This window comes from Streptomyces sp. NPDC045026, assembly GCF_056432625.1.
This window is the reverse complement of sequence record NZ_JBWKIS010000015.1, coordinates 1-56548: the sequence shown is the minus strand read 5'-3', so window position 1 is coordinate 56548 and position 56548 is coordinate 1. Positions and strand designations below refer to the sequence as shown.

Below are 56548 nucleotides of genomic sequence, written 5' to 3'. Positions count from 1 at the left end.
AGGACGGCCATCATCAAAAGCAGCGCCTTCGGTGACACCCGGTCGGCGGCGAGACCGACGACGACCGCGGCCACCGAGAAGAGCAGGAAGAACGCGCTGTTGGCGAGCCCGAACTGGGTGGCGCTCAGGTGCAGATCGGCACGGATCTCGTCGGCGGCGAGGCCGAGGACGGACTTGTCCGCGAAGTTGACCATCATGAAGACCACGAGCAGCGCGGTCACTGTCCAGGCGCGGACACTGCTGCTGCCGGTGGCCACAGTGGACCCAGCGGGATGCTGAGACACGGTCGGTGCCGCGGTCATGGATGCTCCGTAGGTGGTAGGTGGCTCGGGAGGGTCACAGGAGGCTCGGGAAGAGCGGCCCGCACCGCGGACGACGGACGGTGCGGACCGAGCCGGCCCCGGTTCAGGACAGCGGAGCTCCGGTGATGGCGATGCGCTCCATGACGCGGCGCTGCGGGAAGTAGTCGTTGACGGCGTAGTGCTGGACGGCGATGTTGTCCCAGATGGCGATCGAGTCGGGCTCCCAGTGGAAGCGGATCTGGAACTCGGGGATGCGCGCCTGCAGTACGAGGATGTCGAGCAGCTCGCGGCTCTCCACGTCGGACAGGCCCTTGATGTAGCGGGTGAAGGGCTCGTTGACGTAGAGGGTCTTGCGGCCGCTGCGGGGGTGGCGGACGACGACCGGGTGCTCGACCTGCGGCCAGCTCTTGCGGAAGGCGGCCTTCTGCTCGTCGTTCATCAGCGCGCCCCAGCTGGCCTCCCAGTCGTGAACCGCGGTGAGGTTCTCGATGCGCTCCTTGAGGTCGTCGGGCAGGTTGTCGTATGCGGCGGCCATGTCGGCCCACATGGTGTCGCCGCCCGAGGCGGGCACTTCGACGGCGCGCAGCACCGCGCCGAGCGACGGGTTGGCCATGAACGAATGGTCGCTGTGCCAGATGTTCTTGTTGCCGGCGGCCTTGGCGTCCTTGGCGAGCCTCGAGATGCCGACGGTGTCGGTCTTGGCGAAGAACGGGTTGGGCTCCGGCGGCCCCCAGATGCCGGACAGCGCGAGCTGGTGCTCCGCGGTGAAGCCGGTCTGCCCGCGGAAGAAGATCACCTTCCACTCGAGCAGCGCCTGCCGCAGCTCCTCGGCGAGTTCGTCGCTCAACGGCCGGGTCAGGTCGACCCCGCCGAGTACGGCGCCGAGATGCGGGGTGAGCGGCTCGATGTCGAGCAGCTTGTACGTGGACTGTTCGGCACCCGGCGCGAGCCGGTCCAGTGTGCGGCGCCCGTAGTGCATGAGGGGCTTGTCCAGTACCGGCTTGGGGTTCTCGACGGGGGCCGTCGCGACGTCCTGCATGGGTGTCCTCCCGAGGGTCAACACTTATTACGTAACCGCGAGTATCGATATTCAGATGCGGCGGTGCAAGGGGTCTGAGCAGATTGTTTTCACGGGTGGCATACGGAGCACCGGCACGGGCTCAGGGCATGCCGAAGGGCGCGTCAGGACCCTGATTCACCTGACGCGCCGGGAATGTGGCGCTGGATCAGCCGCGCTTCACGGCCTCGCGGCGACGGCCCGGCTGATCATGTCGGCCACGGACTCGACGAGCCTTTCGTCCGGCATCCGCTGCTCGGCGATCAGCCGGAAGACCAGTGACGACGCCACGAGCGTGGCGGCGGCGGACAGATCCGCGTCCGGCCGTACGTCGCCGCGTGCGACCCCGCGATCCAGCACGTGCCGCGTCTCGCTCATCACCCGTGCCGAGTACGCACGGAACGCCTCGCGCACCGCGCCCTCCTCCGCCGTCGCGCCGATCACCCCGGCCAGCAGCCGGTCGACGCCGGGCTGCCGGTACGCCTCCATGCGCGCCACGAGGACCGCACGCAGCTCGGCCCGGAAGTCGCCCAGGTCCGGCACGGTCAGTGGCCCGATCCGCGACTCGGCGGCGGCGATGACCAGGTCTTGTTTGGTGGACCAGCGCCGGTACATGGCCGGCTTGCTCACCCCGGCACGGGCCGCGACAGCATCCATGGTCAGCGCGCCCATCCCGCGCTCCACCACCAGGTCGACGACGGCGTCCAGCACAGCCCGGGTGACACGCTCCTCGCGCGGCCGCCCCGGACCCCTCCGCTCATGCTGCACCTGCGCATCGGCCATGCACAGAGCCTACGTCGGCCCCGGCCGACCTCGCCCGCAGGGTGGAGCGCTCCTCGAGTCAGCCGGCCACCACGCCGTCCGGCCCGGAGAGTTCGGTCCGCAGCACATGCTTGGTGATCTTCCCTGACGGGGTACGCGGCAGCTCCGGGCGCAGGAAGAGTTCGCGGGGAATCTTGTACCGGGCCATCCGCGTCCCCAGCCACTCCCGCATCCCGGCCAGGCCCAGCTCCGCGCCCTTGCGCAGCACCACTATGGCCACCACGGTCTCGCCCCACTGCGGGTGCGGGCGGCCGACGACGGCGACATCGAGGACATCCGGGTGGCCGCGCAGCGCACCTTCGACCTCCTGCGAGGCGACGTTCTCGCCGCCGGTGATGATCACGTCCTTCATCCGGTCCACGATGGTGACGAAGCCGTCCTCGTCGACGCGCCCGAGGTCGCCGCTGCGGTACCACTCCCCCGCAAACACCTCGGCGGTGGCGGCCTCGTCGTCGAGGTAGCCGAGCATGCGAGTGTCCGAGCGCAGCCAGATCTCGCCGGTCTGCCCGGCCTCGGCGTCGGCACCGTCCGCCCGTACGACCCTCAGGTCCACGCCGGGCATGCCACCGCGCCCGATGGACCCGGCCTTCTCGACCTGCTCGGCCGGGGAGAGCGACGCCCCCACGGGGCCGGTCTCGCTCATCCCGTACACCTGGTGGAAGGCCTCCGAGCCGTACGCCTTCATCAGGCGGTGGGCGGTCTCCGCGTCCAGGGGTCCGGCACCGTAGATCCAGGCGCGTACGGACGTCAGGTCGAACGCGGCGAAGTCCTCGACGGTCTGCACCGGGGCGATGAGCGCGATCGGCGCCGCGAACAGGGCGGTCACGCGCTCCCGTTGGATGGTCTCCAGCATGCCGCGGGGCTCGTACTCGCGCTGGAGCACGATCGTGGCGCCCAGCAGAAGGGTGCTCATGGCCCAGTTGTTGAGCGGGGAAGCGTGCCAGATCGGCATGCAGATCAGGAAGCGCTCGTCGCGGTGAAGGGGAATGGTGACCGCCGTGTACGTGGCGGCCAGCGCGATGCCCCGATGGGTGTGCACGCACCCCTTTGGGCTCCCGGACGTCCCTGATGTGTACAGGATCTGCGCGATGTCGCTGTCCGGGCCCGCCTCCGCCGTCCAGGGCTCGGCGCGCGCCACCAGTGCCTCGAAGGAGTCGGCCGGCAGCGCCTCCTCGGCGGTGTCGGGATGGCTGGTCAGCCAGCGCACGTCCGCGTCCGCGGCGGTCGCGCGCTCGCCGATCTCCGCGTCGACGACCGCCAGCCGAGCGCCGCAGTGCAGCAGCTGGCGCTCCACCTCGGCCGTCTGCAGTTTGTGGTTGACCGGCACCAGTACGGCACCCGCGTACCAGGCACCGAACGCGGCGAACAGGAAGGCGGGGGTGTTGTACGTCATGACCGCCAGACGGTCGCCGGGTCGCAGTCCGGCCTCCCGCAGCACGGTGGCGGCACGGCGGGCCGCGTCGGCGAACTCGCCGTAGGTCCAACGCTGTTCGCGGTAGACGACGGCTTCTTTCGTTCCTGCCGAGCGGACGGCGCTGTCCAACAGGGCACTGAGGTGCATCACGTTCTCCTGACGAGCCGTGCCGGTGGCGACCGACGATGGCGGGAAACTCTGAATGATGGTTCACTCTTTGAGTGCCCTACCGCAAGACCTCAGCCGAAATCCGCCGGCACGAAGCCACCGCAGGCCAACTGGCAAGACCTCGGTTGAGGGCGGCGATCCGGAACGCGCCCGACAGGACCTGCCGCATCCCCAGCCAACTCGCCGGGATGGACCACCCGGGCCAAGAGGGAGAAATGCCTTGTCGTGCCGTCGCGGCGGTCGGCATGCTCCAAGGTGTGACCAACGAAGACGACTTCACAGACGCCACCGTCATCTCGCCTGTCAGCGTCCGCGATCTGCTGCCGCGGGATCTGCCGACGTGCACCTGGTCCGGCTCGAGCACCCACCTGCGCAGTGTCGAGAGAGAGCTGGCGCGCGCTGCGGTGGGCGAGGTGGACTACCTGGCTGTGTGCACACCCGTGGATCTGCCGGTGGCGATCGGCGGCATCGACTTCCAGGTCTCCGAGGGAGCCGGAACCCTGTGGCAACTCGCCGTGCACCCGGCGCTGCAGTCCCGCGGCCTGGGAACGCTGCTCGTCCGCACTGCCGAACAGCGGATCCGGGACCGCGGGCTGCACAGGGCCGAACTCTCTGTGGAGGAGAACAACCCCAGGGCCCGAGCCCTGTACGAGCGCCTGGGATATGTCGCCTACGGCCGCGCTACGGACGCCTGGGACGAGCAAGCGCCCGACGGGTCGATCCATCGCCACGAAACGATGTGCGTTCTCATGCGAAAGGACCTTTGAGCCCCGGTCCCGCGGACAGGTCAGCGCTCAGCAGGGCGGTGAGATCACCGGCCGCCTCTTTCAGGCGGCGAACGCGTCCACGCCGGTCAGTTCGGCGGACAGTGCCCACAGGCGGGCCGCCTGCTCCGGGTCCGTGGCCCACTCCTTCACGCCGACCCGGGAGCCGTCCGCCGGGGCGGGCTCCGCGATGTCGCAGTCTTCCAGGTAGACGCCGCCCATGCCGTTCAGCTGGGGGGAGGTCGCCGCCCACACCTGCGTGGCCGCTCCCTGCTGTGGTGTCTTGAACGCCTCCGGGTGGAGCAGGTTGCCGTCCGCGTCGATCCAGCCCCGCTCGACCATCTCCTGCTTCGGCAGATGCCGCTGAAGGGGAGTGAGGATGCCACCGGGGTGCAGCGAGAAGGCCCGCACGCCCCGCTCCTGGCCGAGGCGGTCGAGTTGCAGGGCGAACAACGCGTTCGCCGTCTTGGCCTGGCCGTACGCCTCCCACTTGTCGTAGCCGTGGCGCCAGTGGATGTCGTCCCAATGGACGGGAGAGGCATGGTGGCCGGTGGAGGAGACCGAGACGACGCGGGCGCCGCCCGGCTCGATCGCCGACCACAGGCGGTTGACAAGGGCGAAGTGGCCGAGGTGGTTGGTGGCGAACTGGGCCTCCCAGCCCGGCCCGACCCGGGTCTCGGGGCAGGCCATGATCCCCGCGCTGTCGATGACGATGTCCAGGGGCCGCCCCGAGGCGAGAAAACGCTCGGCGAAGACCCGAACGCTGTCCAGGTCGCCGAGGTCCAGTTCGTCCACCTCGACACCGTCGATCCCGGCCAGGTTCTCCTTTGCCGCGCCGGCTCGGCGGGCCGGGACCACAACCCGGGCGCCGGCCTTCGTCAATGCGCGTGTGGTCTCGAGCCCGATACCCGAGTAGCCGCCCGTCACGAGGGCGAGCCGACCGGTGAGGTCGATGTCGGCGAGGACATCATCGGCGGTGCTCCGGGCACCGAAACCCGAACCGATCTTGTGCTGCGGTGTGCTGCTGTCGCTCATGACCGCACGCTACGAATTCGAGTGCGCTCGAAGTCAAGCCCGCCCCGCGGCCACGGCCCGGACAGGCCCGAACGAGAAACCAGCCCCGACCGGACGGCCGAACCATGCCCACGTCTACGCTTCCGCGCCGGCCAATGGACCCATGGGCCCGACTGGATCGCCTTGCACGGAGCGGGAAAATCCTTGGCCGCCTATGCTGCCGCCCCCGATGCCAGCTTTCTTTCGCTTTCCGGACGGGCCAGGATCTCCTCACACCATCGCAGCCTCATGAAATTCTCCAGCTGGTTCTGCAGCAGGAAGACGTACACGTAATAGAGGAGAAGGGGCCGTGGAGCCGCGACTCTTAGAATTCACAGCGCGCGCCCCGAAATAGCCAGTCGAAAGGGTCAGTCGATTACTTCCTGTGGCCACCGACGAGGACAGGAGTCCCAGGGCGATGAGTCTCGCCGTGGTTGCCGGTCTGTACAAGCAACACGCGATCAGCCGCACTCGAGGAGAGCATCATGACCGCCACCTATACATTCGACGTCTTTTCCAGCCTGGACGGCTTCGGCGCCGCCGGCGGCAACTGGACCGGCTACTGGGGCAAGCAAGGCCCCGAACTCCTCGACCACCGCCTCTCCCTGTACCGGGAGGAGCAGCGGATGGTCTTCGGGGCCAACACGTATCGGGCTTTCGCGCGGATGCTGGCCTCGAGCACCGAGGAGTCCGATGTGCGTGACCCTTGGGTCACACGGATGAGGAGCCTGCCGGCAACGGTGGTGTCCACCACACTGGAAGGCCCCCTCGACTGGCCGGTGGCGAACGTAGTGAGCGGCGACGCCGTCGACGTCGTCGCTCGCCTCAAAGAGGAGTCCGACGTACCGTTGCGTTCGCACGGCAGCCTGTCGATGAACCGGGCCTTGATGGCCGCCGGTCTGGTCGACCGGGTCCAGGTGACGATCTTCCCTGTGATCACCGGTCAGACCGGGCTGGAACCGATCTTCCAGGGTGCGGCCGACTTCGACCTCGAGCTGGTCGAGCACCGGACGCTCGACGACCACATCCAAGAACTCATCTACCGACCCACCTTGCACGTCTGAGTCACTTCCGTGCACCCCACTGCAGTGGTGAATTCATCGGGTGCACATCGGATCGGGACAGTTTCGGTGCAAGAAACGCGGTGTGCGGTCCCGGCTCCGACCGGGCCGCACACCGTGCTCTCAACCACTCGGAGCGTCAACGTCCCCCGCCGCCGCCGCCACCGTGGCCGCCACCGCCGCCGCCACCGCCGTGGCCACCGCCACCGCCGCCGCCACCGTAGCCGCCGCCACCGCCGTGGCCGCCGCCACCGTAGCCGCCGCCACCATGGTCGCCGCCACCGTAGCCGCCGCCACCGCGACCATAGTCGCCGCGGTCATGGTTGTTGTACCGGTTGTTGTCGTACCGGTTGTTGTACCGGTTGTTGTCGTACCGGTTGTTGTACCGGTTGTTGTGGTGACGGTTGTAGTTGCAGTCGTCGTTGTTCCACCAGCTGTGACCGCGATTGTTGTTGTAGCAATCGCTGTAGCCGGAGTCGTGGTGACCGGAGTTGGCCGAGGCCGTCCCCGCTGCACCGATCGCGGCGCCACCGGCCAGCAGAACTCCAGTGGCAGTCACCGCGAAGAGGCGCTTCACGCGAAGTGCTCGCATGAGATTTTTCTCCCTTCCATCGTCTCGCGTACCCGAACGCGAGATGGATGGCCGCACGCACAAGTTGGACAGAGCGCGCAGTCAATCTGTCACCGCTTTGGAAATGAGAAACACGCCGTGGCCATCCACCGACCGTATCGGCCGCGTACGGTTCCACGCGTGAACCCCGCAGCAGCAGTCACGCTGCCCGCCACGAGAAGACACGCCTATGTGGGCGCTTCTCCGGGTTACGGCTCTCAGTGACTAACGCTACTCCGTATCCGCCGCACGTCATCTTGAGAGGACAACATCTCGGCGTTGAATCCGGGCGAACCTGCTCGGCCAGCGCCTCACCGTCAGAAACCCGCTGGTGACATAGCCGTCTGCACATTTGCCAGATGTTCCGGCCGCCATGGCCGCACAGCCTTACGCCGGCGGCGCGGATGGAATGAACTCCCCGACAGGTCCATCCCCTTCCGCCCGCGCGGAGCCCGGCGCACCGCTTCCCCTGCAGCCCCTGCTGGCAGCGGTGACCAAGAGGTGCACGGGCTGCCGGTCAGTCACCGGACCTCGTCTCATGCGTCGTCGCCCGGACGTCACGATGCTGACTCCCGCCCGGCCTGCGATGGCGGTGAGGCGCTCGGCGAGAACTTCCGCACGCAGAACGCCTGCCGAGGCGGGAGGTCAGGGACGGGGGCCGCCTGGTTCGCAGTCGCCGCCGACGCCTTGGCTGCCGCTGTCCCGCTGGTGGCCGCGGCGGGCGTCACGGTCGAAGATGCCGAGGATCTCGCAGGGGCCGCCGTCGGCGCCGATGGCGTGCGGCAGCATGGTGGGGAATTCCGCGGCCTGGTTGGTCTCGACGCGGAAGCGGCGGTGGCCCAGCATGAGGATCGCGGTGCCCGACAGGACGACGAGCCATTCCCGGCCGGGGTGGGCTCGCATGCGTGAGGGGTTGTCCGGGGGCGGTTCGGTCATGCGCTGGCGCATGACGCTCATGCCCGGGTCGCCTTTCACGGCCCAGCGCATCAGGCCGTGGGCCGCGTCGATCACCGGGCTGGTGATGACGTCGTCGGAGGCGGTCTCCACCAGCTGGTCCAGAGATGTGTCGAGGACGCGGGCGAGGGTGACCAGCTGATCCAGTGCGAGGCGGCGCTGGCCGTTCTCGATGCGGGAGAGCGTGGACTGGCTGACCTTGGCGCGGGTGGCCAGCTCCTCGAGAGACCAGCCCTGTGCCACGCGCAGAGCGCGGATCCGTTTGCGTACGAGGCTGTCCAACTCGCCATCATTTTGCGTCATAGGCAACATCGTATGCCCCACATGCAAATGGGGGTTACGTTCGCCTACGAGGGCCCAGGAAGGGCCGGAGTCACGCCCGAGCGAAAGGGTGCAAGGACATGAAGGTGACGACGTCCGCGTACGCGACCGACACACTCCCCCACACGACGGTCGACGTCGTGGTGATCGGCGGCGGTGCCGCGGGGCTGAACGGAGCACTGATGCTCGCCCGTTCCCGGCGCTCGGTCGTCGTGATCGACAGCGGCATGCCCCGCAACGCGCCCGCCGAAGCCATGCACGGATTCATCGTGCTGGACGGCATCCCGCCCGCCGAGCTGCTCGCGCAGGGCCGGGAGCAGGTGCGCCACTACGGCGGGCGGGTTGTCCTCGGCGAGGTGGCCTCCGCCGAGCCTGTCTCCCCCAGTCGCGACGGTGACCTGCGTTTCGCGGTCACTCTGACCGACGGCCGCACCCTGACGGCGCGCCGCGTGCTGGTGGCCACCGGTTTGCGGGACGTCCTGCCCGATGTGCCCGGCCTCGCCGAGCACTGGGGGCACAGCGTGGTGCACTGCCCGTACTGCCACGGCTGGGAGGTGCGCGACGAGCCCATCGGCGTGCTCGCCACCGGCCCCGCCTCGGTCCACCACGCGCTGCTGTTCCGCCAACTGACCGAGGATCTGGTCTACTTCAGCCGCGGCACGGAGCTGGACGAGGACACCCGCGCGCGCTTCGCAGCCCGCAACATCCGCATCGTCGACACCCCGGTGCAGGACGTCGTGAAGAGCGAGAACGGCGGCATCGCCGGGGTGCGTCTGGCCGACGGCACGTTCACGGCCCGCCGCTTCCTCGCGGTCGCCACCCGGATGCAGGCCCGCGCCGAGGGCCTCGACGGCCTGCAGTTGCCGATGGAGGATCTGCCCGACAGCATGGGCCGCCGCTTCGCCTCCGGCCTGGCCGGCGCCACCGAGGTGCCGGGCGTGTGGGCGGCCGGCAACGCCACGGACCTGACGGCCCAGGTGGGCGCTTCCGCCGCGGCGGGTGCTCTGGCCGGCGCCCATATCAACGCCCACCTGGCCACCGCCGACACCGACGCGGCCCTCGCCGCAGCACAGGGCGACACCACGATCACCGTCTGACACGCGGGGCGCGCGAGGGCCCACGGCACATCACACGACGCGCCCGACAGCCGCGCCCGCCTCATTCACCCGGCGACCGGCCATGTTCCGACGCCGACTCCGACTGCCCCTCGCTGCATCCATATGCCTCTGAGTCGATCCGTATACCCCCTTATAAGAGGAGGCACATGAGCACGAAATAAGAGGGAGGTCCATGAGTACGAACCAGCCTCCGCAGCTGCCGGCCGTTGACGGGAGCAGCGCCGCCCGCGGCCACGGAGCGCCTGGTGCACGTCAGCTGTGCGCGATCCTGATCGCCGTCTCCATAGCGCTGATGGCCGTCATCGACTCGGTGTCCGGGCCGGGGTGAGCAAGGCGGCTGTCGAAGCCCTCGGGCGGTTGTACGCCGACAAGTTCGGACTGTCCGTTGTCTGCCTGCGTATCGGCAGCTTCGAGCAGGTGCCGTCCGACCCGCGACATCTGGCGACCTGGCTGAGCCCACGAGACGCCGTCGGCTACATCCGGGCCGCACTGGCCGCACCGACCTCGATCCGTTTCGCCATCACGTACGCCGTCTCCGCCAACACCCGCCGCTTCTGGGAACTCCCAGACCCGACGGATCTGGCCTACACCCCCGTCGACAACGCCAAACTCCACGCCGCGGACATCCCCGGGGCGGATCTCCCCGCCGACCCGGTCGCACCCCAGGCCGGCCCTTACGCATTGCCCGAGTTCACCCTCAAACACCTGCAGCCCTGACGCATACAGCCATCACGTGAACGTGTGCTCACAGCGCCTCCTCCTGAGGAACTACGAGCAAGGGCGGGGATATTCAGGGCTCTGACCGCGATTGCGTGATGGCCGAAAGCGCGGCGAAGGGGTGTATGCCAGAGTGAGAACTATGACCCGTTGCGAGTTTGATGACGAGCTGACCCCATTCCTTCAGGGGTCTACTTCTGCATCGTGGTCTGTCAGAGCGGCCTCAGGCCGGCGTTTGGCAGCCGTCGCGGAGGTTCCCGAAGTAGCCGAGGTCCTGCACCGGCTGTTGCTGGATGGTCGCGACACTTTCGTCACTCAAGAGACGGCCGAGGCTCTACTCGGACGCTGGGACGTGCTTGGTCTGCGCATGGTCCTGGCCGCGCTCGCCAGCGCGGATGACGACACTGGCGATCACCTCGATGCTGCAATCCTCAACGTCTGCGGTCAGTCCCAGGAGGACGGGGAACGGCTCGCGGGACTGTGCTCAGCGTTGACATCGGATGCGGATACCGCCGTAAGCGGCGAAGCCCGCAGGATCCTCGAACCACTGCGGTGACCTGCCCACTACTCGCCCTGAGTAAGGATCCGGGTCCGGAGGAGCGTGAAGGAGGCCCGGCCGTACATGGCTCTCTTGAGCGTCTTGACCCTGTTCACGTGGCCTTCGACGACGCCTGAACTCCAGGTGAGGGTGAGTCCGGCGGTGACGGCGTCGAGGTCTTGGCGAAGGAAGCCGGCGAAACCGCTCATCGGTTTCGGGGCGTCTCGCTCGGCCTGGCGGATCCATTCGAGCAGGAAGGATCCTCTGCGGTTGCGGACGAGGTCAGTGAAGGCTCGGGCGAGGTCGCAGGCCCGGGTGATGTCGGGGCAGGCGAGCCTGACTTCCAGCAGTCGCTCCTCCTGCAGGTCGGTGAGGGTCTCGCGAGGGCGCATGATCCAGCCGGTGATCTTCCGGGGGCTGGGGATGTCGGCCCGCACGGGTTCGGCGTTGCCGGCACGGAGGGCGGCGAGGTGTTTGCGGACGACCTGGCGGCTGCCACGGTAGCCACGTTCTCGGATTTCGAGGAAAAGGCGGCTGCCGCTGACCTGGCCGAGGGCTTCGGTGAACCGGGTGTTGAGGTACGGCTTGAACGGCTCCAGTACGCCTGCCGGGCGGCGTTCGCGGGCGGAGACGAGGAGTTGGTCGAGGTCGGTATCGCGGAAGCGCCGTACGGTTTTGCGGTCGAGGTTGAGGCGGCGGGCGATGGCGCTGATGGTCCAGCCGGCAGCCACGAGGCGGTGAATGTCCGCGTGCCGGTGACGGGTCCGTTCAATGATCTGTGTCCGGGGCGGTTCGTGCAGTGGGAGGTTCATCAGCGGTGGCGCCGCAGGCATGCGGCCGGAGTCCTCGTCGGCACGTTTCCGCAGGCAGGCGCGGTGCTGGTGACAGGTCTTGTCGACTGCTGCGGCCAGGTTCTGGAGCAGGTGCCAGCGGTCCGCAACTTCGAGGACGTGTGGTGCGGCTTCTTTGACGGCGCGAGTGTAGGCGCTGGCGCGGTCACGGCAGATGACCTCGGCGCCCGGGTGTTCGCGCAGCCAGTTGGCGAAGGTCTCCGAGGTGCGGTCGGGCAGGACGTCGATGACCTGCCCGGCTTCCACGTCGACGAGGAGGGTTCCGTAAGTTCGCCCCTTGCGGAAGGCGAACTCGTCTACACCCAGGACTCGCGGGGACCCCTCCGGCACCGGTGGCGATTCCAGCAGTTCAAGGAGGCGGCTGCGGCCCGCGTCGAGAGACAACTTGCGGCACAGCCGTTCTCCCGGGCGGCCGCCGAGTTCGACCGCGACCGCGTGGAGCCACCTTTTCAAGCCGATGCTGGAGCGGCGATAGCGTTCACTCAGCCCGCTGACCTGCTCAACGAACGTCTTCCTCCGGCATGAGGACCGGTCACAGAAGAAACGCCGCACCCGCAGCCTGACCTGCACCCTTCGCCCCGCCATCGGCCGCTCGGCCAGACCGCGCTCATACGAGGAGTGCACACGGCGGGCACGAGCCCGGCAGCCGGGACATCTCGGTGCCGGGCCGCATGCCACAGCAACCACGACCAGAGACTCCGCGATGAAGTCCACTCGCTCCAACCGCACATCGATTTCCGGGAACAGCACATCTTCCAGCGAACAGACCCCCACAACCGAGAGATCCCCTGACGAAACGTTCCCGCACACACCTCGCTGACCTGGAGATTCACGAAACTCCGGTCAGAGCCATATTCAGAGAGCACCGTCACGGGCCGATACTCGACGGAGGCTGTCGCCCGGGGCGAGCAGACCGGTCAGCGCCGCAGTCGCCCCCCGCCCCGTCCTCATGCATCATCCGCACCTGCATGCGGAGGGTCGACCACCAGCACGAGCTTCCCGCGCACGTGGCCGTCCTCACCGACGCGGTGCGCCTCAGCGATCTGGGCGAGCGGGAAGGTCTGCACGGCCGGGAGCGAGAAGCGCCCGGATTCGATCAACTCACCGATCTCGCCGAGCACATGGAGGGCACGACCGGAATCCCCCCTGCTGAACCTCACCCCGTACTCCTGCGCGCCGGCGAAGTCGGCGATCGTCACGACGTGTTCCGGGCCGCCGGCGAGCCCGATGAGTTCGGGCAGGACGCCGCTCCCTGCGATGTCGAGCGCGAGGTCGGCACCGTCGGGCGCGAGTGCGCGAACCCGGTCGACGAGGCCCGCCCCGTAGGCGACGGGCTCCGCCCCCAGCGATCGAAGGTAGTCGTGGTTGGCCGGACCGGCGGTGCCGATCACGCGTGCGCCGCGCGCCACGGCGAGCTGAGCCACGGCGCTGCCGACGCTTCCGGAGGCACCGTTGATGAGCAGCGTGCTGCCGTTCGCGACACCGAGCTGGTCGATCGCGCGCATCGCCGTCTCGATCGCGGCCGGCAGCGCGGCAGCCGCCGGGAAGTCGAGCGACGGGGGGATCGGCGCGTAGTGGGACAGCACCGTCAGCTCGGCCTGGGCCGCACCCTCGGCGGAGAATCCGAACACGCGATCCCCGACGGCCACATCCTGGACGCCCTCGCCGAGCTCGTCGACGACGCCCGCAGCCTCGTAGCCCAAGGTCTGCGGGAGCTCCTCGTCCATCAGGCCCTTGCGCTTCTTCCAGTCGCTCGCGTTGATCCCCGCAGCGCGCACCGTAATCCTGACCTGGCCGGAACCCGGATGCGGATCGGGCAGATCCACGATCTCGAGGACTTCCGGGCCCCCGAACCGGCTGAAACGGACTGCCTTCATCTTTCGCTCCGATCTCGGCGCAGGGTGTCGCGGTTACTGCGCGTACGACAGCCTGCCGGCCTCGCGCGCCGGACCCGAACTCTCGCATACGTCGCGAGATCGGCTCCCCGCTGTACGTCACCGGCCGCAGGCGACGCGCACCTCAGGCGCGGCGTCATCGTCCAGTACGACCCGCACCCCACGGGCTGGACGGGTGCCGCATCCCTGACCGCTTCCGGGTCGCCGTTCGCGAGGACCATCGGGGCCTCACGGACCGCCGGCAGCACTCAGTTCGAAACTCATTTACGAGAGCCCAAAAATATCGGGCGGCGATGTCGAGAACCCGTGGCTGGCTCCGTCCCCGTAGTGAACGCGGCCAGAATGGGTCGCACCAGTGACGAGGAGAAACCCGATGGCCAAGTACCTGCTGCTCAAGCACTACCGGGGCGCCCCGGCGGCGGTCAACGACGTGCCTATGGACCAGTGGACGCCGGACGAGATCTCGGCCCACCTGCAGTACATGAACGACTTCGCGGCCCGGCTGGAGAAGACGGGCGAGTACGTCGACAGCCAGGCGCTCGCCCCCGAGGGGACGTTCGTCCGCTACGACGGCGAGGGGCGACCGCCGGTCACCGACGGGCCGTTCGCCGAGACCAAGGACGTCATCGCCGGCTGGATGGTGATCGACGTCGACAGCTACGAACGCGCCGTTGAGTTGGCCGGGGAGCTGTCGGCCGCACCCGGTGCGGGCGGCAAGCCGATCCACGAGTGGCTGGAGCTGCGCCCGTTCTACGGCGTGCAGCCCACCATCACGGAGTGACCTCTCAGGTGACTCGGATGGACGAGGCCCTGCTGAGGAGCCTCACGCCGAGCGTTCTCGCCGTCCTCGTCCGCCGCGGAGCCGACTTCGCGGCGGCCGAGGACGCCGTGCAGGACGCGCTCGTCGAGGCGCTCCGTGTCTGGCCGGCCGACCCACCCCGGGATGCGAAGGGCTGGCTGGTCACCGTGGCCTGGCGCCGGTTTCTCGACGCGACCCGGGCGGACACCGCCCGCCGCAGGCGAGAGGACCTCGTCGACGGGGAACGGGCGCCCGGGCCCGCACCCGCGGTGGACGACACGCTCCAGCTCTACTTCCTGTGCGCCCACCCGTCGCTGACGCCGTCGTCCGCGGTCGCGCTCACGCTGCGCGCCGTCGGTGGGCTGACCACACGCCAGATCGCCCAGGCCTACCTCGTGCCCGAGGCGACCATGGCGCAGCGCATCAGCCGGGCCAAGCGCACCGTCTACGACGTGCGATTCGACCAGGCCGGCGACGTCGCCACCGTGCTGCGCGTCCTCTACCTGGTCTTCAACGAGGGTTACTCCGGCGACGTCGACCTCGCCGCCGAGGCCATCCGGCTCACCCGGCTGCTCGCGGCCACGATCGACCACCCCGAGGTGGCGGGGCTGCTCGCCCTCATGCTGCTCCACCACGCCCGGCGAGCCGCCCGGACCGCGCCCGACGGCAGCCTGGTGCCGCTCGCCGAGCAGGACCGCAGCCGGTGGGACACCGAGTCGATCGCCGAGGGCGTCGAGATCCTGCAGGCGGCCCTCGCCCGCGACCGGCTCGGCGAGTTCCAGGCCCAGGCCGCCATCGCCGCACTCCACGCCGACGCGCCCGCCGCCGAGGAGACCGACTGGGTGCAGATCGTCGAGTGGTACGACGAGCTCGCGAGCCTGACCGACAGCCCGGTCGTCCGGCTCAACCGCGCGGTGGCCGTCGGCGAGGCCGACGGACCGCGCGCCGGCCTGACGGCGCTCGCGGCGCTGGACGAGTCACTGCCCCGCCACACCGCGGTGGCTGCGTATCTCCACGAGCGCGACGGCGACCTGGCGACGGCGGCATGGCTGTACGCCGAGGCGGCCCAGAAGGCACCCAACCTCGCCGAGCGCGACCACCTGACGCGCCAAGCCGCCCGGCTCAACGCCCGCCGAGGTCGCTGACGGGTCACACCCGGATGCTCCCCCGGCCCTTGGCGCGGCCCCGTGGCACCTAGGGCCTTTCCGTTTGGATCACGCCGGGCTCGCGGAACGGTGCGCATTCTCTGACGGGCAGTACGGTCTCTTGGCTTGTCAGGGTGTTTCGAGGCCGGACACCGCGGCGGCCATCCGGTCCACCGCGTCGCGAAGGATCGTCGATGAGGTGGCGAAGTTGATCCGCACGAACCCGGCGCCCCCGCTGCCGAACACGTGCCCTGAGCTCAACGCGACCCGCGCCTGGTCAAGGAACAGCTGAGCGGGGCCGGCGATGTCACTCACCACGGGAGCGGCAGTGGGCGCCAGCGTCGTAGGGAGGCCGAGGGAGCGGCAGTCGAGCCAGGCGAGGTACGTCGCCTCCGGCCACATCAGGGCGAGCCCGGGAAGACGCTCGGCCACGAGGTCGGCGAGTAGCGCCCGGTTCGTGTCGAGACCGCGCAGCAGCGCGTCCAGCCAGGGCCGCCCCTCCTCGAAGGCGGCGGTGTGGGCGAGGACGCCGACGTGGCTGGGTCCGTGGCTGACCTCCTCCGGCAGCCGGTGCAGATCGTCGACGGCGTTCGGTCCGGCCACCAGCAGCGCCGCCTTCAGGCCGGCGAGATTCCAGGCCTTCGACGCGGAGTGCAGCGCGAACGCGTCCTTGGCTCCGGGGATGGTCAGGTAGGGGACGAACTCCGCACCGGACAGGACCAAGGGTGCGTGGATCTCGTCCGACACGACTCGCACTCCGAAGGACTTGGCCAGAGCGGCAACCGACATGAGTTCGGCTCTTGTGTGCACAGTTCCGGTCGGGTTGTGAGGATTGGCCAGCAGCAGGACGGTCCCTGCCGAGACGTGCTCGGCCGAGGCGAACGCTGCCCTGAGCGTCTCCATGTCGAGTCGGCCGTCGGGTCCGAGCGGTGCTTCGATCACCTTCCTGTCGGCGTGCGTGACAAAGGCGTAGAACGGCGGGTAGACGGGCGGGCACACCACCACGGCATCACCCGGAGTCGTGATCAGCCGCAGCGCCTCGACGATGCCCAGCATCACGTCGGGGACGATCGCGGTCCGCTCGACGTCGAAGTCCCGCCAGCCCCAGCGATCGGCGGCGAACGACTGAAGGGCACGGGCGTAGGCCCGGCCGCTGGGATAGCCGGTGTCCCCGGCTGCGATGGCCTCGTACACCCTGGCCACAACCGGCTCGGCGAGGAGCACGTCCATCTCGGCCACCCAGAGCGGCAGGACGTCAGCCGGAAAGGTCGTCCACTTCATGCTGGTCCGGGCCCGCAGCTGGTCGAGCGTCAACTGCTCGAGCGGGTTGGCGATCGACGGATCCATGTCGGATGGCATGGTCGTGATGCTAGCCACGCTCCGAGGCCGGGTCGATGGCGGCGCGGCACACCTTGGTCGCCGGCGGTGTCCTCGAATCCGTCCCCGCCTCGGACGGCAGCGCCTACCGCGAGCACGTACTGCCTCCGACGGGCAAGGCGCTCTCCCCCGAGCCGGAGTCCCGGTGCATGGGAACAGCCCAGACCGATGGATGAGGCGGCGGCGGTGCTCATCTCGGGCATCGCCGCCGCCGCGTCGTTCGTCGCGCTCCCCGTCCGGACTGGTCCGGACTGGTCCGACTGTCAGCAGATCCGCGGGAGTTGTTCACCGATCGGGAGGTCGACCACGCGCGTGCCGCCCAGGCCCGTGCGGGCGACCACCATGCCCGGATGCTCGGCGACGGCCTCACCGATGACTCTCGCGTTCGCACCCAGGGGGTGCGCCCGCATCGCTTCGAGTACCGCGTCCGCGTGTTCGCGCGGAACGAACGCCACGAGTTTGCCCTCGTTGGCCACATAGAGGGGGTCGAGGCCGAGGATGGCGCATGCGTTGGCCACGGCCGGCGGTACGGGAACGTCACCTTCCTTGATGACGACACCGGCACGGGAGGCGGCCGCGATCTCGTTGAGCGAGGCGGCCAGACCGCCCCGGGTGGGATCGCGCAGTACGTGGAGATCCCGCGTCACCGCCAGCATGGCGTCCACCAGGCCGCCCAGAGCCGCGGTGTCGCTCTCGATCTCCACACCGAATTCCAGGCCTTCACGCACGCTCATGATCGCCACTCCATGCACGCCGATGTCACCGCTGACGATGACGACGTCGCCGGGGACGACTCGCTGGGGGCGGAGATCCACACCGTCCGGGATGAGACCGATCCCGGCAGTGTTGATGAAGACTCCGTCTCCGTGACCGCTTTCGACGACCTTCGTGTCACCGGTCACCACCTCGACCCCGGCGCTCCGCGCGGCCACGCCGAGCGTCTCGGCAACCCGGGCGACGACGGACATCTCGACGCCCTCTTCCAGGATGAAGCCGCAGGACAGGTAGGCGGCCCGCGCGCCGCTCATCGCGAGGTCGTTGACCGTGCCGTTGACCGCGAGGTCGCCGATGCTGCCGCCCGGGAAGAACAGGGGCCTCACCACGTAGGAATCGGTGGAGAACGCCAGCCGGACGCCGCCGAGGGAGACGGCCGCGGAGTCGCCGAGTTGCGACAGCGTCGCGCCGCCGAAGGCGGGTGCGAAGATGTGCTGCACCAGTTCGGCGGACAGGGCCCCGCCCCCGCCGTGTCCCATCACGACCCTGGGGTGGTCGCGCAGCGGGGCGGGGCAGGTCCATGTGGTCAGGTCTGGAGCTGTCAGGTCTGGAGCTGTCAGTTCGGTGGTCTCAGGCAACGGGACTCGCCTCCAGCGGCGCGGTGGTGATGTCGAGGCGTCGGTACAGGTAGTAGGCGGCACACGCGCCCTCGCTCGAGACCATCGTGGCTCCGAGTGGATTGCGCGGTGTGCACGTGGTCCCGAAGGCAGGGCACTCGTTCGGCTTCAGCAGCCCTTGCAGAACCTCGCCGCTGCGGCACTCCGCGGGCTCACGGGTGTCGATGTCGCCCACCGAGAACCGGTGCTCGGCGTCGTACTCCCGATAGCGGGAGGACAGTCGCCAGCCGCTGTCCGGAATGACTCCGATGCCGCGCCAGGCCCGGTCGGTGCCCTCGAAGACGTCGGCCAGCATGGCTTGGGCCGCGGGGTTCCCCTCGGGCCGGACCGCGCGCGGATAGGCGTTGTCCACGGTGTGCTCGCCCCGCTCCAGTTGCAGCACGGTCCGGCGCACGCCTTCCAGGATGTCCAGCGGTTCGAAGCCGGTGACCACGATCGGGACTTCGTAGCGTTCCGCGAGCTCGGGATACTCGCCGACGCCCATCACGCTGCAGACGTGTCCAGCGGCGAGGAATCCCTGGACCCGGCAGTTCGGAGACTGCATGATCGCCTCGATGGCGGGCGGGACGCGCACGTGGGACACCAGCAGACTGAAGTTCTTGATGCCCAGCTTGCGTGCCTGATGGACCGTCATGGCGTTGGGGGGCGCGGTCGTTTCGAAGCCGATGCCGAAGAACACCACTTCGCGGTCGGGGTTCTGCTGGGCGATGCGCAGGGCGTCCAGCGGCGAGTACACCACTCGTACGTCGCCGCCCTCGCTGCGCACCTGGAAGAGGTCACGGCCGGTGCCGGGCACCCGGAGCATGTCGCCGAAGGAACAGAAGATCACTCCCGGGCGGGAGGCGATCTCCAGGGCCTTGTCGATGACCTCCAGGGGGGTGACGCACACGGGACACCCAGGCCCGTGGATCAACTCCACCTGATCGGGCAGGAGTTGGTCGATCCCATGTCGGATGATGGTGTGTGTCTGCCCGCCGCAGACCTCCATGAGGGCCCACGGCCTGGTCACCACGGAATGGATGTCGTCGAGCAGGCGCCGCGCCAGGTCCGGATCCTGGAACTCGTCGAGGTACTTCACTGCTGGGCCTCCTGCGGTACGTCCTCGCTGTCGGCCCACCGGGGTTCGCCCGCCTCGGCCGCAAGCTCCCACGGGTCGCCGAACTCCTCCTGGAGCATGCCGAGATTCGCGAAGAGTTCCAGCGTCTGTTTGGCCGATTCCTCGTCCAGCCTCTGCAGGGCGAACCCCACGTGGACGATGGCGTATTCGCCCACCTGAAGGTCCGGCAGGTACTCCAGGCACACCTCCTTGACCACCCCGCCGAAGTCGACAGTGGCCATGCGGGTGCCGTCGCGATCCTCGATTTCCGTCACTCTCCCGGGTACCGCCAGGCACATGGGGCCTCTCCTTACTGTGGTGGTCCATTGCGTCTTGCCGACTACGTGTCATCCGGCGGTCGCACGCCCCGCGATCATCAACTGCCCCAGCGACAGCCCTCCGTCGTTCGGCGGGACTTCTCCGGCGCGCAGCACAGTGAATCCGTCCTCCCTCAGCCCGCCCGCACAATCCGAGGACAGCAGGGCGTTGGCGAACACACCGCCGGTCAGGACTACGGTGTCGGTTCCATGACGGTCACGCGCCGTCGCACAGATCCGCCGCGCGAGGTCTGCCACTGCGGTGTGGAAGCGGGCGGCGACGACCTCCGGCGCCGTGCCCGCGCGAACGTCGTCGACCACGGCCCTCACGACCGGCCCGGGGTCGGCCGTCATCGGCTCCGAGGTGTCGGAACTCAGCGAGAACCGATAGCCGACGCCGTCCCCGGCTCCGGCCCCCTTCAGCACGGCCCCCTTCAACGCGGCCGCCTCCAGTTCGATGGCGGCCTGCGCCTCGTATCCGGCCAGGTGGCACACGCCTGCCAGTGAAGAGACCGCGTCGAAGAGCCGGCCCATGCTCGACGTCGGCACACAGTTCAGACTGCGCTCCAACTGCCTTGCCAGTACCCGTCGTTCGTCGTCCGGGCAGGCGGTCACGCTGGGCAGGTCGTCCGTCCAGGCGATGCCCGCTTCTCGCAGATGCGAGAGCGCCATCCGGTACGGGCGGTGCACGGAAGCGTCGCCGCCGGGCAGCGGCACGTACGACAGATGCCCGAGCCGCCGGTACCTCTCGTAGTCCGCGAGGAGGATTTCGCCGCCCCACACCGCCCCGTCGTCGCCGTATCCCGTGCCGTCGAACGCGATGCCGATCACAGGTCGGCTGCCGTCGAGGCCGTGCTCGGCCATGACCGCGGCGACATGAGCGTGGTGGTGCTGCACGCGCACGACCCGACGGGAGTTCGCGTGCCGCTGGGCCCACTGACCGGATCGGTAGCCGGGGTGCAGGTCGGCCGCCAGCAGTCCGGGCTTCACCCCCGTGATCGTTTCCAGCTGCTGTTCCGCGCGCCCGAAGGCTCGCTGAGTCTCCAGGTCGTCCATGTCCCCGATGTGCGCGGACAGCCAGGCCCTCCTGCCGTCGCCGAGACAGAACGTGTTCTTGAGGTCTCCCCCTACGGCGAGCGACGGCCTGACGGACACGGGCAGGGAGATCGGCAACGGGGCATAGCCACGGGCACGGCGCACGGTCATCCGTTCCCCGTCGCACACCCGCAGTACGGAGTCGTCGCAGGGTACGTGGATGGGGCGGTCGTGGGTGAGCCAGGCGTCGGCGATCGGCGACAGCCTCTCCTGTGCCTCCGCGTCGCCGGTGACGATGGGCTCACCGGCCATGTTGCCGCTGGTCATCACCAGCAGTCGCGGCCCGTCCGGGTCCCCTGGCAGGCCGAGCAGCAGGTGGTGCACCGGCGTGTACGGAAGCATGACACCCAGGTCGGGACTGCCCGGTGCCACCGCGTCGGAGATTCGGCACTCTTCTGACGAAGCATCAATTCGGCGTCGCAGCAGGGCGATGGGCCGGATGCCACCGGTGAGGAGTGCACGTTCGGCGGGACTGACGTGCACGAGGTGCTCGATGTCGGCGATGCTCTTCACCATCAGCGCGAACGGCTTGCCGCCACGTCCCTTGCGGCTGCGAAGTGCCGCCACGGCCCGGGAGTTCTCGGCGTCACAGGCGAGGTGGTAGCCGCCGAGACCCTTGACGGCGAGGATGGCACCGGCGCCCAGGAGCGCACGTGCCTCATGGATCGGATCGACATCAGTGGCGCGTCGCGGCGACGCGTACACGAGGCTCAGGCGCGGGCCGCAGGCATGGCAGGCGACGGGTTGGGCGTGGAATCGGCGGTCCCCGGGATCCGTGTACTCGCGTGTGCAGTCGGGGCACATCGGGAAGCCGGCCATGGTGGTGTGTGCTCGGTCGTAAGGGAGTCCGGTGACGATGGTGAAGCGCGGCCCGCAGTGCGTGCACGTGATGAACGGGTGACGGTGCCGGCGGTCCCCCGGGTCGGCCATTTCGGCGAGGCAGGCGGCACAGGTGGCCGTGTCCGGGGAGACCAATGTGCGTGACGGACCCTGCGACAGCGAGGCGATGATGGCGAATCCGCTGCCGCCGGCCGGCGGGACCTGCTCGTGCTCCACGGACTCCACCAGGGCCAGCGGCGGCGCCTGTTGAGCGATCCGGTCGCAGAAGGAGGCGACGGCCGAATGTGCTCCCTCGACCTCGGCGACGACACCGTGTTCGGTGTTCGTCACGTGCCCCGCCAGCTCCAGCGACGTGGCCAGGGTGTAGAGGAACGGGCGGAACCCGACGCCCTGGACGACACCTCGCACGGTGACCCGACGGCGCTGGACCTCCGGGGCGACGGCCGAGCCGGGCCGAAGTGTGCTCATGGGCGGGGTCGCGTCATGACGACGTCGTCCGCGTGGTGGTGATGCTCGTGCGGCTGTCCGGCCATGACCGGTACGTGGACAGCCCCGCCGTCCGCGACAGCCAGCGCACGATCGAGCAGAAGACCCACGCCGGTGCCCCGGCGGGCTGAGGTCAGTACCACCTCGACACCGGGATTGACCTGCTCGACGTTCGCACGGAACGCTTCCTGGTCGAACTCGACGGCATCGGCGATGTCGGCCTTGGTGACCACGACGAGGTTCGCGAGGCCGAAGGCTGTGGGGTACTTCAGCGGCTTGTCCTCGCCTTCGGTCACGGAGGCGAGGACGACTCGCAGGTCCTCTCCGAGGTCGTAGGAGGCCGGGCAGACCAGGTTCCCTACGTTCTCGACGAACAGCAGGCGGGTGTCCTCGGGAAGCCAGCCTTCCAGGTGACGCCCGAGCATCGAGGCTTCGAGGTGGCACAGCCCGTCAGTGAGTACCTGCTTGACCGGCACACCTGACCGGGCCAGGCGCCGGGCGTCGTTCTCCGTGGCGAGGTCGGCGGTCAGCGCCGCTGCCGACAGTCCGCGTTCACGCGAACGCAGGAGTTCGTTCTCCAGGAGAGCGGTCTTCCCGCTCCCGGGGCTGGACAGCAGATTGACCATCGTGGTTCCGCGGCCCGCGAGTTCGGCCCGCAGAGCGTGCGCGGTCGCGTCGTTCTTGGCAAGCACCGCCTGGTGCAGGTCCACGGTTCGGCACATGGCTCAACGCTCCTCGGAGATCGGTTCATGGGTTCGGTGGCGGGCCGGCTCTTCCTCCCACCGCACGCTGACGATCTGCAGCTCTCGGCCCGAGAGCAGTTCGGGCGTCGCCTCACCGCACCGCGGGCAGCAGAGTTGCGGCGGCATGCCCACAGCCCATTCGTCGGCGCAGGGTGAACAACGGGCTCGGCCGGGCACGAGGTCGGTGACCAGCTCGGCCCCCTCGAGGAGGGTGTCGGCGCAGGCCAGTTCGAAGCAGAAGGACAAGGCGTCCGGGACCACGCCGGCCAGTTCACCCACCTGCAGTCGCACCGAGGTGACCGCGGTGACCCCGCCGTTCCGGTCCGCCGCTTCCTGTACCTGGCCGACGACAGCCATGGCGATGGACATCTCGTGCATCGGTCTCCGTCCTGGCAGAGGCCGATCATGAGGCGGCCGCCGCTCGGCTCCATTACAGGACGCCCGTTGCCGTACGACCGTGGGGCTCGCCGACTCCTGTGTCCACGTGCACCGTTCGGTGCAGCGGGCTCCTTACATGCGCCTCATGCGCAGGTAACGCTGGACGTCGGGCACGATCTGCCGTGCCAGCGCGGCAAGTGCCACGACGGCGATGGCCGCACCGATGGCGGACTTCCTCATGGATCTCTCCTCACGTTCCGACCTGATGGGCGGCATTCCCGGCCACGGGCGCCTCGCCCTCCCGCACGATCCCCCGAATCAGACGCACCGCTTCCGGAACCGCGGCGGCCACCGGCTTGCTGAGGCCGATGCCCTCCTCGACGGAAGCGGGCTCGCAGCCCACCACCACGGTGCGGCGTGGAGGTGTCCCGCCGGTTCCGGAGCTGAGTGCCTCCAGCAGAGCCAGGACCGCGTCCGGGGACATGTGGTGGCCGTCGAGCACGGCAGCTTGAGGCGCGACGTCACCGGGTGAGTCCACTTCGATGACGTACAGCGTTCCAGGATCACCGCCGCGAGCGGTGGCGTCGACGAGGACCAACGTGTCGTATCCGTCGAGCAGTTGGTACGCGAGATGCACGCCCCGCACACCGAAGTCCACGACCTCGACGTGTTCGGGCAGCTGGTGTGTGGCGAGTTCGCGCACCGTGTCGACGCCGAAGCCGTCGTCGCCGAGAAAGATGTTTCCCACGCCGGCGACGAGCGTTCGAGCGAGCGTCCTGTCGTCGTGCCCCGTCACTCGTCCTCCAGTGGTGCGATCTCGTCGGGCTGGAAGTACAGGAACCGGCCCTGTTCCCGACGGATGTCGGCGCCGGGGTCACCTTCAACGGTCACCGCCAGATGCACGCCCCCGTCGACGTCGTGCAGCACGGCCTCTACGAGCGCCCTGCGTCCGTGCAGGAAGAGATCCTGGGCGTCGGTGCGACGCAGTCCCGGGCGCAGGAGCACGCGGCTCCCGGCGCTGACGGCCCGGCCGTCGACCACGATCTCGTCGCCTGCCGGGTCCGGGCCCGCGTCGCTCTCCGGATCCCACCAGGGAGTCTCGGGCATGATGACCCTCTGTTCACCCGGCTCGACGAGAAGGTCCGCTTCGAGGGGCGCGGCCGGGACAGGGTCGGTCACTTCCCGAAGGGCCCGCACCGCGCCGTGCAGGCGCTCCAGCACCTCGGGGGGCATGGACTCGGCCAGGTCGATCACGGCGGCGGCCTTCGCGTCCGTTCCGCGGGCCTCGCGCTTTTCCTGGTCGGTGAGCGCCGCGGTGCGCAGGGCCAGGATCTCGTCGATCTCGGTGGAGTCGTACAGCGCGCCGGGACTTTCGGGGGAGATGGCCGGGTGGTCCTCCAGGATGATCGGCGAGGACAGCATCAGGTCCCTACGGCCCGGCTCGCCGGCGAGCACCGGCCACGTGTGCAGGTTGCGGCACGAGGCCACAGCGCCTTTGGCCCACTCCGGTGGATCGGTCATGGAGAGGAACGAGCCGGCGCCGAGACACAGCAACATGTGTGCGGCGACGAGGGCGTGCGGCAGCGCGGCGTCCCGGTCGGCTCCTGCATCGTCCGGGGTCCAGGTGCTGGTGTTCTCCACCACGGCGGTCAGCCGGAAGACCTTGTAGGGGCCTTCGATTTCGCGTGCTGAGAGACGTACGACGCCGCTGGCCTCTTCGCATCGGCGGACCAGTCGTCCCACCAGCTGTCCCTGCGCGTCGTGGACCAGTTCGGTCTCCTCGCGCGCGGGGCGGGTGAAGGGAAAGGCGATGCCGTCCCCGGTGAGTTCGGCCACGGAGGCGGTCACTTCGACGCGTTCCTCAGCGCCCTCGTCCCAGGGGACCAGGACACGGTCAGGGAGCGACAGTTCACTCACGGTCTCGAACGAGCCGCCCTGGCAGGCCTTTTGCACCGTGCGGCGCTGAGGATGCAGAAAGCGCACCTCGACGGACAACGTGTCGCCCTTCTTGGGCTCCATCAGACACTCGGTGTGCTGGAAGTCGTGCTCGTCGCAGTCGGCGCCCCAGGCGGGCGGGACCAGCACTCCGAACTGCCAGCGCAGCCGGTTCTTGGCCGCCGACGCCCGATACGGATAGAGCACGTATCCCTCGAACAGGACGGCGTCGGCCACCGCTCGGGCGGTGGCGAACCGGGACTCCGTCTCCGGGCTGAACACGGCTGTCGTCACGGCGCCGTCCTCTCGGTGGCCTGCGGCAGGGTGTCTGCGGCAGGCAGTTCAAGGAGAGTGCGCATCGTCGCCTCCCAGGAGGACAGTGCCCGCCGAGAGCGGAACGCCAGCAGGTCGTCGATGACGTCGCGGGGCAGCCGTAGCCAGCCGGCGCCAGGGAAGTGCTGGTCGATCATCTCCTGCCACACCTTGACCGGCATGAGGCACGTGGCCTCGCGATCCCAGGGGACGGGTTCGACGTGGAACCCTCCGGCCCCGGTGAACGCGGTGCCGGAAAAGAGCAAGAGGAGCGGCACGTCGCCGCTCGACACGGCATCGAAGTAGCGGGTGGAGGCGACGTCCATGTCGTACGTGCAGGGCACCACGAGGTCGGCCTCCGTCTGCCCGGTGAAACTGGGGACCATCAGGGAGACCTGCGCGAACTGCACCGGCTGGAGGGTGTTGCCCCAGCGTGCCCGCCGGCCGAACAGGTCGTTCAGCCCTTCGGCCTCGTCGGCGTCGTAGCTGCGTCTGGCCGGTTCGATGCGCATCTGGCAACGCAGTGCGAGCGCGTGCACCCGCGTCTGCTCGGAGGCTTCGATGCGCAGCCGGAAGACGAGAGTGGGGCCGGCGGCGTACTGGTCGGCGCGCACGCCGATGCAGGTGAACGAGAACTCCGTCACGGACGGCGCGCCTCCTCCGGTGTCCTGGCCCGCTGTGCGACGTGCTCGAAGAACGCGGTCAGATCGGCGCGTGCCTCCGACCCGCCGTCGAAGCCCTGCCACAACAGGCGCATCCGGCCCACGAGTTCGTAACAGATGTCCACCGGCACGAGATAGCACTCGGTCCGGTCCTCGACCCGGCGCAGGAGCAGAGCCTCCACGTCGGGTTCGAGGAGTTCGGCCAGACGGCTGTTCCCGAGCGCGGTCTGCCAGGTGGACGGATCCAGTTCGCTCTCGGTGGCGCCCGCCGGGCTGGGGTAGAGCGCGACCAGTCTGTCCAGCGAGGCGTTGCGGAAGAAGAACGCGACGCTGACCGGGATCTGGAGGAGCTCCCAGACGCCGGGGTCGAGTCGGTGGTCCGGGTCGGCCAGATAGCGGTCCGGGACGGTGCGGAACCTCCCGCGGCCCGCGCCCCGCTGCTCGAAGAGCATCGAGCACGGCGTGCAGGCGCAGGCGAGGGAGCGGTTCTCGGTGTCGACCATGTGCCGGTGGTTGCTGTCGTCGATCGGTGCTCCGCACAGCTCGCACGTCTCGGGCTGAGACGCGCGCGGCGCCGCGAACCGCCGCAGGCCCAGTACCGGCGAACGTAGAGTCCGCTTCGGTGGCGTGCTCATGGCGCCTTCGCCGGGGTCGGGCCGGAGTCGCCCGAACGGGAGGGGGGCCGCGTGATCTGCAGCAGAGTGGGTTCCTGTGAGGAGGCCGCCTGCTGGATGTCGACCGACGTCACTTCGGGGGCGAAACAGGCGAGGGCACCTTCCACTGCCTGGCGGGCCTCCGCCGCGGTGCTGGAACAGCCGCAGCCCGAGCCCTCCGCGGAGCGCAGGTGCAGCGTGCCGGTGGCGTCGTCGAAGCTCACGAGCTCGACGGGGTGGCGGCGACGCACGCTTGCCAGGGCCCGGTCGATACGTGCGGCGGTGTCCTCGGGGTGCAGGTCGTGCAGGACCAGCAGACTGGTGACCAGTTCGTCTTCGAGCATGGCAGCGAACGGGTCGCCCTCGGCCTCGAGGGCGCCGAGGAGCGAGACCATGCGTGCCAGGCCCGTACCGTAGAAGTCCATCAGTACGCGCACCAGTTCCTCAGCCGCACGGGCGGCCTCGGAGTCCTTCTCGGAGGTCAGGTGGTCGATGATTTCCTCGACCCGTCGGCCCGCCTCCTCCGCGTTCGCAGCCGCCACGCCGGACGGCCGGGTCGTGGTGGTGGACGCGCTCATCCGGCCAGTCCGCTCAGTCCGGTCGGCACGTGCATCTTCTGCACGGTCTTGCCGCCACCGACGTACATGTGGACACCACAGGGCAGGCAGGGGTCGAAGCTGCGCACCGCCCGCATGATGTCGATGCCCTTGAAGTTCTCCGGGGTGTTCTCCTCGAAGATCGGCGTGTTCTGTACGGCGTCCTCGTACGGGCCAGGCGTTCCGTAGGTGTCGCGCACGCTGGCGTTCCACGGAGTCGGCGGATAGGGATGGTAGTTGGCGATCTTGCCGTCGCGGATCACCATGTGATGGGACAGGACGCCGCGCACCGCCTCGGTGAAGCCGACGCCGAGTCCCTCGTCCGGCACCTCGAACTTCTCCCAGGTCTGGGTGCGGCCGGCGCGGACCTCCGCCAGGCCCTTCTCGGCGCAGTGCAGCGCGATGGCGGCGGCGTACGCCTGGAAGTACGTGCGGGCCCGGTTGCGCTCCAGCGCGTTGCTCCACTTCGGGATCTTCCACTCGAAGCGGGTCTCGGGCTTGGTCATCGTGCGGGGCAGGGTGATGACGACGCTGTTGCCGGTGGCCTTGACGTAGTCGGTGTCGACGAGTCCCGACAGCGCGGTCGACCAGAGTCGGGCGATGGGACCTCCGCCGGTGTCGAGCGCCAGGTAGTCCTTGCCGTCGAACCAGCGAGGGGACATCACCCAGCTGTAGTTGCCCTGGAAGTCGCGCTTCTGGGGAGCGGGGATCGTGTGCTGGTTCCAGGGGTGGCGAGGGTCGACCGGATTGCCGAGCGGGTCGTGGGTGACGAACTGCTCCTGGCCCTGCCAGTCCTCGTAGTACGAACTGCCGAGCAGGATCCGGATGCCCAGGTTGATCTCGGTGAGGTCGTTCGTGACGAGTTTGCCGTCGACGATGATGCCTGGGGTGACGAACATCTTCCGTCCCCAGTTGGTCATGTTGGCGTACGTGAAGTCGCAGTACTCGGGGTCGTTGAGCGCGCCCCAGCAGCCGAGCAGGACGCGGCGGCGTCCGACCTCCTCGTACCCGGGCAGGGCCTCGTAGAAGAAGTCGAAGAGGTCGTCGTGCAGGGGCACCACGCGCTTCATGAACTCCACATAGCGCATGAGGCGACTCATGTAGTCGGTGAAGAGCTGGACGGACGCGATGGTGCCGACGCCGCCCGGGTAGAGCGTGGAGGGGTGCACATGGCGGCCCTCCATCAGGCAGAACATCTCCCGTGTGTAGCGGCTGACTTGGAGTGCCTCGCGGTAGAACTCGCCCTCGAGCGGGTTGAGCGAGCGCATGATGTCGGCGATTGTGCGGTAGCCGTGCTCCGCGGCGTGCGGAGCCTCGGTGCGCTCGGCGAGTTCCAGTACGCCGGGGTTGGTCTCGCGGACCATCTTTTCGCAGTAGTCGACCCCCACCAGGTTCTCCTGGAAGATGTTGTGGTCGAACATGTACTCAGCGGACTCGCCGAGGTTGATGATCCACTCGGCGAGGTGCGGCGGCTTCACTCCGTACGCCATGTTCTGCGCGTACACCGAGCAGGTGGCGTGGTTGTCACCGCAGATGCCGCAGATGCGACTGGTGATGAAGTGCGCGTCCCGGGGGTCCTTGCCCCGCATGAAGACGCTGTAGCCGCGGAAGACCGACGAGGTGCTGTAGCACTCCGCCACGCGCTTCTGCTTGAAGTCGATCTTGGTGTGGATGCCGAGGCTGCCCACGATCCGGGTGATCGGATCCCAGGACATCTCCACCAGGCCGTTGCCGTCGGTCTTCGTCTTCGGTGCCATCGTCTGTGCAGCGCCCTTCGTCAAGTCTTCGTACGGGAGGTCGGATCACGTGGGACGGCCACCCCGAAGGCGCCGTGCGGGGACACGTTCACCACGGCGGCCGGTATCCGGTCGTCAGGTCGGCGCCGCGGTGGCGCCACTTCGGCTCCTTGTCCACGGTCTTGGCCGTGATGGAGCGGAGCTTTCGGATCACGGACCCGTACGCGCCGCTCGCCGCGCTGGACACCTTGCCGCCGGGCGGCTCGTCCATGAACGGCATGAACTTGTCCGGGAAGCCGGGCATGGTGCAGGCGATGCAGATGCCGCCGACGTTCGGACAGCCGCCGATGCCGTTCATCCAGCCGCGCTTGGGCACGTTGCACTTGACGACGGGGCCCCAGCAGCCGAGTTTGACCAGGCACTTGGGCGAGTCGTAGGTGCTGGCGAACTGGCCCTGCTCGTAGTAGCCGGCGCGGTCGCAGCCCTCGTGCACGGTGGCCCCGAACAGCCAGGTCGGACGGAGCTTGTCGTCCAGCGGGATCATCGGGGCGGACCCTGCCGCCTGGTAGAGCAGGTAGGTCAGGGTTTCGGCGAAGTTGTCCGGCTGGATCGGGCATCCCGGAACGCACACGATCGGAATGCCCGCCTGAGACTTCCAGTCCCAGCCGAGGTAGTCGGGCACCCCCATGGCACCGGTCGGGTTGCCCGCCATCGCGTGGATGCCGCCGTAGGTGGCGCATGTCCCGATGGCCACGACGGCCAGCGCCTTGGGCGCGAGCCGGTCGATCCACTCGCTCGTCGTGATCGGCTGGCCCGTCTCGGGATCGTCACCGAACCCGCACCAGTAACCCTCCGGCTTGATCGACTCGTTGGGGATGGATCCCTCGACGACCAGGACGAAGGGGTCGATCTCGCCGCGCTCCCCCTTGAAGAACCACTCGATGAACGTGTCCGCGCCACCTACCGGACCGCATTCGAAGTCGATCAGCGGCCAGTGGACGGCGATCTTCGGCAGGCCGGGGAGCACACCGAGCACGATCTCCTCGATGCTCGGCTGCATGGCGGCTGTCAGGGCCACCGAGTCGCCGTCGCAGCTCAGTCCCGCGTTGATCCAGAGGATGTGAATCGTCGGGGATTCTTCCTCGGCGGGCGTACCCGTGGTGTCCGCGGAATCGACCGCCACGGTCGGCGTTGCTGCATCCATGGAGATGCCTCCTAGGGAGGTATACAACGAAAGGGCACATATCGGCCCTCGCCTTCCTTGATAGCAGGCGCCCCGCCACCGCGCGACGTGACCCTGCCCCAGGCGTGTGGCGACAGCCCCGGAGGTTCACTGCCGTGCCGCACCGACGCCGGTCAGGTGGGACGGCGTCATGACGGTGGGCTGTTTGTGGACGAACGCGCGCCGCAAGGCGTGGTACGGGGCGTCCGGATCCGAAAAGGTGTGCAGCATGACGGTGAGCTCCTCCGTCCGGTAGAGGGACAGTGGCTTGGCGGACTCGTCCCGCTCCCTCGCCTGCTTCTTCGCGGCGATGCGTTCCTGGATCCCTGAGGACTTGGCGAGCCGGACGGCCAGCCGAGCCACCTCACGGGGAAAGTCCTGCGGGCAGCACTCGACCAGGCGATCCACCAGCTCCATCCGCAGCCCCGCCGACGCGCTCACCGGCAGCGCCTCGTGCGTCAGGCGGTCGGCCACCTCGACGCCCACACGCCGCGGCAGTGTGTAGGTCCAGTACTCGGACCCGTGCAGCCCCATCAGGCGGTAGTGCGGGTTCAACACCACGCCCGCGCGGCACCACACCTCGTCCGCGGCGAGGGCCAACATGGCCCCGCCTGCCGCGGCGTTGCCGCCCAGGGCACTGACCACCAGCCTGTCCGTGGTGGTCAGGATGGCCTCGACCAGGTCGTTCATGGCGTTGATGTTGGCCCAGGACTCGGCGCCGGGGTCATCGGCCGCATCGATGACGTTCAGATGGATTCCGTTGGAGAAGAAGTCCCGCGTGCCGCCGAGGACCAGCACGGAGGTGGGGCGCGAGCAGGCGGCCCAGTAGGCGTCGAGCAGACGTCGGCAGTGCGAGGTGCTCATGGCGCCGCCCGGGAAGGAGAAGGACAGGAACCCGACCGCCCCCTCCTCGCGATAGCGGATGTCCGACCAAGTGCGCCGGCCGTCGTCCGCGGCAGGCACGAAGGTGCTCTCAGGAAGCGCCGGGAGCCGATCGGACAGGGCCTGCACGGCCGGAAGTTTGCACGGCCTGGGCTCCCCCGGCGCGCGCCGGGGCCGGAGTTCGGGAATCCAGACGGCACCATCCACGGTCGCCCGGCAGATCGCTCCGGCTCTCGTGGCGAGCAGCTCCCCCGGATACCCCTTCAGCTCATCCTCCGGACAGCCCCCGTGCAAGTACCACTCGTCACCCAGGAACTCGTCCAGTACCCCTGGGGACGAGTCGGCGGCGCGCAGCTTTCGCACCACGGTCGCGGTGCTGTCCCACGCCCAGTGGATGCGCCGCAGTCCCTGGGGGTAGCGAGGGCGGGGCGCCGCTACGGCTGTGTGCTGCCCTTCGGCCTGGGGCCGGGGCGAATAGGCGCCCGAGGCGAATCGGTCAACTGCCTGGAGTACCGCGGCCGACGCGGCGTCGGACACCTCGTTCCGGTACAGGTCACTCTTTCCGACCGGAGGCACCGGGAAGTCGGCCTCTGCCCACACGTCGCCGGCGTCCATCTCCCCGTTGGCCTGCAGTACGGTGACGCCCCACCGGTCCGTGCCCTCGCTGATCGCCCAGTCGAGTGACGAGGGTCCCCGGTCACCGACAGGGCCGGGATGAACGATCAGGCACGTGTACGCCTGCCACACGTCCTCGGGGATGGCTCTCTTGAGCATGGGCGCGATGACCAGCTCCGGTTCACAGTCGCGGAGTGCGGCACGCAGCGCGTCATCGCCGGAGGCGAGATGCACGTCCAGGCGGTGGCCTCGGTCTCGCAACTCGGCGTGGGCGCGTTGAGTGAGGCTGTTGAAAGCGCTCGCCAACAGCAGAATGTGCATGGCAACCTCCCATAGCCCTGGGGCTGCAGCCGCAGCGGTTCCGGCCACCGGCGATCCTGGGACACAGGGCAGGAGGCACACCGAAGCCGGGCCGCGAAGTCACTCCAAATGCGCAGAGGTTGACGACCACTCGGCGCACGCGCGGGTCAGGAGGCTTCGCTCAGGGCTCCTGGCGTCGCAGGGCCGCGAGTTCTCCGCGCGAACGGATTCCGAGCTTCGTGTAGATGTGCGTCAGGTGGTACTGCACTGTCTTGACCGAGATGAACAGTTCGGCCGCGGCCTCGCGGTTGGTCACGCCTCGGGCGACGAGTTCGGCCACGTGCTGCTCCTGTGCCGTGAGGCGGCTGAAGTCGGCGCCGGTGCGGTCCGTCAGCTGTCCGGTGACGCCGCCCGCCTTCAGTTCTCGGTCGCAGCGCTCCACGTAGGCGACGGCGCCGAGGGCCGCGAACCCGTCCCTCGCCCGGCGCAGCACGGTGTCGGCGTCCCGGCGTTTGCCGACCCGGCGCAGGGTCTGGCCGTAGGCGAAGTTGACGCGGGCCCGGTCATACGGCGTGGGCAGCGGTTCCAGTGCCGCCAGGGCCCGTTCGAAGTGCTCGCGGGCCTCCTCGATGTCGCCCCGGGCCGCCGCGACACGGCCGCGCGGGTAGCCGAGCCGGCCCCGGGTGGAACGGTGGCCGCGTTCGGCGGCGCGGGCTTCGAGCGGGGCGAGGAAGGCGTCGGCCTCGTCGGTGCGGTGGCACATCACCAGGGCGTTGGCGTAGATGTCGTGCCAGGGCCACATGCCGGGCTCGTCGACAGCGTCGCGTGACGCGAGGCGGGTGAGGGGGGTGAGCGCCTCCACCACCTGCTCGTAGTCGGCGCGGATCTCGGCGAGGTGGGCGCGGGCGAGACAGGCGGGAATCAGCATCATCGCGTAGTGGCGGCGGTCGGCCGCGGCATCCCTGACGTGCTGTTCGGCGCGGGCCCGGTCGCCGCGCAGGGCATGGATCTGGGCGCCGGTCCAGTGGATCAGGGGGCGCAGCAGTTCCATGCGGGCCGCGGCGGCGCGGCCCGCGGCGCGGTCGACCGTCTCCAGGGCCTCGTCCCAGTCACCGAGGGTGAAGCGGGTGCGGGCCAGCCATGCCTGGGCCCACAGGGAAATGCGGGTGGAACCCTTGCGGTACTCGGTGGGTACGGCGCTCTCCAGGTCGTGCCAGGCGCCGTAGAGGTCGTCCTGGGACAGGGCCAGCCAGCCGCGGCACATGCGGACGCGCTGGCGCTGCGCGCTGTCGGCGACCTCGCCGACCAGCCGGTCGACGCCCTCCAGCGCCTCGGCCACCCGGCCCTGACCGAGGTAGCCGAGGCCGAGAACGGCGCGGGTCTCGACGACGGCGGGCGAGCTCTTGGGGGCGAGGTCCAGGGCGGTGCGGGCCCAGCGCACAAGGTCGTCGGCCCGCCAGTCCGCGAGGGCGTGCAGGACCTGGCGCTGGCAGATCAGCGCGGCGGTCTCCGGTTCGCGCACCGCGTCGACCCGGTGCCAGGCGCTGTCCAGGAGACGCTGGGTCTCGGCCGGGCGTCCGCCCAACAGGGTCAGGTAGCCGAGCACGGCGTCGCGCAGGGCGCCGGACGGGAAGCTTTCCAGGACGGCCGAGAAGCCCTGCGCGCGCGGCAGATCGCCCGCTCCGACCAAGGAGTCGACGGCCCGCAGCAGCCGGGCCTGCCGGTCGGCCGGGGACGGGCTGAGGTCGGCGGCCAGAAGCAGCGCCCGCGCGCAGGACGACCAGGCGCCGACGGCAGCGCGCCCGGCGGCGTGCGCTTCCAGGGCCGCGGCCAGCTCTTCGTTCGCGAGCGGTGGTTCGGCGGCGGCCCGATGGCGCAGCCGCTGCCCCTCGTCATCGACCAACTCGGCCGCGCGGGCGTGCAGTTGAGCACGGTCGCTCGGGCCCAGCGAGTGGTACACGGCCGCCGCGGTGAGGCGGTCGCGGAAGGCGACGCGTCCCGCGCCGGGCCCCACGGGCGGGCTGAGCAGGCCCGCGCGGCACGCGTCGTCGAGTGCGTCCAGGGGCGAGGTGAGCGCGGCCAGGTGGGCCGCGTCCGCGAAGCGAGCGGGGCTGCCGAGGACGGCGCACGCCTCGGCGAGCCGCCGGGCCTCGTCGGCGCAGGCGCTCAACCGAAGGTGTACGACCGCTGCCCGGTCACGCGGGACAGGCAGCACGGTCGGCGGGTCGGACCAGGTCTCGTGCGGCGCCTCGCGCAGCAGGGCGGTGATGTCCGCGGCGACGCCCGCCGTGTGAAGGCACAGTTCCTGTGCGGCGGTGGGTGACAGGTCGACTCCCTGAAGCGCGGCCAGGCGTCGTACGTCGTGCGGTTGCAGCGGTTCGAGGTGGACGACGCAGCCCGGGAACTCCGCGAGGAACCGCGCCGTGTCCGCCTCGGCGACCGCGTCGTCGTCGACCAGGTGCACGGCGAGCACGGGCACGTCCGTCATCAGCCGCAGCGCGGATGCCAGACCGCGCAGTGAGGCCGCGTCGGCCCACTGGGTGTCCTCCACGACGATCAGCGCACACCGCCCTCCGGTCCGCCGCCGGGCCAGGGCCGACGCCAGCAGCTCGGCGAAGACCAGCGGGTCGGCCAGGCCGGGCGGCTCGGGCCGTGGCGCGTCTGGAGGGCGTGCGGTGCGCGTGCCTTCGTCAGGGCACCCGTCCGGCGACGGACCGGACACCGCCCGTTCGACGCTCCGCAGGAGTTGACCCGCCACCGCGCCGGCCCGGTCCGCCTCCCAGCGCAGACCGCGAACGCGCACCGTCAGTGTCTCGGGGTGCGCGGCGGCGAAGCCCTCGAGCAGCGTCCGCTTGCCGCTGCCCCGGGGGCCGCGCACGAGGAGGGCCGCCGGGCCGCCCTCGGCGACGGCGGCGTACGCGGACTCCAGCTCGGCCCGTTCCCGCTCCCGGCCCACCGCATCGGCGGGCCTGTCCGGGCCGTCGGGGTGTGTCCGGTCGGGGCTGTGCATGAGGCGGACGCTACGCGAGGCTGTGGCGCCGGCACCAGCGGGCACTTGCGTCACCCCAGGTCGCCGCCCGCCACGGGAAGGACGGTTCCTGTGATGTACGACGCCTCGTCGGAGGCGAGGAACAGGATCGCCGCCGCCTGCTCGGCCAAGGTTCCGTAGCGCTTCATCAGTGACGATTCGACGGTCTGGTCGACGATCTGCTGGTACCAGTCCCGTTCCTGCTCGTCTCCTGCCGCCGGGCCACGGGCGACGCGGCGCGGGGGCGCCTCGGTGCCGCCCGGCGCGGTGGCGACGACGCGCACACCGTACGGTGCGGCCTCCAGCGCGAGGGCGGCGGTGAGGGCGTTGACCCCGCCCTTGGCCGCCGCGTACGGCACGCGGTTGATGCCCCGGGTGGCGACCGAGGACACGTTCACGACGGTGCCGGAGCGCTGGGCGAACAGGTGCGGGAGGACGGCACGGCAGGTCCACAGGGTCGGGAGGAGGGAGCGGCGGATCTCGGTCTCGATCTCCTGCGGGGCGTAGTGCTCATAGGGTTTGGCCCAGATGGTGCCGCCGACGTTGTTCACGAGGACGTCGATCCGGCCGAGCCGGTCGAGCGCCTGGGCGACGGCCGTCTCGGCGCCCTCGTACGCCTCCAGGTCGGCGACGACGGACTCGGCCTTGCCGCCGGCCGCGGTGATCTCCCCCGCCACCTCGTGGACGAGTTCCGCGCGGTCGACGAGGACGACATGGGCGGACTCAGCCGCGAGGCGGCGGGCCACGGCCTCACCGATGCCCTGGGCCGCGCCGGTCACCACCGCGGTCCGTCCGGCGAACCGGCCCGCGTACACGTGGCCGCTCATCGGCCCGCCCCCACCAGGTCGGCCGCCGCGACGGCTGGTGTGAACTTCTCGTGGTGGAAGTGCGCGGGCTCGACGCCGAGTGCGTCGATGTGTGCGCGCACGGCCTCGACCATCGCGGGAGGACCGCACAGATACACGTCGCAGTCGCCGCCGTGCAGCCCTTCGGCGCCGAACAGGGCTGTCACGTAACCCTTGTTGGCGGCCGTGCTCGACTCGTCGGCGACGCAGTACTCGAAGGTGAAGCCTGGCAGCACAGCCGCGGCGTCGGCGAGGGTGTCGAGGTGGACGAGATCCTGGTCGGTGGTGACTCCGTACAGGAGATGGACGGGGTGTGCGGGAGGGGAGCCCGCCGCGGCCAGTGTCTCCAGCATGGACAGGAGCGGGGCGAGGCCGGTCCCGCCCGCCAACAGCAGTGCCGGACGGGCCAGTTCACGCAGGAAGAAGCCGCCCATGGGACCTGTGAGGGTCACCCGGTCGCCGGCCTGGGCCCGTTCGGTCAGATACGTCGACATGGCCCCGCCCTCGACGACGCGCACCAGGAACGAGACCTGCTCCTGAGCGGGCCCCGTGCTGAAGGAGTACGCGCGGCTCTCGCCGTCCGTGCCGGGCACACCGACGTTGACGTACTGGCCGGGCAGGAAGCCGAGGGCGGCCCGGTCGTCGACGGCGAGGGTGATGCCGACGGTCGTCGGCGTATGCCGGTCGACGGCCGTGACGGTCGCGGCGTGCGTGGCCGGTCCCGTCTTGCAGGCGGCCGACGTCGTGGGGATGCGCAGCACGAGGTCGCTGCGCGGGGTCATCTGGCACGGCAGGCAGTAGCCGCGCGCCGCCTCGTCGTCGGTGAGCGCCTCGTCGATGTAGTCGCCGCCGTCGTAACTGCCGGACTCGCAGTACGACTTGCAGGTGCCGCAGGCGCCGTCGCGGCAGTCGAGCGGGATGTTGATGCGGGCCTTGTAGGAGGCGTCGGCGACGGTCTCGGCCGGTTCACAGGTGATGAACCGGGTGGTGCCGTCCTCGAAGCCCAAGGCGACCTGGTAGCCCATGTTCGTTCTCGATTCGGGGAGTTGACTGACGGGTGCGGGGGCCGGCGCGGCGCCGTTCACAGGTGGTAGATGTCGACCACGTGGTGGATGAAGTCGTTTTTGAGGACGACCTTCTTGCGGCGGATGACCGGGGCGGGGCCCGACAGGTCGAGCGTGTAGTACGAGGTGCCGAAGTACGTGTCGGTGTGCTGGTATCGGTAGTAGAGCGTGAACCAGTTGAAGCGCACGTCGAGCAGTTCGCCGTCCGCGCCGCCGCGGCCGGTGATCTCCACGTTGGTGATGTTGTGGCCGGTGCGCGGTTCGGGCAGGCTCGTGGCGCTGGAGCGGTCGGTACGGATGCGGAAGACCCGGTCCTCCAGACCCGCCCGGTTCGCGTAGTAGATCAGGGAGATCTCGGTCTGCGGGTCGCGGGTCAGTTCGTCGTCGTCGGCCCAGGCCGGCATCCAGAACTCGGCGTCAGGGTGGTAGCACTCCAGCCAGCGCTCGAACTCACGGTCGTCCAGATACCGGGCCTCCCGGTACAGGAACTGTCGTACGGATTCCAGGAGTTGGACATCTTCGGACTGCTTCGCGGCACTCCCGACCGGCACGGTGGACGTCGTCATCGCGCGCCGCCCCCTCGCTCGTTGCGCATCGTCCCGGCCGGCGCGTCCTCGGCGGCGAGCGCCGCGTTCATGGTGTCCAGCCAGTAGCCGTGCTGGACGGGGTAGAGGCCCTCGTCCTCGGTGCGGACACCGCTCGCGATCGGACTGATGCCGAGCTTGCGGGCTTCGTCGTCGGGGCCGTCGATCCAGTGGGCGGCGCCACGGCTGAGGTCGTTCCACGGAGCGGCGGTGGCCTGGTAGGTCTTCTGACAGGAGCGGAATTCCTCCAGGTCGTCGGGGGTGGCCATCCCGGTCGCGTTGAAGAAGTCCTCGTACTGGCGGATGCGGTTCGCGCGGGCCTCGGCGCTCTCCCCCTTGGGGGCGATGCAGTAGATGGTGACCTCGGTGCGGTCCACGGACAGCGGCCTCAAGTGCCGGATCTGGGAGCTGAACTGGTCCATCAGGTAGACGTTCGGGTACAGGCACAGATTGCGTGACACGCCGATCATCCAGTCGGCGCGGGCCTGACCGTACTTCTCGACGAGTTCGTCGCGGCGCTCGTTCAGGGGGCGGTTGGCGGGGTCGAGCCACTCGGTCCACAGGAGCAGGTGTCCGTGGTCGAAGGAGTAGAAGCCGCCGCGCTGTCTGGACCAGCCTCCGGCGTCCATGTTCCTCGTGTCGTTCTTCGACTCGCCGGACGTGCGCCGCGCGGTGGTGGCCGCATAGTTCCAGTGGGTGGCGGACACGTGGTAGCCGTCGGCGCCGTTCTCGGCCTGCAGCTTCCAGTTCCCGTCGTAGGTGTACGTCGAGGAGCCGCGCAGCACCTCAAGGCCCTCCGGGGACTGGTCGACGATCATGTCGATGACCTTGGCGGCGTCACCGAGGTGGTCCACGAGCGGCTTGACGTCCGGGTTGAGGCTGCCGAAGAGGAATCCCCGGTAGTTCTCGAAGCGGGCCACCTTCGTCAGGTCGTGCGAACCGTCCTTGTTGAACTGCTCGGGGTATCCGGCGTCCCGCGGGTCCTTGACCTTGAGGAGCTTGCCGGCGTTGTTGAACGTCCAGCCGTGGAAGGGGCAGGTGAAGGTGGTCCGGTTGTCGGTCTTGCGGCGGCACAGCATCGCGCCGCGGTGACTGCAGGCGTTGATCAGCGCGGTCGGCTCACCATCCTTCTTGCGCGAGACGACAACCGGCTGACGGCCCATGTACGTCGTGAAGTAGTCGCCGATCTCCGGGATCTGGCTCTCGTGCGCGAGATAGATCCAGTTCCCCTCGAAGACGTACTTCATCTCCAGCTCGAAGAGCTGCTCGTCGGTGAAGGCGCTGCGACGCAGGCGGTACACCCCGTTTCCGGGATCCTCCACCAGCGCCTCGCTCAGCACGCTGCGCGCCGCTGCCCAGGTTTCGGTCATGGCTCCTCCTGATGCCCGGCGAGGTGCCGCCCGCCGGCACGGCTCATCGGGTGCTCAGCACCATGGCAGGGCCTGGGGCGGGCCACCCCGGACATTTGCCCAGTCCCCACCCAGGGTGCTTTTCATATGCAGCACATACGGATCATGCTGAATTCGGTATTTGTGCCCTCTGAATGACCGCTCCTACGCTGTGCTGCATCGACGAAGGTGCGGACCGTCCAAGCTCCAAGCGCCCCAAGTCGCCGGCGCGGTCAGCGCTGTCTGTGCTTCACGCGCCGTCTGCGCATTTCGCGTTGTCTGCGCGTCCCCTCGTCCGTGGAGGCCCTCATGGAACTGCGCCATCTCCGGTACTTCGCCGCTGTCGCGGAGACTCGGCACTTCGGCCGGGCCGCCGAACGGCTGCGCATGGCTCAGCCGCCGCTCTCCCAGGCGATCCGGCAGCTGGAGGCGGAGCTGGGGGTCGCGCTGTTCCACCGCACCACCCGCCAGGTCGGCCTGACCGGTGCGGGCGAGGTCTTCCACACCGACGTCGTCCGCATCCTGCGCTCCGTCGACGAGGCGGCCGCCCGGGCCAGACGGTTCGCGCAGGGCGCCGAGGGCATCCTGCGCATCGGCCTGACCGGTTCGGCCGGCTACCGGCATCTGCCGGAGCTCGCCCGGACCGTCAAGCGTGAACTGCCCGGGGTGGCCCTGGAGGTGCACACCGAGATGTTCACTCCGGCCCAGGAGGCGGCGCTCTCCGAGTCGCGCCTGGACATCGGGGTGCTGCGGCCGCCGGTGCGGGGCGAGGGCATCACCTGCCGCGACATCGCGCAGGAGCCGCTCGTCCTGGTGCTGCCGGAGGACCACTGGCTCGCCGAGTCACCCGAGGTGCCGCTGGAGCGGCTGCGCGGCGAGGACTTCATCATGTACGCCGCCACGTCCCGCTCCATCGTCAGCGACGCGGTGATCAGCAGCTGCCTGACCGCCGGTTTCCATCCGCACACCGCCCACGAGGTGACGGAGACGTCCACGGCTCTCGCCCTGGTCGCCGCCGGTCTGGGGGTGGCGCTGCTGCCCGACTCGGTGCGGTCGGTCAGCCGGGACGGAGTGGTGTTCCGGCCGGTCCCGGACGCCCAGCGGGTCCGCCTCGCCCTCGCCTGGCGCACGGGCGACACCTCGCCGCTGCTCGCGGCCGTCCTCGCGGCCCTCACGGCGGCCGACGCCTTCCCCACCGGCGACGCTTCCCCGGACGTCACCGCCCCCAACGGGGCCGGTGCACAGAATCACAGAGGAACCACGTGAAGATCACCGCAGTGGAGGCGATCCCCTTCGCCATCCCTTACCGAAAGCCGCTGAAATTCGCCAGCGGCGAGGTGCGCACCGCCGAGCACGTCCTGGTGCGGGTGCACACCGACGCGGGTCTCACCGGCACGGCCGAGGCACCGCCCCGCCCCTTCACCTACGGCGAGACGCAGGCGTCCATCGTCGCCGTGATCCGGCAGATCTTCGAGCCGCAGCTGCTCGGCATGGCGCCCACCCGTCGCGAGGCCGTGCACGCCAAGCTGAACCGTACCGTCGCCAACCCGACGGCGAAGGCCGCGATCGACATGGCCCTGTGGGACATCATCGGCCAGGCCGCCGGCCTTCCTGTCAGCGAACTCCTTGGCGGATACGGCGATTTCATGACCGTGTCCCACATGCTCGGCTTCGCTCCCCCTCCGGCCATGGTCGAAGAGGCGCAGCGCGTACGCGACACCTACGGCATCACGACGTTCAAGGTGAAGGTCGGCCGCCGCCCCTACCTGCTCGACGTCGACGTGTGCCGGGCGCTGCGCGAGGCGTTCGGCGACAGCGTCGACCTGTACGTCGACGGCAACCGCGGCTGGACCGCCTCCGAGTCGGCCCGCGCCCTGCGGGCGATGGACGACCTCGACCTCACCCTGGCCGAGGAACTGTGCCCGGCCGACGACGTGCTCGGCCGGCGATGGCTCGTCGAGCGCTGTCCGATCCCCTTCGTCGCCGACGAGAGCGCCACCCGCCCCGGCGAGGTCACGCGCGAACTCCTCGGCGGCTCGGCCACCGCCATCAGCATCAAGACGGCCCGCACCGGCTTCAGCCACTCCCAGCGCGTGCTGTTCGAGAGCGAGGGCCTCGGCGCCGAGGTGGTGATGGGCAATCAGATCGACGGCCAGATCGGCTCGTTGTGCTCCGTCGCCTTCGGCTCGGCCTTCGAAGCCACCTCGCGCCGCGCGGGCGAGCTCTCCAACTACCTCGACATGAGCGACGACCTGCTCGCTGAACCTCTGGAGATCCGCGACGGGACGCTGCGGGTGCGCGAGGGCGCGGGCCTGGGCATCGAACTCGACCCCGAGAAGCTGACGCGCTACCGCCTGGACGACTGAACTCCCCTGCATCAACTACGAATTGACCTGATCCCCCTTGTGACAGGAGCCGTATCATGACCACGTTCACCGAAGCCGAGCAGGCGCAGGCCACCGCCGCCGCGTCCGGGAACGCCGCCACCGCCGCGTTCGCCCAGAAGGCCCGCTCCGGCGCGGCCGGCAGCCAGGACCGCGTCGACACCCTCGCGTCCGAACTCATCACGTCCGTCCACGACATCATCCGCCGCCACAAGGTCACGTACGCCGAGTACGACGCCCTCAAGGCATGGCTGATCCAGGTCGGCCAGGACGGCGAGTGGCCGCTCTTCCTCGATGTGTGGATCGAGCACGTCGTCGAGGAGGTCGCCAACGAGAACCGCGAGGGCTCCAAGGGCACCATCGAGGGCCCCTACTACGTGCCGGACTCCCCGGAGCTGCCCGCCGAGGCGACCCTGCCCATGCGCCCCGACGAGAAGGGCACGCCGCTCCTGTTCCAGGGCCGGATCACCTCGGTCGACGGCACTCCCCTGCCCGGCGCGACGATCGAGATGTGGCACGCCGACGACGACGGCTTCTACTCCCAGTACGCCCCCGGTCTGCCCGAGTGGAACCTGCGCGGCACAGTCGTCGCCGACGCCCAGGGCCACTTCAAGATCCACACGATCGAACCGGCCCCCTACCAGATCCCCACCGACGGCGCCTGCGGCAGCCTCGTCTCCGCCGCCGGCTGGCACGCCTGGCGCCCGGCCCATCTGCACCTCAAGGTCGCCGCCGAGGGCCACCAACTCATCACCACGCAGCTCTACTTCAAGGGCGGCAACCACGTGGAGGACGACATCGCACAGGCCGTGAAGCCGGAGCTCGTCCTCAGCCCCTCCCCGGCCAGGACCGGCGAGGGCAACGAAGTGACGTACGACTTCGTGCTCGACCCCGCCTGACGGACCCACGCCCCGGGGGCCCCGCCTCCGGGGCGCGTGCCCGCCCCGCCCCGTAACTCAAGGAGCCCGCCGTGCTGTTCGCCGTCAAGATGGACGTCCGCATACCCAACGATCTCGACCCCGACGTCCGAGCGGACACGATCGCCCGCGAGAAGACGTACTCGCAGAAACTCCAGCGCAAGGGTGTCTGGCCGCACATCTGGCGCTGCGTGGGCCAGTATTCCAACCTCAGCGTCTTCGACGTACGGGACAACGACGAGCTGCACGACATCCTGTGGGGCCTTCCCCTCTTCCCGTACATGGAGATCGAGGTCACGCCCCTGGCGCTGCACCCGTCGGACATCGCCGCGAAGGCCGAGGCCGTCTGATGGACGAGATGGTCGCCAAGATTGGTGCTGGGGTTCACCTCCCGGAGCTGGTCCAGGGACCCCGCGTGGCTCGGCCTCATCTCCTGCACCATGTGCTCGACGGTCCACCCAGCGCTCCGCCGCTCATCCTCGGCCCGTCGCTCGGCACGTCCCTGCGCGTGTGGAGTCCGCTGCCGGCCGATCTCGCACGGTCCCACCGCGTCCTGCGCTGGGACCTTCCGGGACACGGGGGTTCGCCCGCGGACCTCCTTCCGCCCGACGGCACGGCGAGCGTCGCCGCACTCGCGGCACATGTGTTGCGGCTCGAGGACGCGCAGGGGTGGGCGTCGTTCGCGTACGCCGGCATCTCGTTGGGCGGGGCGGTCGGGGCCCATCTCGCGATCCACCACCCGGAACGTGTCACCTCGCTCGGACTGGTCTGCTCCTCCGCGTGCTTCGGGCCGCGGGAACCCTGGCAGGCACGTGCCGCCCTTGTGCGCCGCGCGGGCATCGGGCCGGTCCTCGAGACCAGCCCAGGCCGCTGGTTCGCCGATCCGGGAACCGCCGAAACCCCTCTCGGGTGCGCCCTGTTGGGGGACCTGGCCGCAACCGACCCGGTCGGCTACGCGGCGTGCTGCGACGCCCTCGCCGCCTACGACCTGCGGCCCGACCTGGCCCGCATCACCGCTCCCACGCTTGTCGTCGGCGGCTCCCTCGACGTCGCCACCCCCCTCGCTCACGCCCGGGAACTCGCGGACGGGATCGCCGGTGCCACCCTGCAGACATGCGCCGTCGGGCATCTCGCGATCGAGCAGCCCGAGGCTGTCGGCGCGGCGCTGAGAACCCACCTCCGCGCGGCGGACTCCCGGCACGGGCACTTGGGCCCCGGCACGGCCGAGGTATCAGGTTCTGCCGGCATGCCGGAAGACCCGGAGTGGAATTGACGTAGTGGGCACAATGGGTGCAACTGGCTTGCCCAGTAGATGCGTTCAGACTGGTGGTAATCATTCGATCCCGATTCCGATACCTTCCGAATTACTGCCGGGATCGGCTCAATGAGTGCCTTTCCCTGACCGGACCGGCGTGCTGTGGCAACGGCCGGATCCAAGCCTGTATCTCTTCATCGTCACGCGAGGCGACGAAAGGCTGGAGACGATGGTTGGGCGACGGAGATTCCTCATGGCCGGTGCCATGGGCGGTGCGGCCCTGCTTCCACGGGGCACGGGAGGACGGGCGTATGCATCCGACGGTCACGGTCACGGGTCAGCGTCTGCGGACACGTCGATTCCGCACACCCCCAAGCTGAAGAAATTCGTTGACCCGCTGCCCATCCCGAGGACGGCCGTCTCGGATCCGTCCGTCTATCCGGGCGCCGACTTCTACGACATCACGATGCGGCCGGGCAAATGGCAGTTCCACCGGGATCTCGGACCGGCCACGGTGTGGGGCTACTGGGCCGCGAACCCACACAACCCCCGCAAGCCGATCGGCATGGGCTACCTGGGGCCGACCCTCAGCGTGACCAAGGACCACCCGACCGTCGTCAAGTACCGCAACCACCTGCCGACCACCCACCTGTTCCAGTTCGTGATCGACATGATTCGCGAAGGGAACGGCCAGCTCACCCCGACCCCTCCGCCTCCCTACAAGCCCATGCAGCCGTTTCCCGCGAACGTCAACGTGTGGAACGTCGTACACCAGCACGGCGGTTTCACGGCGCCACAGTCCGACGGCATGCCGATGCAGTCGTTCAGCCCGAAGGGCATCCACGCCGAGTCCTACACCACCCTGGACCCGAGTCGGGTCAAGCCCAACGAGGCGATCTGCGCCTATACCAACCACGACCGCTCCTGCATGCTCTGGTATCACGACCACGCCATGGGCATGACCAGCGTCAACGTCTATGCGGGCCTTGCCGGTCTCTACTTCATCCGCGACCCCGCCGACGATCGGCTCGGGCTGCCGCACGGCGAATTCGAGGTCCCCCTCATCCTGCAGGACCGGACCTTCAACCCGGACGGCTCGCTCGCGTACACCATGACCCTGCAGGAAGGCGAGGACACTCCCGTCGTCAACGGGAAGGCATATCCCTTCCTGGCGGTGGAGCAGCGACGCTACCGGCTGCGCATTCTCAACGCTTCGAACGAGCGCTTCTGGCGACTGAGGTTCGACGTCCCCCGGGACGTACTGCCCCAGCCCGTCCTGCCGTTCTGGCTGATCGGCACCGACGGCGGCCTCCGGGCCCCGTTGCCCATGCTGAACTTCCTGATCTCGCCGGCCGAGCGCTACGACCTGATCGTCGACTTCAGCCAGATGCCCGTGGGCACGAAGATCAAGCTGACGAACTACAACGCGCCCGTGCACTTCCCCGACGGCTCCGGACCGGAAATCTCGGAAGTCATGGAGTTCCATGTCACCAAACCGTCGTCTGGTGGCGGAGACAGGTCGACGCCGCCCATGAAGCTCGAACTGCCGACGACCGCACCTATCGAGGTGAAGTCGCACACCCGCCGGCGGGAATGGGTCCTGTACCAGCACGAGCTCTTCGGCACCATGACGTTCAACGCGGTGCCGTTCATGGAGCCGTCCGAGGACTTCATCAAGGCGGGCTCGACCGAGATCTGGGAGTACATCAACCCCAATCACGACGCCCACCCGATGCATGTCCACCTCGTCAACTTCCAGGTGTTGAACAGGCAGCCGATCGACGCGGCCGGCTACCAGGATCAATACGAGAAGTGGATTTCCGGTGGCCGCAAACCGGAGGACAGGCCGGTGTTGGCAAACTACCTCACCGGTCCGCCGATTCCGCCGGACCCGGACGAGATGCTGTCCCGCAAGGACACGGTCAAGTCCTATCCGGAGACGGTGACCAGAATCGTCATCAATGAATTCGATCCGCCGACGGAAAGGATCGCGGGGCTACCGGGAAGCGGCACCGAGTTGCCGGCCACGTATGTCCACCACTGCCACATCCTCGAGCACGAGGACGACGACCTGATGCGCCCGTGGACGATCGTCCACCCCGACGACCACAGCGGTGGCGGCGACAACAGCGGCAACCACGGCTACGGCGACTGACGGAACCGATCGACCGCGTGTGCCGGTCCGCGCCCCAGGGGCCCGGACCGGCACCGACGCCGATGAGTTCCGGCCGGGTCACAAGTCTGTTCTGGTGACCGCCCTGGCACGGGGCGCCGTACGACGCTGCCCGGCACGAGACACCACGGAGGACTCCATGACGACCTCGCCCAGCGACCCGGCCAGCACGCTGCCCGGCCGGCCGGCCGTCGTCGACCTGGCCACCTGGCAGGCCGCACGTGACGAGCTTCTGGTCCGCGAGAAGGCGCACACCCGCGAGGGCGACGCCATCGCCGCGGCCCGTCGCCGGCTGCCGATGGTGGAGCTCGACGGGACGGTCGAGGTCGTCGGACCCGACGGCCCGGTCCCGTTCCTGGACCTGTTCCAGGGCCGCGACGAGCTCGTGGTGTACAAGCACATGTGGTACGACGGCGCGCCGCCCCAGGGGCAGTGCGAGGGCTGCACCACCACGGCCTGGCACATGAAGGATGCCATCTACCTCAACGCACGCGGCGTCTCGTTCGCCATCTTGACCACGGGCCCGTGGGACGAGGTGGCCTCCTTCGTCGAGTTCATGGGCTACACCCAGCCCTGGTACTCGGTGCGCGATGTGGAGGAGCCGGTCGGCGGAGAGATGGGATACCTCACGTGCTTCGTGCGCGACGGCGACCGCGTCTTCCTCACCTACTCCACGACCGGCCGTGGCAACGAGCCGATCAACGGGTCCCTCGGCCTGCTCGACATGACGCCCTACGGCCGCCGCGAGGGGTGGGAGGACAACCCCGAGGGCTGGCCCGAGGCCGCTGAGGCCGGCTCGCCGGTGGGCGGGCACGGCTCGCCGATCTGCTGGTACTGGCGCACGGACGCCGACGGCGTCGCCACCTGGGGCCCGACCGGCCGCCCCGTACCGCAGTGGACCCGCCCCGGCGCGACACCCATGGACACCCTCGGCCGGCACGGCGACCACCACTGATCGCAGAGTCCTGGATCCTCCATGAGCGCTCAGAGCCTGTCAGCGCGCCGCGCGGGCCGTGTGGGCGAGGTCCATGTCCGTGGTCTCCGGGGCCAGGAAGTGGGAGACCAGGCCGCCGAGCGCGAGTACGGCCGCGCCGACCAGCAGGACGAATCGCGGGCCCACGTGTTCCAGCCCCATCGGCAGCAGGAACGTACCGATCGCGGCGCCCACCCGGCTGATGGCCGCGGCGAATCCGACACCAGTGGTGCGCAGCGCGGTGGGAAAGACCTCCAGCGGGTACACCGCCGTCAGCGCGCTGGACGCCGCGTTGAGGAAGATGAAGAACAGGAAGCCGCCCACCACGACGGGCGTGACGTGCGGCCACACCGCCACGAGGGCGAGACAGACCGCGGTGATCCAGAACGGGGGGATCAGGAGCTTACGGCGGCCGATGCGCTCGACCACGAGGCAGCCGAGCGTCACACCCGCGACCGCGGTGAACGCGTAGACGAGGAGTGCGGCGACCGCGTTGTCGCCCATGTTCAGAGCCTCGAACACCTCGCTCCAGAAGGCGCCGATCGCGAAGTACGGCAAGACCAGCGCCGCCCAGAACGTGCCGGCGAAGACGGTCGCGCGCAGGTGCTTGCGGCTGAACAGGGCCCGGAATCCCGCCTGTTCACCGCTGTCGGCGAGTTCGGCGTCCGCGTCGAGCTCGATGCCGTACCGCTCGATGAGGGTCTGGGCCTCCTCGGTGCGGCCCTTGCTGAGGAGCCAGCGCGCCGACTCCGGCACGCCCCCGCGCAGTGCCAGACAGACGACGGCGACGACCGCGCCGCTGGACAGGGACCAGCGCCAGCCGCCGTCCAGCTCGGCGAGCAGGGCGCCGACCACGGTCGCCAGGGCGTATCCCACGTACCAGCTGATCTCCAGGCTGCCGAGCAGTCGGCCGCGGCCCTTGCTGGGGGCGTACTCGGACAGCAGGGGCGCGCCCACCGCGTACTCGCCGCCGATCGCCAGACCCATCACCAGGCGGATCAGGAAGAGTTGGGTGCCGTCCGCCACGAAGAACTGAGCCACCGAGCTGATCAGGAAGATCAGCATGTCGACCATGAAGACGGGGCGGCGCCCGAACCGGTCGGCGAGCCGGCCGAAGACCGGTCCGCCGAAGAAGATGCCGATCAGCGGGGAGGCTCCGACCAGGCCCTGGGCGACCGTGCCCAGGTGCAGGTCGGCCGTGAGCGCGGTCATCGCCATGCCGATGCCGCCGATGACGTAGCCGTCGAGGCCCTGGCCCAACTGGGTCGCGGTCTTCAGGCGGAAGTGCAGCCGGGCCCGGTCGCGGGGGCTGCCCGCCGTGGGCGCGCCGTGGGGGCGTTGGGAGACAGGCGTCATTGCCATGGGGACTCCGTAGGTCGTGGGGCGGGACGGGGTCGGGCTCTAGAGGGTGGGCCAGTCCAGGGCTACGTACTTGGTCTCCAGGAACGCCTCGATTCCCTCGCGGCCTCCCTCCCGGCCGATGCCGGACTGCTTGACGCCGCCGAAGGGGGCGGCCGGGTCGGAGATCAGGCCGCGGTTGAGGCCGACCATCCCGGCCTCCAGGCGCTCGGCGATCCGCAGGCCGCGGGCCAGGTCGCGGGTGTAGACGTACGAGGCGAGGCCGTACCCGGTGTCGTTGGCGGCGGCGAGCATCTCCTCCTCGTCGGTGAACGTGACGATGGGGGCGACCGGGCCGAAGACCTCGGTGTGCAGAATCTCGGCGTCGGCGGGAACGTCGGTGAGGACGGTGGCCGGGTGGTACCAGCCGCCGTCGGCGGGGACCTCGCCCTGCGCGGCGATCCGTGCGCCGCGGCGCACGGCGTCCGTGACGAGGCCGGTGATCCGTTCCACGGCCGTCGGGTTGATCATCGGGCCGAGGGTGACGCCCTCGGCGAGGCCGGGGCCGGCCTTGACCGCACGCATCGCGGAGCCGAACTTCTCGGTGAACTCCGCGGCGACGTCGGCGTGCACGTAGAAGCGGTTGGCGGCGATGCAGACCTCTCCGCCGCCGCGCATCTTGGCGTCCATCGCCCCGCGTACGGCGGCGTCGACGTCCGCGTCGGCCAGAACCACGAACGGGGCATTGCCACCGAGTTCCATCGTCATGTTGACGACGTGGTCTGCGCACTGGCGGAGCAGGACGCGGCCGGTGGCGGTGGAGCCGGTGAAGGAGAACTTGCGCACGCGCTCGTCGTCCAGCCAGGCGGAGACCGTCTCGGGGGCGCGGTCGGTCGGCAGGACGTTGAGCAGCCCGTCGGGCAGTCCGGCCTCGGCGAGCAGCGCGGCAACGGCCAGCGCGGTCAGCGGCGTCTCGGGCGCCGGCTTGAGCAGTACGGGGCAGCCGGCAGCGAGGGCCGGGGCTATCTTGCGGGTGGCCATGGCGGCGGGGAAGTTCCACGGGGTGACGAACGCGGTGACGCCCGCCGGCTGCTTGATGACCACGTGCCGGAAGCCGCCGGCCGGTGCCTCGCCGAAGGCCGAGCCGACGCGCACGGCCTCTTCGGCGAACCAGCGGAAGAACTCGGCGGCATAGCCGACCTCCGCCTTGGCGTCGCGGTACGCCTTGCCGTTCTCCAGGGTGATGAGCCGGGCGAGGGCGTCGCTGTGCTCGTGCATCAGACGGAATGCGCCGGTGAGGATCTCGGAGCGGCGGCGGGGCGGGGTGCGCCGCCACCCGTCGGCCGCGGCCGACGCCGCGTCGAGGGCGGCAGCCGCGTCGGCGGCCGAGGCGGCGCCGACCTCGCGGACGACCTCGCCGGTGGCCGGGTCGTACACCGGGTACGTCCGGCCGTCGGACGCGGCGCGCCACTGCCCGCCGATCCACAAGTCCCCTTCTCCATAAGGCGACTTGATGATGCTTTCGATGGCGGTGTCGGTGTCCATGGACTGCTCCTTGCACCGGTCGCGGGCGCTCAGGGCGCACGGAACCGGCAGGTGGAAGAAAGTGTTGCCAAGCGGACCGGCACTGAAAGGGCGTGCCGAACGGCAGGCCCGGTGCGGGGCGGGGACGTCTCTGGGGTCTCTGTCCGTCGCGCTGGGGCCGGGATGCGAGGAATTTACGGGCCGCTGACCGCCGGGAACAAGACGTCCGCGGCGATCGGGACGCGAGTTGCGCTCAGCGCAACCGCTCCCTCGTGCTGCCGCTCACTGCCGGGGCTCCCAGCCGAGCTGGGCCGACACCTTGGCCGCGGCGGCCGAGGCGGCCCGTCCCGCGTGGTCGAGGCGCGCCGCGAATCGCTCGGTGGGCGCGGTGACGTTGAGCGCGGCCACGACCCGGCCGCGGAAGTCGCGCACCGCCGCCGAGACGCCGACCAGGCCGGCCTCGAACTCCTCGACCTCCCGGGCGAATCCCTCCGCCTCGGCCCGCCGGATGCGGGACCAGAGGTCGGGCACCGACACCTCTTCGGTGGCTCCGAAGCGCACATACAGCTCGTCGGGGCTCGCGCCCTCCAGGAGCACCGGCCCCGCGGAGGTGATCCAGGCGGGGCAGCCACGGCCCTCCCATTCGCGCAGCCGGTAGGAGTGCCCGGACACCGAAAGCAGGGTGCGCACCTCCCTATCGTGCAGCACGCACAGGTGCGTGGTCTCCTCCAGGTCCGCGGCCAGCCGGTGCATGACCGGCCCCGCCACCCGTACGACCCGGCTCTCCGAGGTCCGCGCGACCAGTGAGAACAGCCGCCAGCCCAGCCGGTACTCCAGGCTGTCGGGGTCCCGCTCGACGATGCCCTCGTCGGCGAGCGCCTTCAGCGCCCGGGACACCTGACTCTTGTCGCGCCCCACCAGCTGGGCTATGCGTACGACGCCGAGGCCACCGGTGCGGTGGGCCTCCGGCGAGCCGAGGGCTTCGAGGAGGTCGACGTCGCGGCGCAGGCCATGGCCCTGGCTGCGGACGGACCGGGGGACGTTCGCTTCGTTCACGCCCGCATCGTAAGGGCGTCGGCAGGCCGGGGAAGTGCCTGGTCAGAGTATGGTCACATCCGCAGTCGAGCGGACGTCACGCGGCGATCGAGCTGGGGATCACGCTGGGGTTGCCCCGGCGGTTGCGCTGAGGGTTGGGTGAGGGTTGCGCGCATCGCAACCCCGGTTTCGATTTCCGGTGCGGGCTTGCACGCCGGTCGCGCGGCGACCTAGTTTCACCGAGCAGCCAACCAGCAGCGGATACGTCCCGCCGGTGCGGCTACTTCTCGTGCCGCACGTCGGTACATCCCTCAACTCGTCCGGCGTGCCCGCCTGTTGGGCCCTTCACGCCCCTTGCCTGATTCCGCCCTGTCCCGCCCTGATCCTCGTACGGGAGCACCCTCATGTCCTTCGCCTCCACCTCTCTCATCGGTGAAGCCTTCGTCGGCGACGGCGTCAACGCCGCGCACACCAACATCGTCCTCGGCCACAAGGGCGGTCCGGTGGAGACCGCGTGGGCCACCGCCCTGGCCACGCCGAGCGCGGGCCACGTGCCGTTCATGACGGTCGTGCGCCCCTCGATGCCGGTGAAGCCACTGACTTTGTTCGTCAACAAGGCGGCCGCCGACGGGGAGTTGCACGAGCGCGCCACCTGGGGCTCGGCCCAGGCGGGCCTCGCACAGGGGGTCGCCGACGCCGTGCTCGACGGGACCGTCCCGGCCGGCGAGGCGGACGACGTGCTGATCATCGCCGCTATCTGGGTCAACCCGGGCATCGACGACCTGGACGAGTCCTTCCGCAACCAGCGGGTCGCCGCGCACCGGGCTCTGCGCGCCGCCGTCGAAGGCCTGCCGACTGCCGGGGACGTGCTCGACGCGGCGAAGGCCGGTGTCACCAACCCCTTCTACACGCCGTCGGCGCAGCAGCTCGCGGACTCGGAGCCGAAGGCCTGAGCATCCGGCCAACTCCCCACCCCCACACCAAAGTTACGGCACTCCCCTTACACCCTCGTACGCCGCTGCAGTAAGGAAAGATCATGAGGATCGGATTCATCGGTCTGGGCAACATGGGCGGCCACATGGCCCGTCATCTCATCCAGGCGGGGCACCAGGTGACGGTGCACGACACCCGCCCCGAGGCCGCCGCCGAACACGTGGCGCTCGGTGCCGCGTGGGCGGAGACCGCCGCTCTGTGCGCGAGCGACGCCGAGGTGCTGGTGACGATGCTGCCCAACCCGCGCATCGTCGAGGACGTACTGCTGCGCGGCGCGGTCGCCGAGGCACTGCCCGCCGGATCCCTGTGGATCGACATGTCGACGTCCACGCCGGCCGCCGCTGACCGGGTCGCCGCCGAGGTCCTCGACCGCCGCGGCGTGCGCCGTCTCGACGCTCCGGTGAGCGGTATGGCGCACGGCGCCAAGGCCGGGAAGCTGCAGATCTTCGCCGGCGGCTCCGACGCGGACTTCGCGGCGGCGCTTCCCGTGCTGGAGGTGATGGGCGACCCGGACCGCATCCTCCACGTCGGTCCGCTGGGCGCCGGTTACACGGTCAAGCTCATGATCAACCTGCTCTGGTTCACCCACCTCACCGCGTCCGCCGAGGTCCTGGCCATGGGCGTGAAGGCGGGCGTCGGCCTGGACACCCTGCGCAACGCGCTCCTGGCCAGCCCGGCGGCCTCGAACTTCCTCGAGAACGACATCATGTCCATCCTGACCCACGGGGACTACGACGACTCGTTCGCCATGGCACTCGCGTGCAAGGACCTCGGACTCGCAGTGGACCTCGGCCGCGACATCGGCGTCTCCACCGAACTGTCGGCCCTGGTGGAACAGATCTACCGCCGCTCCAAGGCCCAGCACGGCGACCTGGCGGGCGAGATGAGCCCGGTGTGCGCCTCTACGAGACCCTGGCCGGCCAGGAATTCCGGCTCCCGGCGACACAGGCACGGGAGGCGGGCACACCGGCGTCCGTGTGACCTGAGGAGCGGGGCGGCAAGAGGTAGAGCTTGGGCCCGGTGCGTGCCGGCCATGTCACCGGGCCCGAGCACCCTCTCGCCGATGCGCTTCTGGCCGGACTGCGTTCCAGCCGGTCCGCCTTGAGGGGCCTGCCCTACGCGTCCGGCACCCAGCTCCCGTGGAAGCCGAGTGGTACCCGGCCCGGAAGGTGGATGCGGGCCAGCGGGCGGGCGGTGAAGTCCTGGGCGGAGAGGATCACCAGGTCGCTCGCGCCGCGGTCGGGGTTGTGCACGTAGGACAGGAGGTATCCGTCGTCCTCGTCCCGCGCCCCGCGGCGTGGTACGAACACCGGCTCCCCTGCCGCCGCGCCGTCCGGGAATCGGTGCACCTGCCGGCTCCCGCGCAGCATGTCGTGCTTGACGAGGCAGTTGGTGAACTTGTCGTCCGGCGGCACGCCGTCGACCGTCTCGTAGGCGCGCCACATCGCCGCGGCGCTCGCCGCGTACGCGAAGCGGTGTCGCCGCGACACCAGGGACTCGTTGACGCGGGGGAACTCCTGCGGCAGGTCGTCGAGCCGGGTGCTGGTCACGCGGCCCGCGCGCAGGTCGATCGTCCAGCGGTCGAGTACGGGGGTGCCGGTCGTGGAGGGCCCGCCGTTGCCCCGGCCCGCGGCATAGAACGGCGCGGGCATGGTGGTGAGTTCCATGACGACGGTGTCACCCTGGTCGTAGGCGTTGAGCGTGTGCGAGTAGTACACCGGATCGATCTCGAACCAGCGGGTGGCGCCGCCGGTCCGCGGCATGACCCCTACCCGCATCGGGTGCTTCGCGTTCCAGACATAGGGCACGAGCGCGCCGGCCTCGGCGGCTGCCATGTCGAAGGTGATCGGTACGTCGACGATCACCACGTACTTCCCGGTCAGCGCGAAGTCGTGCATCATCGGCGCGTCCGCGACCGGGATCCTGGTGGTCCGTGCCACCCGGCCGGTCCCGTCGATGACGAGGTGCCGCACGTGGTCCCAGGTCGGGTAGTACGTCACGGCGTGCAGTTCGTCCGCCACTGCGTCGTACTTGGTGTGCGCGGTGAACGCACCCTCCAGCGTGGAGCGGAAGTCGTAGGGCCGCACCGTGTTCAGCTCACCGTCGAGTTCGTACGGCAGCGGCCCGCTCTCCTGGAGGGCAAGGATGCGCCCCTTGTACGGGATGACGTGTGTGTTGCAGGCGAAGTCGTCCGGCGGCACCTGGCCCGGGTACGGCTCGCCCAGTTTCCGTGCCACCAGTGAGGAGCGCACCCACCGGTTGCGGTACCACTCGGCGCGCCCGCCGCGCAGCCTCACCCCGTGCACCATGCCGTCCCCGAGCATCCAGTGGTGCGCCCGTGGGTCCTCGACACCCAAGGCGTTGGGGCCGGTACGCAGGTAGCGGCCGTCCAGGTCACGCGGCACCCGGCCGGACACTTCGAGGCCGAACGCGGTGAGCTCCTCGGTGACCGGTGCGAACGCACCCTCCAGGAACGGAGTCGTCTCCCCTCCCCCTGTCCCCGTGGCGCGGGTCGCGGCCTGCGCCTCGGTGGCGTACGGGCCGGGGCCGTAGCCTCGGACGACGCTGCCGGCGGCGGCGATTGCCGCTCCCTGGAGGATCCTTCGGCGTGTGTGACTGCTCATCGCTCTTCCCCGTCCTTGGCCGGTGCCCGGCGGCTCTTCGCCGGTGCTGGGAAAAGCCTGCCGCGCGGCCGACGGCCGGTCAGGTGGCCTGAGACCCGGGTGGGGGTGGTGCCGGCAACACCCCCACCAAGGTTCCTGACGAGACATCACTGCCGGGGTGGCCATGACATCGCCGCGTGGCGTACAGCGCGTTGTCTCAGCCGGGAACCTCAGCCGTGTCACGGCCGACCGGAACGTCACCCGTGTCGCGGCCCCCGGCCAGCCGCAGCGTCGCGACGGCTGCCAGCCCCGCCGCGATGCCGAAGGTGAGTGCGGCCGGGACGCCGGTGCCGAGAGCGGAGAACCGGTGCACAGGCCCGTACACGCCGGCCGTCTCGTCGATCGCCATGTGCAGCACCTGGCTCGCCAGCAGTGCCAGCACGGTTGCGCAGACCCCGCCCACCGCCATCGCCGGCACCGTGGTCCGTGTGAGCAGGCCGGGCAGCAGCCGCAGTGCCCACCACACAACGACCAGCATGAGCACGTCGACGGATCGGTACAGCAGCCAGTCCCCTAGCCCTGTGCCCCCGGGGCCCGTCCAGCCACCGAGCAGCAGCCACTGGCGCAGCAGGTCACCGGGCTCGGACAGCATTCCCGCGCCGCCGAACGAGGTCTGGATCCAGGCCGCCACCGATTGGTACGACAGGACCACCAGCGACAACGCGACCACCACGGTCCCGGCGCTCGCGGCCAGGCGGGCTGCGCGCGGCGGCACGCTTCGCCGGGGCAGCGGATCCTCACCCTTGGCGGTGACACGAGCCACGAGCACGGTGAGCACGGCGGTCAACAGCCCTGCGAACACTACGATCGGACCGCTCGACGCGATCGCACTCGACAGAGCCGGCAGGACCCGGTAGCTGCCGTGTCCCCTGGATGCGAGGAGCCACGGCGCGGAGACCGTCACGGCCAGCGTTCCGGCCACCGGGGCCCAGGCCCACAGTGCGAGCAGGGTGGCCGGTGTACGGCCCTGCGTCGGCGGAATCCTGCGGACCAGGAGCAAGGACCCGGCGAGGAAGATCACGAAGACCGCCACGAATCTGATCTGCATCGCGGTGCTGTACAGATCGGCGTAGCTGGTGGTTGCGCTCAAGCCCCCGCTTCCGCTCAACCCCGTGTTCGTGTCCACGGGTCCGCCGGACATCAGCTCCGCCGGGGGGTTGTACGACCAGGGTCCGAGCCAGCGTTGGAGTTCGCTCACCGACTGGGGGTCGAACACGCTCGTGGTGCCGCGCAGTTGCAGTGCCTGCGTGCTCGCCCCCGCCCACCACAGCAACAGCGTGATGATCACGCCTCCGACCAGTGCCGGTATCACCGCGCGCCGATATGTCATGTGTCGTCCCCCACCTTGGCCCTACAGCCGTACGTGCTGCGATCAGCGGAAGAATAAGGGGTGGTGGTGTCTTCTAGGACCGCGTAGGAAAGGTGCACCTCCGGGTCGGGAACTTGCCGTCCCCGTTGCACGTTGCGGTGGACGACCTGATCGTTTGACGAATGACACGACGGCCGCGCCGTCGTCGGGGGAAGTGAGCAACCATGGCCATGGTGGGGCTGTTCTGGATCACCGGAGGCGACGTGTACGTGGGCGCGAAGCCGTCCGGTCTGGCTCCTGGGGTGCGCCTGACCCCCGAGGGCGTGGTGGGCCTCGGGGATCGGCAGTCGACCCTCTGCCTGTGGGCGGACGTGACGGCCCTGACGGTGGCGGACGTCCCCGTGAAGTCCCTGATGCGGCAGGTCGGCGTGGTCAAGGACCTGGCCCTGAGCGCGGTGACGGAGCTGGCCCTGCCCGTGAGCTCCGGCCGGGTGGACGAGGCCCCGCCGTTGATGACCGTGCGTGTCGAATCATCCGGCGGCCACCACGAGTTGGCGGCCCACGTCGCGGCGGCCGTCGGCTACCCCCAGACCGAGGTCGACCTCTCCCACGCCCTCCTGTCCCGCTTCACGGAGGGCGCCGCGACGATGGAGACGACGCTGGCGGCGATGTCGGAGTGGGGCCGTGCGTGGGAAGGCGGATCGCCTCGGAGCTCGCAGCGGGAGCAGCTGTTGCGGGAGTGGGCGGCCTAGGGTCTTTCGTTTGGATCAGGCCGGGTCAGGGAGCGGGGGCATGGGGGTGCCCCCTGCTCGAGCGCAGTCGAGAGCTTGGGGGAGCGTGCATCGCAAGG

General features: G+C 69.6%; 53 protein-coding genes and 1 pseudogene (1 of these 54 cut by a window edge). 19 read left to right on the top strand and 35 right to left on the bottom strand.

Annotated elements, in window-relative coordinates; all coding sequences use genetic code 11:
- From AC07EJ_RS28155 to AC07EJ_RS28140, 4 genes are all read right to left on the bottom strand, one after another.
- On the bottom strand, positions 1-302 hold the 5' portion of the coding sequence (locus tag AC07EJ_RS28155; protein ID WP_478885290.1) for an MFS transporter. It extends 1003 nt beyond the left edge of the window; 302 of the gene's 1305 nt are visible here — the first part of the coding sequence; the start codon lies at positions 300-302; its stop codon lies beyond the left edge, outside the window.
- Positions 303-405: 103 nt separating this feature from the next.
- Positions 406-1341, bottom strand: a complete 936-nt coding sequence (locus AC07EJ_RS28150) for a TauD/TfdA dioxygenase family protein (RefSeq protein ID WP_389479452.1) — start codon at positions 1339-1341, stop codon at positions 406-408.
- A 198-nt stretch (positions 1342-1539) separates the two neighbouring features.
- Positions 1540-2142, bottom strand: a complete 603-nt coding sequence (locus AC07EJ_RS28145) for a TetR/AcrR family transcriptional regulator (RefSeq protein WP_389479449.1) — start codon at positions 2140-2142, stop codon at positions 1540-1542.
- Positions 2143-2200: 58 nt separating this feature from the next.
- Entirely contained in the window at positions 2201-3742 is a 1542-nt protein-coding gene (locus tag AC07EJ_RS28140) for a class I adenylate-forming enzyme family protein (RefSeq protein ID WP_478885289.1), read from the bottom strand.
- A gap of 266 nt (positions 3743-4008) precedes the next feature.
- Between AC07EJ_RS28140 and AC07EJ_RS28135 the strand changes: the two genes are divergently transcribed.
- Complete coding sequence (locus tag AC07EJ_RS28135) at positions 4009-4530, top strand: GNAT family N-acetyltransferase (protein ID WP_389479677.1); 522 nt, start codon at positions 4009-4011, stop codon at positions 4528-4530.
- A gap of 60 nt (positions 4531-4590) precedes the next feature.
- Here AC07EJ_RS28135 and AC07EJ_RS28130 read toward each other — a convergent pair whose 3' ends face one another.
- A complete protein-coding gene (locus tag AC07EJ_RS28130) occupies positions 4591-5562 on the bottom strand; it encodes an SDR family NAD(P)-dependent oxidoreductase (protein ID WP_393583861.1) in 972 nt (323 codons plus the stop codon).
- Between the two features lie 503 nt (positions 5563-6065).
- Between AC07EJ_RS28130 and AC07EJ_RS28125 the strand changes: the two genes are divergently transcribed.
- Complete coding sequence (locus AC07EJ_RS28125; RefSeq protein ID WP_389479440.1) at positions 6066-6644, top strand: dihydrofolate reductase family protein; 579 nt, start codon at positions 6066-6068, stop codon at positions 6642-6644.
- A gap of 136 nt (positions 6645-6780) precedes the next feature.
- Here the strand turns inward: AC07EJ_RS28125 and AC07EJ_RS28120 are convergent, their stop codons facing one another.
- Together AC07EJ_RS28120 and AC07EJ_RS28115 are read right to left on the bottom strand one after the other, a co-directional pair.
- Entirely contained in the window at positions 6781-7233 is a 453-nt protein-coding gene (locus tag AC07EJ_RS28120; protein WP_478885288.1) for a hypothetical protein, read from the bottom strand.
- A 663-nt stretch (positions 7234-7896) separates the two neighbouring features.
- Positions 7897-8508 (bottom strand): helix-turn-helix domain-containing protein, encoded by a 612-nt coding sequence (locus AC07EJ_RS28115; protein ID WP_389479435.1) that lies wholly within the window; start codon positions 8506-8508, stop codon positions 7897-7899.
- Positions 8509-8606: 98 nt separating this feature from the next.
- Between AC07EJ_RS28115 and AC07EJ_RS28110 the strand changes: the two genes are divergently transcribed.
- The 4 genes from AC07EJ_RS28110 (at position 8607) to AC07EJ_RS28095 (ending at position 10917) form a co-directional block, all read left to right on the top strand.
- Complete coding sequence (locus tag AC07EJ_RS28110) at positions 8607-9623, top strand: NAD(P)/FAD-dependent oxidoreductase (protein WP_478885287.1); 1017 nt, start codon at positions 8607-8609, stop codon at positions 9621-9623.
- A gap of 193 nt (positions 9624-9816) precedes the next feature.
- On the top strand, positions 9817-9972 hold the full coding sequence (locus AC07EJ_RS28105) for a hypothetical protein (RefSeq protein WP_389479429.1): 156 nt from the start codon (positions 9817-9819) through the stop codon (positions 9970-9972).
- Complete coding sequence (locus tag AC07EJ_RS28100) at positions 9969-10361, top strand: hypothetical protein (protein ID WP_478885286.1); 393 nt, start codon at positions 9969-9971, stop codon at positions 10359-10361. Before AC07EJ_RS28105 ends, AC07EJ_RS28100 begins: the two co-directional genes overlap by 4 nt.
- Positions 10362-10596: 235 nt before the next feature.
- On the top strand, positions 10597-10917 hold the full coding sequence (locus AC07EJ_RS28095; protein ID WP_389479420.1) for a hypothetical protein: 321 nt from the start codon (positions 10597-10599) through the stop codon (positions 10915-10917).
- An 8-nt stretch (positions 10918-10925) separates the two neighbouring features.
- On the opposite strand, the gene AC07EJ_RS28090 is transcribed toward AC07EJ_RS28095, so the two are convergent.
- Both AC07EJ_RS28090 and AC07EJ_RS28085 read right to left on the bottom strand, forming a co-directional pair.
- Positions 10926-12428: an ISL3 family transposase gene (locus tag AC07EJ_RS28090; RefSeq protein ID WP_478885344.1), complete on the bottom strand. Its 1503-nt coding sequence runs from the start codon at positions 12426-12428 to the stop codon at positions 10926-10928.
- A gap of 269 nt (positions 12429-12697) precedes the next feature.
- On the bottom strand, positions 12698-13627 hold the full coding sequence (locus tag AC07EJ_RS28085) for an NADP-dependent oxidoreductase (protein ID WP_478885285.1): 930 nt from the start codon (positions 13625-13627) through the stop codon (positions 12698-12700).
- A gap of 391 nt (positions 13628-14018) precedes the next feature.
- On the opposite strand from AC07EJ_RS28085, the gene AC07EJ_RS28080 reads away from it, so the two are divergent.
- Both AC07EJ_RS28080 and AC07EJ_RS28075 read left to right on the top strand, forming a co-directional pair.
- On the top strand, positions 14019-14426 hold the full coding sequence (locus tag AC07EJ_RS28080) for a YciI family protein (RefSeq protein ID WP_478885284.1): 408 nt from the start codon (positions 14019-14021) through the stop codon (positions 14424-14426).
- A 17-nt stretch (positions 14427-14443) separates the two neighbouring features.
- Positions 14444-15589, top strand: coding sequence for an RNA polymerase sigma factor (locus AC07EJ_RS28075; protein WP_478885343.1), 1146 nt, complete (start codon positions 14444-14446; stop codon positions 15587-15589).
- A 129-nt stretch (positions 15590-15718) separates the two neighbouring features.
- On the opposite strand, the gene AC07EJ_RS28070 is transcribed toward AC07EJ_RS28075, so the two are convergent.
- Positions 15719-16948: a MalY/PatB family protein gene (locus AC07EJ_RS28070; RefSeq protein WP_478885283.1), complete on the bottom strand. Its 1230-nt coding sequence runs from the start codon at positions 16946-16948 to the stop codon at positions 15719-15721.
- Between the two features lie 38 nt (positions 16949-16986).
- Here AC07EJ_RS28070 and AC07EJ_RS28065 point away from each other — a divergent pair.
- Positions 16987-17097, top strand: a pseudogene (locus AC07EJ_RS28065) (winged helix-turn-helix transcriptional regulator); the annotation flags it as partial.
- A 132-nt stretch (positions 17098-17229) separates the two neighbouring features.
- On the opposite strand, the gene hypE reads toward AC07EJ_RS28065, so the two are convergent.
- The 20 genes from hypE to benA form a co-directional block, all read right to left on the bottom strand.
- On the bottom strand, positions 17230-18318 hold the full coding sequence (hypE, locus tag AC07EJ_RS28060) for a hydrogenase expression/formation protein HypE (RefSeq protein WP_393583869.1): 1089 nt from the start codon (positions 18316-18318) through the stop codon (positions 17230-17232).
- Positions 18311-19435 (bottom strand): hydrogenase formation protein HypD, encoded by a 1125-nt coding sequence (hypD, locus tag AC07EJ_RS28055; RefSeq protein ID WP_389479407.1) that lies wholly within the window; start codon positions 19433-19435, stop codon positions 18311-18313. The genes hypE and hypD overlap by 8 nt, the downstream gene beginning before the upstream one ends.
- A complete protein-coding gene (locus AC07EJ_RS28050; protein ID WP_362907248.1) occupies positions 19432-19752 on the bottom strand; it encodes a HypC/HybG/HupF family hydrogenase formation chaperone in 321 nt (106 codons plus the stop codon). Before AC07EJ_RS28050 ends, hypD begins: the two co-directional genes overlap by 4 nt.
- A gap of 48 nt (positions 19753-19800) precedes the next feature.
- Positions 19801-22173, bottom strand: coding sequence for a carbamoyltransferase HypF (gene hypF / locus AC07EJ_RS28045; protein WP_478885282.1), 2373 nt, complete (start codon positions 22171-22173; stop codon positions 19801-19803).
- Positions 22170-22913: a hydrogenase nickel incorporation protein HypB gene (gene hypB / locus AC07EJ_RS28040; protein ID WP_389479401.1), complete on the bottom strand. Its 744-nt coding sequence runs from the start codon at positions 22911-22913 to the stop codon at positions 22170-22172. Before hypB ends, hypF begins: the two co-directional genes overlap by 4 nt.
- Positions 22914-22916: 3 nt before the next feature.
- Complete coding sequence (locus tag AC07EJ_RS28035) at positions 22917-23312, bottom strand: hydrogenase maturation nickel metallochaperone HypA/HybF (protein WP_389479398.1); 396 nt, start codon at positions 23310-23312, stop codon at positions 22917-22919.
- Positions 23313-23444: 132 nt separating this feature from the next.
- Positions 23445-23552, bottom strand: coding sequence for a DUF6893 family small protein (locus tag AC07EJ_RS28030; RefSeq protein ID WP_389479395.1), 108 nt, complete (start codon positions 23550-23552; stop codon positions 23445-23447).
- Positions 23553-23562: 10 nt separating this feature from the next.
- Positions 23563-24108: a hydrogenase maturation protease gene (locus AC07EJ_RS28025; RefSeq protein ID WP_478885281.1), complete on the bottom strand. Its 546-nt coding sequence runs from the start codon at positions 24106-24108 to the stop codon at positions 23563-23565.
- Complete coding sequence (locus AC07EJ_RS28020) at positions 24105-25541, bottom strand: hypothetical protein (RefSeq protein WP_478885280.1); 1437 nt, start codon at positions 25539-25541, stop codon at positions 24105-24107. The genes AC07EJ_RS28025 and AC07EJ_RS28020 overlap by 4 nt, the downstream gene beginning before the upstream one ends.
- The gene (locus tag AC07EJ_RS28015) at positions 25538-26203 is read right to left on the bottom strand and encodes a DUF6084 family protein (RefSeq protein WP_389479386.1); all 666 of its coding nucleotides are present in this window, start codon (positions 26201-26203) and stop codon (positions 25538-25540) included. Before AC07EJ_RS28015 ends, AC07EJ_RS28020 begins: the two co-directional genes overlap by 4 nt.
- A complete protein-coding gene (locus tag AC07EJ_RS28010) occupies positions 26200-26856 on the bottom strand; it encodes a DUF5947 family protein (protein ID WP_389479383.1) in 657 nt (218 codons plus the stop codon). Before AC07EJ_RS28010 ends, AC07EJ_RS28015 begins: the two co-directional genes overlap by 4 nt.
- Positions 26853-27452 carry a hypothetical protein gene (locus AC07EJ_RS28005; RefSeq protein ID WP_478885279.1) on the bottom strand — a complete coding sequence of 200 codons (600 nt, stop codon included), beginning with the start codon at positions 27450-27452 and terminating at the stop codon, positions 26853-26855. Before AC07EJ_RS28005 ends, AC07EJ_RS28010 begins: the two co-directional genes overlap by 4 nt.
- The gene (locus AC07EJ_RS28000) at positions 27449-29227 is read right to left on the bottom strand and encodes a nickel-dependent hydrogenase large subunit (protein WP_393583878.1); all 1779 of its coding nucleotides are present in this window, start codon (positions 29225-29227) and stop codon (positions 27449-27451) included. Before AC07EJ_RS28000 ends, AC07EJ_RS28005 begins: the two co-directional genes overlap by 4 nt.
- 88 nt (positions 29228-29315) lie before the next feature.
- Positions 29316-30410, bottom strand: coding sequence for an NADH-quinone oxidoreductase subunit B family protein (locus AC07EJ_RS27995; protein WP_389479375.1), 1095 nt, complete (start codon positions 30408-30410; stop codon positions 29316-29318).
- Positions 30411-30536: 126 nt separating this feature from the next.
- Positions 30537-32246, bottom strand: a complete 1710-nt coding sequence (locus AC07EJ_RS27990) for a hydrogenase maturation protein (protein WP_389479372.1) — start codon at positions 32244-32246, stop codon at positions 30537-30539.
- 160 nt (positions 32247-32406) lie between these two features.
- Complete coding sequence (locus tag AC07EJ_RS27985) at positions 32407-35235, bottom strand: helix-turn-helix transcriptional regulator (protein WP_478885278.1); 2829 nt, start codon at positions 35233-35235, stop codon at positions 32407-32409.
- 50 nt (positions 35236-35285) lie between these two features.
- A complete protein-coding gene (locus tag AC07EJ_RS27980; protein ID WP_389479368.1) occupies positions 35286-36080 on the bottom strand; it encodes a 1,6-dihydroxycyclohexa-2,4-diene-1-carboxylate dehydrogenase in 795 nt (264 codons plus the stop codon).
- Positions 36077-37123, bottom strand: a complete 1047-nt coding sequence (gene benC, locus AC07EJ_RS27975; RefSeq protein WP_478885277.1) for a benzoate 1,2-dioxygenase electron transfer component BenC — start codon at positions 37121-37123, stop codon at positions 36077-36079. The genes AC07EJ_RS27980 and benC overlap by 4 nt, the downstream gene beginning before the upstream one ends.
- Before the next feature lie 56 nt (positions 37124-37179).
- Positions 37180-37728 carry a benzoate 1,2-dioxygenase small subunit gene (gene benB, locus AC07EJ_RS27970; RefSeq protein WP_389479364.1) on the bottom strand — a complete coding sequence of 183 codons (549 nt, stop codon included), beginning with the start codon at positions 37726-37728 and terminating at the stop codon, positions 37180-37182.
- The gene (benA, locus tag AC07EJ_RS27965; RefSeq protein WP_478885276.1) at positions 37725-39116 is read right to left on the bottom strand and encodes a benzoate 1,2-dioxygenase large subunit; all 1392 of its coding nucleotides are present in this window, start codon (positions 39114-39116) and stop codon (positions 37725-37727) included. The genes benB and benA overlap by 4 nt, the downstream gene beginning before the upstream one ends.
- 327 nt (positions 39117-39443) lie before the next feature.
- On the opposite strand from benA, the gene AC07EJ_RS27960 reads away from it, so the two are divergent.
- From AC07EJ_RS27960 to AC07EJ_RS27930, 7 genes are all read left to right on the top strand, one after another.
- The gene (locus AC07EJ_RS27960) at positions 39444-40400 is read left to right on the top strand and encodes a LysR family transcriptional regulator (protein ID WP_393583890.1); all 957 of its coding nucleotides are present in this window, start codon (positions 39444-39446) and stop codon (positions 40398-40400) included.
- On the top strand, positions 40397-41500 hold the full coding sequence (locus tag AC07EJ_RS27955; RefSeq protein WP_393583892.1) for a mandelate racemase/muconate lactonizing enzyme family protein: 1104 nt from the start codon (positions 40397-40399) through the stop codon (positions 41498-41500). Before AC07EJ_RS27960 ends, AC07EJ_RS27955 begins: the two co-directional genes overlap by 4 nt.
- 56 nt (positions 41501-41556) lie before the next feature.
- Complete coding sequence (gene catA, locus AC07EJ_RS27950; protein WP_389479356.1) at positions 41557-42417, top strand: catechol 1,2-dioxygenase; 861 nt, start codon at positions 41557-41559, stop codon at positions 42415-42417.
- A 71-nt stretch (positions 42418-42488) separates the two neighbouring features.
- Positions 42489-42785 (top strand): muconolactone Delta-isomerase, encoded by a 297-nt coding sequence (catC, locus tag AC07EJ_RS27945; protein ID WP_478885275.1) that lies wholly within the window; start codon positions 42489-42491, stop codon positions 42783-42785.
- Positions 42786-42850: 65 nt separating this feature from the next.
- Positions 42851-43708, top strand: coding sequence for an alpha/beta fold hydrolase (locus AC07EJ_RS27940; RefSeq protein WP_478885274.1), 858 nt, complete (start codon positions 42851-42853; stop codon positions 43706-43708).
- 235 nt (positions 43709-43943) lie between these two features.
- Positions 43944-45845 (top strand): multicopper oxidase family protein, encoded by a 1902-nt coding sequence (locus AC07EJ_RS27935; RefSeq protein WP_478885273.1) that lies wholly within the window; start codon positions 43944-43946, stop codon positions 45843-45845.
- Between the two features lie 157 nt (positions 45846-46002).
- Positions 46003-46818 (top strand): DUF899 domain-containing protein, encoded by an 816-nt coding sequence (locus tag AC07EJ_RS27930; RefSeq protein ID WP_478885272.1) that lies wholly within the window; start codon positions 46003-46005, stop codon positions 46816-46818.
- A gap of 39 nt (positions 46819-46857) precedes the next feature.
- Here AC07EJ_RS27930 and AC07EJ_RS27925 read toward each other — a convergent pair whose 3' ends face one another.
- From AC07EJ_RS27925 to AC07EJ_RS27915, 3 genes are all read right to left on the bottom strand, one after another.
- Positions 46858-48198, bottom strand: a complete 1341-nt coding sequence (locus tag AC07EJ_RS27925) for an MFS transporter (RefSeq protein ID WP_478885271.1) — start codon at positions 48196-48198, stop codon at positions 46858-46860.
- Positions 48199-48237: 39 nt separating this feature from the next.
- The gene (locus AC07EJ_RS27920; protein ID WP_389479344.1) at positions 48238-49719 is read right to left on the bottom strand and encodes an NAD-dependent succinate-semialdehyde dehydrogenase; all 1482 of its coding nucleotides are present in this window, start codon (positions 49717-49719) and stop codon (positions 48238-48240) included.
- A 261-nt stretch (positions 49720-49980) separates the two neighbouring features.
- Complete coding sequence (locus AC07EJ_RS27915; RefSeq protein ID WP_389479342.1) at positions 49981-50754, bottom strand: IclR family transcriptional regulator; 774 nt, start codon at positions 50752-50754, stop codon at positions 49981-49983.
- Positions 50755-51137: 383 nt separating this feature from the next.
- Here AC07EJ_RS27915 and fae point away from each other — a divergent pair, with 383 nt between their 5' ends.
- Both fae and AC07EJ_RS27905 read left to right on the top strand, forming a co-directional pair.
- The gene (fae, locus tag AC07EJ_RS27910; protein ID WP_478885270.1) at positions 51138-51686 is read left to right on the top strand and encodes a formaldehyde-activating enzyme; all 549 of its coding nucleotides are present in this window, start codon (positions 51138-51140) and stop codon (positions 51684-51686) included.
- 83 nt (positions 51687-51769) lie between these two features.
- Positions 51770-52831 (top strand): NAD(P)-dependent oxidoreductase, encoded by a 1062-nt coding sequence (locus AC07EJ_RS27905; RefSeq protein ID WP_478885269.1) that lies wholly within the window; start codon positions 51770-51772, stop codon positions 52829-52831.
- Between the two features lie 10 nt (positions 52832-52841).
- Here the strand turns inward: AC07EJ_RS27905 and AC07EJ_RS27900 are convergent, their stop codons facing one another.
- A complete protein-coding gene (locus AC07EJ_RS27900; RefSeq protein ID WP_393583906.1) occupies positions 52842-54350 on the bottom strand; it encodes a carotenoid oxygenase family protein in 1509 nt (502 codons plus the stop codon).
- 196 nt (positions 54351-54546) lie between these two features.
- Entirely contained in the window at positions 54547-55719 is a 1173-nt protein-coding gene (locus AC07EJ_RS27895) for a hypothetical protein (RefSeq protein WP_389479333.1), read from the bottom strand.
- 203 nt (positions 55720-55922) lie between these two features.
- Here AC07EJ_RS27895 and AC07EJ_RS27890 point away from each other — a divergent pair, with 203 nt between their 5' ends.
- On the top strand, positions 55923-56450 hold the full coding sequence (locus tag AC07EJ_RS27890) for a hypothetical protein (RefSeq protein WP_478885268.1): 528 nt from the start codon (positions 55923-55925) through the stop codon (positions 56448-56450).
- Positions 56451-56548 lie beyond the last annotated feature (98 nt).

Bases quoted from the DNA above. Each gene is read 5' to 3' on its own strand.
- AC07EJ_RS28150 (WP_389479452.1), bottom strand. From the start codon at position 1,341: ATGCAGGACGTCGCGACGGCCCCCGTCGAGAACCCCAAGCCGGTACTG.
- AC07EJ_RS28145 (WP_389479449.1), bottom strand. From the start codon at position 2,142: ATGGCCGATGCGCAGGTGCAGCATGAGCGGAGGGGTCCGGGGCGGCCG.
- AC07EJ_RS28140 (WP_478885289.1), bottom strand. From the start codon at position 3,742: ATGCACCTCAGTGCCCTGTTGGACAGCGCCGTCCGCTCGGCAGGAACG.
- AC07EJ_RS28135 (WP_389479677.1), top strand. From the start codon at position 4,009: ATGCTCCAAGGTGTGACCAACGAAGACGACTTCACAGACGCCACCGTC.
- AC07EJ_RS28130 (WP_393583861.1), bottom strand. From the start codon at position 5,562: ATGAGCGACAGCAGCACACCGCAGCACAAGATCGGTTCGGGTTTCGGT.
- AC07EJ_RS28125 (WP_389479440.1), top strand. From the start codon at position 6,066: ATGACCGCCACCTATACATTCGACGTCTTTTCCAGCCTGGACGGCTTC.
- AC07EJ_RS28120 (WP_478885288.1), bottom strand. From the start codon at position 7,233: ATGCGAGCACTTCGCGTGAAGCGCCTCTTCGCGGTGACTGCCACTGGA.
- AC07EJ_RS28115 (WP_389479435.1), bottom strand. From the start codon at position 8,508: ATGACGCAAAATGATGGCGAGTTGGACAGCCTCGTACGCAAACGGATC.
- AC07EJ_RS28110 (WP_478885287.1), top strand. From the start codon at position 8,607: ATGAAGGTGACGACGTCCGCGTACGCGACCGACACACTCCCCCACACG.
- AC07EJ_RS28105 (WP_389479429.1), top strand. From the start codon at position 9,817: ATGAGTACGAACCAGCCTCCGCAGCTGCCGGCCGTTGACGGGAGCAGC.
- AC07EJ_RS28085 (WP_478885285.1), bottom strand. From the start codon at position 13,627: ATGAAGGCAGTCCGTTTCAGCCGGTTCGGGGGCCCGGAAGTCCTCGAG.
- AC07EJ_RS28080 (WP_478885284.1), top strand. From the start codon at position 14,019: ATGGCCAAGTACCTGCTGCTCAAGCACTACCGGGGCGCCCCGGCGGCG.
- AC07EJ_RS28075 (WP_478885343.1), top strand. From the start codon at position 14,444: ATGGACGAGGCCCTGCTGAGGAGCCTCACGCCGAGCGTTCTCGCCGTC.
- AC07EJ_RS28070 (WP_478885283.1), bottom strand. From the start codon at position 16,948: ATGCCATCCGACATGGATCCGTCGATCGCCAACCCGCTCGAGCAGTTG.
- AC07EJ_RS28050 (WP_362907248.1), bottom strand. From the start codon at position 19,752: ATGTGCCTGGCGGTACCCGGGAGAGTGACGGAAATCGAGGATCGCGAC.
- hypF (WP_478885282.1), bottom strand. From the start codon at position 22,173: ATGAGCACACTTCGGCCCGGCTCGGCCGTCGCCCCGGAGGTCCAGCGC.
- hypB (WP_389479401.1), bottom strand. From the start codon at position 22,913: ATGTGCCGAACCGTGGACCTGCACCAGGCGGTGCTTGCCAAGAACGAC.
- AC07EJ_RS28035 (WP_389479398.1), bottom strand. From the start codon at position 23,312: ATGCACGAGATGTCCATCGCCATGGCTGTCGTCGGCCAGGTACAGGAA.
- AC07EJ_RS28030 (WP_389479395.1), bottom strand. From the start codon at position 23,552: ATGAGGAAGTCCGCCATCGGTGCGGCCATCGCCGTCGTGGCACTTGCC.
- AC07EJ_RS28010 (WP_389479383.1), bottom strand. From the start codon at position 26,856: ATGAGCACGCCACCGAAGCGGACTCTACGTTCGCCGGTACTGGGCCTG.
- AC07EJ_RS28005 (WP_478885279.1), bottom strand. From the start codon at position 27,452: ATGAGCGCGTCCACCACCACGACCCGGCCGTCCGGCGTGGCGGCTGCG.
- AC07EJ_RS28000 (WP_393583878.1), bottom strand. From the start codon at position 29,227: ATGGCACCGAAGACGAAGACCGACGGCAACGGCCTGGTGGAGATGTCC.
- AC07EJ_RS27995 (WP_389479375.1), bottom strand. From the start codon at position 30,410: ATGGATGCAGCAACGCCGACCGTGGCGGTCGATTCCGCGGACACCACG.
- AC07EJ_RS27990 (WP_389479372.1), bottom strand. From the start codon at position 32,246: ATGCACATTCTGCTGTTGGCGAGCGCTTTCAACAGCCTCACTCAACGC.
- AC07EJ_RS27985 (WP_478885278.1), bottom strand. From the start codon at position 35,235: ATGCACAGCCCCGACCGGACACACCCCGACGGCCCGGACAGGCCCGCC.
- AC07EJ_RS27980 (WP_389479368.1), bottom strand. From the start codon at position 36,080: ATGAGCGGCCACGTGTACGCGGGCCGGTTCGCCGGACGGACCGCGGTG.
- benC (WP_478885277.1), bottom strand. From the start codon at position 37,123: ATGGGCTACCAGGTCGCCTTGGGCTTCGAGGACGGCACCACCCGGTTC.
- benB (WP_389479364.1), bottom strand. From the start codon at position 37,728: ATGACGACGTCCACCGTGCCGGTCGGGAGTGCCGCGAAGCAGTCCGAA.
- benA (WP_478885276.1), bottom strand. From the start codon at position 39,116: ATGACCGAAACCTGGGCAGCGGCGCGCAGCGTGCTGAGCGAGGCGCTG.
- AC07EJ_RS27960 (WP_393583890.1), top strand. From the start codon at position 39,444: ATGGAACTGCGCCATCTCCGGTACTTCGCCGCTGTCGCGGAGACTCGG.
- catA (WP_389479356.1), top strand. From the start codon at position 41,557: ATGACCACGTTCACCGAAGCCGAGCAGGCGCAGGCCACCGCCGCCGCG.
- AC07EJ_RS27935 (WP_478885273.1), top strand. From the start codon at position 43,944: ATGGCCGGTGCCATGGGCGGTGCGGCCCTGCTTCCACGGGGCACGGGA.
- AC07EJ_RS27930 (WP_478885272.1), top strand. From the start codon at position 46,003: ATGACGACCTCGCCCAGCGACCCGGCCAGCACGCTGCCCGGCCGGCCG.
- AC07EJ_RS27925 (WP_478885271.1), bottom strand. From the start codon at position 48,198: ATGGCAATGACGCCTGTCTCCCAACGCCCCCACGGCGCGCCCACGGCG.
- AC07EJ_RS27920 (WP_389479344.1), bottom strand. From the start codon at position 49,719: ATGGACACCGACACCGCCATCGAAAGCATCATCAAGTCGCCTTATGGA.
- fae (WP_478885270.1), top strand. From the start codon at position 51,138: ATGTCCTTCGCCTCCACCTCTCTCATCGGTGAAGCCTTCGTCGGCGAC.
- AC07EJ_RS27905 (WP_478885269.1), top strand. From the start codon at position 51,770: ATGAGGATCGGATTCATCGGTCTGGGCAACATGGGCGGCCACATGGCC.
- AC07EJ_RS27900 (WP_393583906.1), bottom strand. From the start codon at position 54,350: ATGAGCAGTCACACACGCCGAAGGATCCTCCAGGGAGCGGCAATCGCC.
- AC07EJ_RS27895 (WP_389479333.1), bottom strand. From the start codon at position 55,719: ATGACATATCGGCGCGCGGTGATACCGGCACTGGTCGGAGGCGTGATC.
- AC07EJ_RS27890 (WP_478885268.1), top strand. From the start codon at position 55,923: ATGGCCATGGTGGGGCTGTTCTGGATCACCGGAGGCGACGTGTACGTG.